The organism is Gordonia sp. HS-NH1 (assembly GCF_001418765.1).
Classification (GTDB): Bacteria; Actinomycetota; Actinomycetes; order Mycobacteriales; family Mycobacteriaceae; genus Gordonia.
The window spans coordinates 57,154-114,824 of the sequence record NZ_LIYC01000012.1; the positions used below are offsets into that span (position 1 = coordinate 57,154).

Below are 57,671 nucleotides of genomic sequence, written 5' to 3' on the forward strand. Positions count from 1 at the left end.
TCTCCGATCGCAGGTCAACCGGCCTCCGCGACACCGCCTTCCGGGGCAGGCGTGTCGGCGTTCTTCACCGATTCGACGACGATCGGGGACGGACTCCCGACGGTCAACCGGATCTCCGGAATCGACCGGACCGGCAACGGCAGCTACGTGCTGATCGCCGAAGACGTGCTGCCGGCACGCTTCTTCACCGCCTCGATCGGATACACCTCGGTGACCGCGGCATTCGCGGGTCAGCCGCGGATCAACGGGGGCGGCACGGTCCTCGGTCCGTGGTTTCTCCCGTTGCTGCCCGGCCAGGCGCAGTTCGAGGGCATCCGCCGGTCCGCGGGCGGTTACACCGTCGTCAGCGGTGGCAACAACCAGTTCGTCCGTCAGATCGGACCCATCGGACAGGTCATCCGCGACCTGCCGATCCCCTCGGCGTGGCGGCCGTCGCCGAAGTCGGGTCTGGCGGGCCAGCGCGGACTCACGGGTGCGGCGGTCGGACCGCAGGGTCAGGTCAGCGTTCTGACGGCCGGTGGACTCCGGCAGGACGCCGCGCGTTCGGCCCGCCTGCTGACCTTCGGCAAGAGCAATCGCGAGTTCGTCTACCGCACCGACGCGAACAAGGTGGCCGCCGACGTTCTCGCCGTCAACTCGACCGACTTCTTGGTCCTCGAGCGTGGACCGGGCCGGCTCGCGAACATCTTCTGGACGACCACCCGCGGTGCCACCTCGGTGACGAACAAGAAGAAGCTGAGCGGACGCGAGAAGGCGATGACCAAGCGGCGGATCTTCTCCACCACCGCGACGCCGCATCTGCTCACCGGCAACATGTCGGGTCTCGCTTGGGGCAACTGGCACCCGGACAACCCGTTCGCCAAGACCCGCACCCGCACCCTCCTCGTGGTCTCTGACAACGTCGGATCGCCCAACCGGTTGCACTCGTTCGAGGTCCAGATCCCGAAGTAGAGTGCCGAACGTCACCCCTGTCAGGGTGGGGTCAGGGTGATACCTGATGGCCAACCGGCCCAGGATTTGGCACGGTTGAGGGCATGACGACGACTGATGTGGCCGCTCGAGACGACGGTGGCGATGATTTCGGGGCGCCCAAGCATGCGGTGGCTGCCGGAGCCGACAACCTTTCCAAGCGGTACGGCGTCGGCGATACCGCCGTCGAAGCCCTGAAGAGCGTCTCGATCTCGTTCCGGGAGGGCGAGTTCACCGCCATCATGGGTCCGTCGGGGTCGGGCAAATCGACCCTGATGCACTGTCTGGCCGGCCTCGACGTCGCGAGCGACGGCAAGGTCTTCATCGGCGACACCGATCTGACGGCGTTGTCGGACAAAGCGATGACGATGCTGCGCCGCGACCGTATCGGCTTCGTCTTCCAGGCGTTCAACCTCGTGCCGACGCTGACGGCCAAGGAGAACATCACCTTGCCGGTCGACATCGCCGGCCGCACCGTGGACACCGAATGGTTCGACGCCGTGGTGGCCCGGCTGGGTATCACCGACCGGCTCGGACATCTCCCGAGTGAGTTGTCGGGTGGTCAGCAGCAGCGCGTCGCGTGTGCCCGCGCGCTGATCGGCAAGCCGTCGATCATCTTCGGCGACGAGCCGACGGGCAACCTGGATTCCCGTTCCTCCGGCGAGGTGCTGTCGATCCTGCGGGCCGCGACCGACGAGTTCAAACAGACCGTCGTCATCGTGACGCACGATCCGAGGGCCGCGTCGTATGCCGATCGCGTGGTGTTCCTCGCCGACGGCCAGATCGTGCAGGAGCTCTCCCGGCCCTCCGCCGACGATGTCTTCGAGGTCATGAAGAACCTGGACAACGTCCCTGCGCCCGACGCCGCCAAAGCGCACTGAGCCGTGGCCTCCTCCTCGGTGATGCGCAGGGTTTCGCTGCGAAACCTCCGCGCGCACAAGCTCCGTCTCTTCCTGACCCTGTTCTCGATCATCCTGGGCACCTCGTTCGTGGCCGGGTCGATGGTGTTCACCGGATCCATCTCGAAGGCGTTCAACGACATCTTCGACAGCGCCGCGCCGGGCGTCGCGGTCGAGGTGACCCCGGCCGACCGGCAGTCGCCGGGGGTGCCGAACTCGATCGTCGACCAGCTCCGGGATCAGCGCGCGCAGTTCGGCATCGACAAGCTCGTCGTCAACAACAACGGACTCGTCACGGTCGCCGACTCCGACGGCAAGGCCATCCAGACCGGTGGTGCCCCGAGCGTGGGCAGCACCTACATCCCGCCCGACGAGGCGCTCTCGCCGGAGGAGTCGACGATCCTGCCGGGCGGCCGCGGGCCCGAGAACGCCGGTGAGATCGCGCTGAACACCTCGGCCGCCGAGGCCGCCGGCCTGAAGGTGGGGTCGAAGACCAAGGTCGTCGTGGGCCAGGGCAATGCCACGCCGCTCGATGTGACCGTCGTGGGTCTCGTCGACGCGCCGAGCTCGACGGGTGGGTATGTGAACGTCCAGTTCGACGCCGCGACGTCGTCCCGGTTGTTCACCGACGGCGAGCATGTCGGCGTCGTCGACATGTCGGCCGCCGCCGGGGTCACCCCCGAGCAGCTGCAGGACCGGATCGTCGCCGGGCTCGGCGCCGACGCCGACCTCTACGACGTCCGCACCGGCGATCAGGTCCGCGAGGACCAGAAGGCACAGGTCAACGAGTTCCTGCAGATCTTCCAGTACATCCTGCTGGCGTTCGCCGCGATCGGTCTCGTCGTCGGCACGTTCATCATCTACAACACGTTCTCGATGATCGTCGCGCAACGGAACCGCGAATTCGCGCTCCTCCGGGCGGTCGGCGCTAGCCAACGCCAGGTGTCGCGGTCGGTGCTGTTCGAGGCCTTCGTGGTCGGTGTCCTCGGTGGCGCCCTCGGCCTGGCCATCGGCATCGCGCTGGCCGCCGGCCTGAAGGCGATCACCAGCGCGACGTCGGGCCTGCCGGACGGTGAGTTGGCCGTCGGCCCGGATGCGATCCTGGCCGGCGTCCTGGTCGGCGTCGTGGTGACGATGATCAGTGCGTGGGTACCCGCGGCGAGAGCAGCGCGTGTGCCGCCGGTCGAGGCGATGCGCGCATCGGCCGCCGAGGGGTCGGCCTCGTTGCGCAACCGCACCATCCTCGGCGCGATCATCGGCGTCGCCTCGATCGCCGCGATCGTCATCGGTGCGATGGGTGAAGGGACCGGCCCCGCGATCACGGTGGGTGCCGGCGCCGCGGGTGCGGTCCTGTCGGCCGTCCTCGTCGGCCCGGCGCTCGCCCGCCCGTTCGTCAGTGTGCTCGGCCGGGTCATCGGGGCACCGTTCGGCATGATCGGACGCCTGGCGCGGACCAACGCGGTCCGCAACCCGCGGCGTTCTGCCGCGACGGCGTTCGCGCTCACCCTCGGACTGATGCTGGTCGCGATCATCGGCACCCTCGGACAGTCGTTCAAGGGCACGGTCGACGACGCGGTCGACGCGGGTATCACCGCCGACTACATCGTGGCGGGCACCAATCAGTCGCCGCTTCCTCCGGCGGTGACCGACGCGATCGACGGTGTGCCCGGCGTCGGCGACGTGGTGTCGTTCGGCATCGTCCAGGCGAAGGTCGACGACAAGTCGGAGACCGGGTTCTCCGCGCTCGGCGGACCGCTCAACAGCGTGACCGTGATGGACATGCAGGACGGCGCGTCGTCGGATCTGCCCGCCGACGGGATGCTGATCAGCGAGCGCACCGGCAAGTCCAACGGCTGGAAGCGCGGCGACGTGGTCACGTTCACCTCCGCGACGGGCGCGCAGGTCCAGGTCCCGATCGCCGGCGTGTATGCCGACAACGAGGCGCTGCAACCGTGGGTGGTCGGTCCGGACGTCTACGAGAAACTCGTCCCGCCTTTCGCACGGGTCAACGTCACGCTCTTCGTGAACGCTGCCCCGGGTACCGACCTCGAGACCCTGCGCACCGATCTCGAGGACGCGACGGCCGCGTATCTCACGGTCCAGATCCAGGATCGGGATCAGTTCAAGGGGCAGATCTCGTCGCAGATCGACCAGATGCTCGGCACGCTGTACGCGATGCTCGGGCTGGCGCTGCTGATCGCGGTACTCGGCATCATCAACACGCTCGCGCTGTCGGTGGTCGAACGTAAACGTGAGATCGGGATGCTGCGCGCGATCGGCATGGTCCGGGCCCAGGTCCGGCGTTCGATCTACCTCGAGTCGGTGCTGATCTCGATCTTCGGTGCCGTGCTGGGTGTGCTCCTCGGAACCGTCATCGGCGTCGCGCTGGTACGGACGCTCGCCGAATGGGGCCTGGGCGCCCCGGTGGTCCCGTGGTCGCTGATCGTGATCACTCTCGTCGCGTCGGCGGTCGTCGGAGTGCTGGCCGCGCTGTGGCCCGCGGTCCGCGCGGCGCGAACCGGGCCGCTGGAAGCGATCGCCGACATCTAACGGCGATCGCGGCGTCCGCGGCGGAAGGCCGCGGACACCGCGACGTCTCACGAGGCAGTCCCGCCCCCAGCCGGAGATGCGCCCCGGCAAAGCGCCCTCCACAGAAGCGTCGACGACTCAGCGCCGACGCCGAGTCCCTGAAAGACGTTTTCACAGGGCGGTTTTCAGCGCGGGGCGGTTCCCTGGGGTGGCGGCGGACGCGGCGGCCAGAGCACTACCCGAATGCTGACGCGACGCCGTTACCGCCGGGGTCACCTGGCCGACGCGGAGGTTGTCGACCTGATCCCCAGTCCGCTCTTCGACGGATGACCCTCGCCGTCCCCGGGTCGGGTTCCGATCCGGGATGACAGAATCGAGCGCATGACCCGACCACCAGAGGGCGATCCCAACGATCCGCGGAACGATCCGCCGGAGACCCGGCAGTTCGATCCCGACTTCGACCCGTCGGCGCCGCCGTCGCAGGCCTACACCGAACAGCAGCCCGGACAGCCGTACCCGGGTCCGTACACCGAGCCGCACCAGGGCGGGCAGCCGTATCCGGGTCCGTACACCGAGCCCCAGTACGCCGATCCCCAGTACGCCGATCCCCACTTCACAGGCGGCTCGCCGTACGCGTCCTCGCCCTACGACGCACCGGCCGGTGGTGAGCCGCCTCGCGGTTCCGGCTCGAAGGGGCGGACGATCGGGCTGGCGCTGGCCGCTCTGATCGCGCTCGTGGTGCTCGGCCTGGTCGTCGTCCTGGTCACCCGGTCGGGCGACGGCGACTCCACCAGTGCGGCCTCCTCGTCGACCACCGAGTCGACCGGCCCGGCGACGACCAGCGAGACGACATCGTCGAGTACCACGACCACCGAGGAGACGACGTCGACCACCACTACGACGCAGCGCTCCGGAACCGTCACCTACCAGCTGACGGGCAACGGCGACGTCGTCGCGCTCACGTTCCGTCGTGGCCCGGGGTCGCCGACCGTGATCCCGGCGACGGGGTCGCCGTGGTCCCAGCGGGTGCAACTCGAGGGGACCCGGGCGAGCCTGTCGGCCATCGTGGTCCGCGGCCCGGTGTCGTGCGCGATCCTCGCCGACGGCGAGCAGCTGGCTGCCGCGACCAGCCAGGGCGGCACGCTCAACTGCACCGCGGACCTCGCCGCCGAATAGTCAGGCGCCGAGTCTCCTCAGCGTCTGCGCAGGACGAGCACGAGGTTGGTGCCGAGAACGTCGCGGAGCACCGGTAGGCGCATCACCCACCACATCCAACGCGGGATGTAGCGGGGAAACGCCGCGACGAGTTCGGCATGCCCGCTGCCGGTCGCCGACCGGGCCCAGCGCAGCCCGTCGGCGGCGGAGACCGCGAACAGCGACGTCCCGTAGAGGTTCTTGGGCGGGTGACCGTTGCGTCTGGTGTACATTCGGGCCGCGCGGTGGCCGCCGAGGTAATGGGTCAGGCCCATCTCGTGGCCGCCGAACGGTCCCCACCAGAGTGTGTAGCTGATGATGACGATGCCGCCGGGACGCGTCACCCGCAGCATCTCGTCGGCCATCTGCCACGGCGTCGGGGTGTGCTCGACGACGTTCGACGACAGACAGACGTCGACGCAGCCGTCGGCGAAGGGGAGGGCCTGGCCGGAGCCGCGGACCGAGCCGCGATGCTCGAGCCCGCCGGCGTGCATCTCGTCGGGATCGGGTTCGACGGACACGTAGTGCGCGCCCCGGGCCCGGAAGGCGTCGGCGAAGTACCCGGGGCCGCCGCCCACGTCGAGGATCACCGCCCCGTCGGGACCGGTTCCGGCGAGGTCCGGCACGAACGCCTCGACCATGTTCGCGGTGTCGGTGGCGAGCGCGCCGTAGAAGCGTGCGGGGTCGGACTGCTCGTAGCGGAAGTCGTTCAGCAGTCCGGCGGCACGGCGCAGGGTGGCGAGCCGGGCCATCCGCGCACCGCCGGTGAGTGGAGTCGTCATCGTCGGGTCACTCTAGTGGCGCGCCCGTGCGGTGGGTACCGGCGCTCCGGCCGCGGTGGGTAGGCTGACGGACGATGCGCGCACCGTCTGACGTCCTGCTCCTGTGCTGGCGGGACACCCGCCACCCCCAGGGCGGCGGCAGTGAGACCTACCTGGAACGCGTGGGGGCCGAACTGGCCCGCCGCGGCGCGCGGGTCACCTTCCTCACCTCCGCCTACCCCGGGTCCGTCCGGGAGGAGACACGGGACGGCATGCGGTTCATCCGCGCCGGCGGACGCATCAGTGTGTATCCGCGCATGCTCGCGACGATCCTCGGCGGCCGGCTCGGTCTCGGGCCGCTGGCCGGGTGCCGGCCCGATGTCGTCGTCGACACCCAGAACGGTGTCCCGTTCTTCTCGGCGCTGGTCTCGCCGGCCCCGACGGTGGTCCTCGTCCACCACTGTCACCGCGAACAGTGGCCGGTCGCCGGTCGTCTCCTCGGCCACGTGGGATGGTTTCTCGAGTCGCGGGTCTCGCCTCGGGTCCATCGTCGCAACCGATACGTCACGGTCTCGGCGCCGTCGAAATCCGAACTCGTCGCACTCGGGGTGGACGCCGAGCGGATCGCGGTCGTGCGCAACGGGATCGATCCGCTGCCCGAGGGCATCGGGGCGACCGGTCCCGATCGGGGCGCGGTCCCCGGTGGGCCGGACGGCCCGGTGCGGCTCTGCGTGTTGTCGCGGCTGGTGCCGCACAAGCAGGTCGAGGATGCGCTGACGGTGCTCGCGCGGCTGCGCCACGACGGCGTCGACGCCCACCTCGACGTCATCGGCGGCGGCTGGTGGGCGGACGAACTGCACCGCGCCGCAAACGATCTCGCGGTGACCGACGCGGTCACCTTCCACGGCCACGTCGACGAACACCGCAAACACGAACTCCTCGCCCGGGCCCGGGTCCACCTCATGCCGTCGCGGAAGGAAGGGTGGGGACTCGCCGTCGTCGAAGCCGCCCAGCACGGTGTCCCGACGATCGGCTACCGCGGTGCCGCCGGACTCGCCGACTCCATCGACGACGGGAACACCGGATTGCTCGTCGACGGGGTCGACGAACTGGCCAGCGCGACAGGAAAACTCATCGACAATCCGGATGAGGCACGCCGTCTCGGACGGAACGCACAGGTCAAGGCGAGCCGCTATTCTTGGTCAGCGACCTGCGACGGATTCATGGCGACGTTCGACGCCGTACTGTCCGCGCCCGGCCGCTGACCACACCGATGCCGACGCCGATCAGCCCGGCGACCAGGAGCGCGGCCCACACCAGGTGTGCGGCGGTGGCGATCGCCCGGTCGGTGACGCCCGCGGAGCGATCCGCCGGGTCGCCCACCTGATAGAGCTGCAGCGACGGACCGTCGAAGGCGAGGTGCCCGGAATCGGCGAGTTGTGGTGGCGGGGAACCGTTCTCGACCAGAACCCACCCGACGCCGAGTTCGGCGAGAGCGGTCGGTGACCCACCGGACTCCAGTACCCGCATCACCGCTGCGGCGTGCGCGCCGGGCGGGTCGATCACCTCTCCGTCGACGCGGAGCTCGCCGGACTCGACGACCGGCGCCCGCATCATCCGTGCGGCGGGGTCGAGCGACGGATCATGCGCAAAGGGGTACTCGCGGACCGTGCCGGGAGGCCACAGGGCGACCGAACCCCGATCTGGCGGCACGATCTCCGCGACCTGTCGCCACTCGTCGGGATAGTCGATCGCGCGCACCGCGCCACCGACGCCCCACGCGAGGTCGGGGAGCGGCGCCACCACCAGCAGTACGACCGCGGTGAGCGCGAAACCCGCCGGTACACGACGCCGCGCCGCCGCCACGGCCGCCGCCACGCAGACCGCGACCGCCGGGAGGAGGAGCGCCGAGAACTTCTGGGTGTCGCGCAGGAGTCCGCCGCCGCCGAGGTGCTCGACGACGAAGCCCAGGACGGTACGGGCCGGTCCGAACGTGCTCAGCAGCAACACGATCGCGGTGACCGACGCCAGGACCGCGATGGCGGGGACCGACGGATCCAGCTCCCCGCGACGACGCCACAGATACCGCGCGCCGACGGCGACGACGAGGAGCAGACAGAGGGTGGCCACCGCGGCCCACCCGATGGTCCGGCTGGCGGGCACCGCGTCGGCGTTCCAGATCCCGCCCAGGGAACCGACCGTGCCCACGGGCCCGAGCCAGGGCTCGGAGCGCAGACCGAACGCCTCCACCCCGGCGGCCGCGGAGGTGGTCGGGGCGTCGGTGATCAGTGACGTCAGCAACCACGGCAGCGTGCTGAGAACCCAGAGGGCGAGGGCGGCCACCGTGGGTCGCGAGCCGATCGGGCGCGCCAGAAGCGCCACCGCCAGCACGATTCCGGCCAGGACGGACCCGGTGGGCGTCAACCCTGCGACGGCGAGCAGCCCGCCCAGTTGCAGCAGCCGGACGGCGTCCGCTCCGGGGCCCGGACGCCGGGTGGCTTCGACTCGGCTCCTCGATCTCGATGCGCTCCTTCGTCGCTTACTCGACCCGGCGGCTGCGCTCGGTGCCGGCTCAACCAGCGGGGGGCATTCCCGCAGGTCCATGACCGCAACGAGAATCCACCCCAGTGCCGCATACCCGGCCAGCAGGCTCCAGTGGCCCTGCAGGAGCCGTTCGGCGACATAGGGATTCCACACCGCGACGAGCGCGGCCGCCGAGGCGCCGGCCCGCCCGGCGCCCGGGACCAGTCGGGCCGCCAGGCGTCCGTAGCCGACTCCCGCGCACACCAGCGCCGCGGCGAGGACTGCCAGCACGACGATCCCGCCGTCGAGGACGGTGCTCACCATCGCGAGGAACCAGTCCTGCGGCACGGCGCGCGGCGGCAGGTCGCCGATCCCGATCGTGGTGTCCGTGACGTGGGTACGCGGTGTGGACACCGCATCTCGGTACAGCAGGTGATGGTCGCCGACCCCGATCAGGCCCGGCAGCAGCGGCGCCAGGATCACCGCGGTCGCGCCGATACCGGTGCCGTACAGGGCCGGCAGTAGTCGTCGGGGGGTCACCGCGGTGATGCCGATCAGAAGTGGTGGGTGTCCGAGGGCGCGGGAGCGTGCACCGGATCGTCGTCGTAGTCCGATTCGGTGATGCCGTATGACCGGGCCAGGTCGAGGATCTTGGTCGCCCGCGCGATCCGTGGCAGGTCGGAGCCGTTGCGGATCTCACCGCCGTCGCGCTCGAATTCGGCGAAGAACTCACGCGCCCAGGTGATCTCGTCCTGGGAGGGGGAGAGGCCCTCGTTGACCGGCGCGCACTGGCCGGGGGTGAGGCAGATCTTGCCGGTCATGCCGAACTCGGCGCTGACCGCGGTCGCCTCACTGAGTTTGAGTGCGCTCGAACCGACCGTCGGGCCGTCGATGGCGCTGGGCAGATGGGCGGCCTTGGCGGCGATGGTGAAACGCGAACGGGCGTAGGCGAGGGTCTGCGGGTTGTCGCCGAAACCGGTGTCGCGGCGGAAGTCCCCGATGCCGAACGCGAGGCGGAAGGTGCCCTTGGCGGCCGCGATCTCACTGATGCGCTCGAGCCCCCGCGCGGTCTCGACGAGCGCCACGATGGGCAGACCGGGCAGGCGCTTGGCGGTCTCGGTGACGTGGTCGACCGACTCGACCATCGCCAGCATCACCCCGCCGACCGCGGTCTGCGAGAGGGCCTCGAGGTCGTCGGCCCACCACGGGGTGCCGAATCCGTTGACGCGGACCCAGTCTCCGGCGCCGGGGCCGGCGGTCCCGTCCTTCGGCCCGAGCCAGCGGACGACGTTGTCGCGCGCTTCGACCTTGTCCTTGGGAGCCACGGCGTCCTCGATGTCCAACACGACGATGTCGGCGCGCGAACGGGACGCCGGCTCGAACTTCGCGTAGTGGGAACCGTTGACCAGCAGCCAGCTCCGGGCCAGCACCGGGTCGATGCGCGAACCGATGTCTGTCGACTCGGCGTCGTAGGTGGGGTTGTCGTCGTACATCAGGGTCTCTCGGTCTGTGGAGCTCGGGCTGGGTGGACAGCAGCCTTCCCATCGTTGCCTACGGACGACAGCCGGTGCAAAGCGCCTCGCGCCCGATCGGCACACTTGGTCCATGCAGCAGACGCGCCGGACGACGGGCACCGTCGGCGCCGTCGGGTCGGTGGCGGTCGGTTCGATGGTGGCCAACGTCTGCATGTACGTGGTTCACCTCGCCGCGAGTGCCCGCTTCCTCGATGTCAGCGAATACGGCGAGTTCGCGGTGCTGCTGTCGGCCATGCTCGTGCTCGGCGTGCCGGCCATGGCCCTGCAGAACGTCATCGCCCGGGAGGTCGTGCTCGGCGGCGACGAGGGACGCCTCCGCGCGCTCGGGGTGGTGACGACGTCCTGGGTTGTCGTGCTCACCGTGGTCGCCACCCCGCTCGTCGCGCTGCTGTTGCGCACCGATGTCGCGACGACCGCGGCAGCACTCGCCTCCGCACCGCTACTCGCCCTCATCGCCGCAGGTCAGGGGATTCTGCAGGGGCGCGGCGAGTTCCGGGTGCTGTCCTGGGTGCTGGCCGTGGTCGGTGTCGCCCGGTCGATGCCGATCATCGGGGCGTTCGCCGCCGGCGCCGGGCCGGCGGGTGGTCTCCTGGCCGGGACGCTGGGGGCCGCGGCCTCGGCGGTCGTCGTCTGGCTCGTGGTGTGGTCGGTGGCGCGGGCCGACCGGCCTCGAGGTGGGGCGTCGGGTTCCGCGGGAGTGCTCAGCGTGGTGCGCGCGTCCCAGGTCCAGCTGGTGCTGATCGTCGCCTCGTCAATCGACCTGTTGCTCTCACCCCGGGTCCTCGACGCGGAGGAGGTCGGGGTGTACGCACTCGGCGCGATCGCGACCAAGGTGGCCTTCTGGCTCCCGCAGGCGATCGGCGTGGTCTTCTATCCCCGCCTCGCCGATCCCGCGCGGTCGCGGGCCTCGCTGCGTCAGGCGGTGACGGTCGTCGCCGGGATCGGGGTCGTACTCACCGTGCTGGCCGGTGCGGCCGGGCCGGTCGTTCCGCTCGTCTTCGGGGACGGCTACGACACGCTCGTGCCGATCCTGTGGTTGTTCGCCTACATCGGCGCCGCGCTCGCCGTCCTGCAGGTCGTCCTGCTGTCGGCGATCGCCCGCGACCGGACGCGCGTCGCGCTCGGCACCTGGCTGGTGGTGGCCGCCGAGGTGCTGATCATCCTCACGGTCGCCGGGTCGGTGATCGGAGTCGCCGGAACCGCCGCGGTGGCCGCCACGATCGCCGCGCTGGGGACGTGGGCGGTCGCGCGCTGATTCGCCCCGCCATCATGGTCAACGAATCCGCTCCCTGAGGAGCGCGCTCGCGCCCTCCACGCCCGCTCCCTGAGGAGCGAGCTTGCGCCCTCCACGCCCGCTCCCTGAGGAGCGAGCTTGCGAGCGTCACGAAGGGTCTCGCAACCTCGGTCACCGGACCCTTCGTGACGCGCCCTCCGCAGGCTCCGGGCGCTCCTCAGGGAGCACAGGGTGGTGACCGGACGTTGCCGAGTACCCGAACTTTCGGCAGTGTTGTGTCATGAGCGACAACGAGAGCACACAGGTCACTGTCCAACGCACGATCGAGGCGCCCGTCGACGCGGTGTTCGACGTTCTCTCCAATCCCGAACGGCATCAGGCGCTCGACGGTTCGGGGTTCATCCGCGGTGTGGACCACGCCGACCGCATCCAGCAGGTGGGTGACGTGTTCACCATGAACATGGCGGGCGACCACATGGGCGGCGAGTACAAGACGGACAACCATGTCACGGGCTACGCCAAGGACAAGCTCCTGGCATGGCAGACCGCGCCCGCCGGCACCCAGCCGCCCGGATGGGAGTGGCTGTGGGAGCTGGAATCCCAGGGTCCCAACGAGACGCTGGTTCGCCACACCTACGACTGGTCGAAGGTCACCGACAAGAAGCTGCTCGAGAAGGTCAAATTCCCGCTCGTGACCGAGGATCAGCTCAACGACACCCTCGGCCGGCTCGCCGCCGAGTCGGCATCCTGACGCCGATCCCGATCACTCCGGCTGCCCGCCAACGGTTTTCGCGTCACGCCGACGCCGAAGCCGGGCGGGCAACCAGGCGGGCAACCAGGCGGGATTGATCAGTATCAGCCCGGCCAGCAGGGCCGCGACGCCGAGGATTCCGGTGCCGATCGGCACCAGGCGGCCCCAGATCAGGATCGGGGACGCGAGGTCGGCGGCCAGGTCGGTCATCCGCGCCTGGGTGTTGTCGTCGTAGGTGAATGTCGCTCGTAGGTGCGGCAATTCGAAGTCGGCCGGGACGCCGGGGGTGCCGTCGGGGAAGCGGTACACCTCGTCGACGGTGATCGTGGCGTCGACGATCGTGCCGGTCCGGGGGTCGACGGCGAGATCCCATGAACTCCGGTGGTGCAGGTCCGCGGTCAACGGTCGGCTCGTGTCGCCGACGCCGAACCACGACGCCGGCCGCGTGATCGAGACGTTGGTGCCCACGGGCCGGCCCAGCGCCTCGCGAGCGAGGTCGGTGTCGGGGACCTCGGCGCGGAACCGGGCGACGTCGCGGCCGCGGACCTCGGTGTCGCCGTCGTACACCAGTGGCACGGCGGTACGGGTGACGGCGTCGAAGAACTCCCGGTCGACCGTTTCGGTGTCGAAGGGCAACAGATAGGTGACGCCGCGGCGGTCCGGGACGAGGACGGCCGCCTGTCCGCTGTCGTACTGGATCTCCGACGCCCCGCGCGCGGCGAGTCGTGGCAGCGCGTTCTTCCGGTCGAGTGTCACCCGATCCTTGACGGCGTTGACGGTCGCGTCGTTACACGGTTGCGACCCGTCGTCGGACTGGTCTCCGGGGTCGGCGCCGGGGCGCGGATCGCCGGGGTCGACCTCACGGTCGTCGATGCGCAGCGTCTCGGCCTGGATGGACGTGCCGGCCTGCAGGGTCACCCGGTGTTCGTCGGACGGTTGCACCGCCACGACGCGTTGCTGGCGGACGAGGTCGGCGCCGACGGTGCGGGCCGAACGGGTCCCGAGCGAGCACCGGTCGAAGATCGTCGCGTCGTCGGCGGTGGCGACGGTGGTGAAGTCGGTGCTGAGCGGGATCGTCCGGAAACCTCCGACGAGCAACGTCGGGAGGGCGATGGTCACCGCGAGCAGGAAGCCGCCGACGAAGATCAGGGTCGGGCCGGCGAGGTCGGCCGTCGACCAGCGATGAGGCTGCGGATGGGTCTCGGAGTCCGGCGACGACGTCTCGGGGTCTGGGGACGACTGGGACGGCGAGGACATGGAGGCGAGGGTACGCAACGCCTCCCGGCTACCCTGTCAGCAGCATGACCAGCACCGACCCCGATTCCGTCGCCCCCGCCGCCGTCGAGACCGTCGCAGGCTCCGCCAGACGGTTCTATCCGCAGCTCGAGGGCATGCGGGCGATCGCCGCGATCGGGGTCCTGGTCACCCATGTGGCGTTCCAGACGCGGGCGGTCGAGATCCCCGTGCTCGGACCGGTGCTCGGGCGTCTCGACCTCGCGGTCGCCCTGTTCTTCGCGCTCTCCGGTTTCCTGCTGTGGCGACCGTGGGTCGACGCCGCGCATCGCGGAACCCGTCATCCGTCGGTGCCGAGGTATTTCCGCCACCGGATCGTGCGGATCTGGCCCGCCTACCTGGTCGTGGTCACCCTGGTCATCCTGCTGCTTCCCGAGGCGCAGGGCGCCGACGCCCAGGTCTGGCTGGCGAATCTGACGCTCACCCAGGTGTTCGTGCCGCTCACACTCACCGCGGGTCTGACCCAGATGTGGAGCCTGTCGGTCGAGATCGCCTTCTACGCCCTGCTCCCGCTCATCGGCTTCGCGCTCCTGCGGCTGCGCGGGAGTCGCCTGCGTGCGCGCATCCCGGTGTTGTTGCTCCTGGCCGCGGTGAGCCTGGGCTGGGCCTGGGTCGGCACCTCCCTGCCCGTGGCCGCCGGAGTGGAGACCAAGAACTGGGTGTTCGGTCACCTGGCGTGGTTCGTCGCGGGTCTGGTCCTGGCCGAGGTCGCCGGGGTCCTCGACTCCGGTTCGGGTGCCGGGGCGTCGGCGTCCGGGCAGACCCGTCCGGGACGCTGGCTGGGTGGTGCGATCCGCCTCAGCGCGAACCGTCCGCTGATGCTGGGCGTGCTCGTCGTCGCCTATGCGCTGGCGTGCACCCGGCTCGCCGGTCCGACGGGTCTCGGCGCTGTCACCGAGATCGAGTTCGCCACCAAGATGGTTCTCGGCGGCCTCTGCGGTTACGCACTGCTCGCACCGCTCGTCTGCAACGACGGACCGTTCCGCATCCTCACCTCGCGGGTGATGCTGGCGCTCGGGAGGTGGTCGTACGGGATCTTCATCTGGCACGTCGCGATCCTGGCGGTGGTCTTCCCGCTGTTCGGCATCGTGCCGTTCAGCGGCGACACCCTCCTGGTGCTGGTGATCACCCTCGGTCTGTCGATCGGTGTCGCCGCGGCCAGTTACGCCTTCATCGAGGAGCCGACGCGGAACTGGTTGCGCAACCGCGAAAATCGTCGTCGCAACCGCGCGCGCCACGTCTCGTCCGACGCCTCGACTGTCCCGGCCTCGTCTGCGCCGGCCTCGATCGGCACCGCACCCGACGACCGGCCGTCGACGGCCGACCAGAACACCAGCCACGCGGTCATCGACACCGCCACCAGCGCCGGCAGCTGAACCCACCACTGCGACCCGTGGTAGCCCCCGGAGGCGTGCCACGGCCCGGCCGCCAGCCCGATCGTCGCGGTCATCATCGCGACGAATGCCGTGGTGACGCCGGCCTTCGGCGGTACCGCAGCGGCGACGGCGCCGACCACGACCGCGGCCGCGAGTCCCCACCAGCCCGACACCAGCCACGCCGCGGCGAGCACTGCGCCCCCGGCGACGAGCACCGTCCCCCGCCCGGCCGGGGCCACGATCGGCACTCCGGCCGGTGGGCGACGCGTCGACGGCCACCACGCGGCGACGAGGAGCAGCACCATGAGCGCGAGGCCGATCACCAGGGCCCAGCGGTACAGCGAGTCGAATCGGTAGGTGAGTTCGATGGTGCCGGCCGTCCCGGCCGGCACCACCCAGCCCTGTTGCCAGCCGTCGACGACGACTGGCCGCAGTGGCGTCCCGCCGAGCCGCGCCTGCCACCCGGGGTTGGTGCTCTCGGGCACGACCAGCAGTCGCTCCGGGCCGCTCTCGACGGTCACCGCACGCCGTACCGCCGACCATTCGGTGACCACGGGGGCAACCGACGCCGGTGCCGACACCGCGTCTCCGTTCACCAGAGAGAGGGCGTCGACGGTGAAGGCGTCGCCGGGATTGACCGACACCTCCTGCTGACCGGCGGGCAGGGCGAGCCGGCCGTCGCCGCACGGCCGCCCGATCACCGGTTGCCCGTTGCGGAGGTCGGCCGCGGTGGCGCGCACGGACATTCGGACGACCTGACCCGCGGCGGTGAGGCCGATCCCGGCGTCGCAACCGATTTCGACGACCCGCCCTTCGTCCGCGCCGGCCGGTGGCGACGGTGACACCCGGACCTCGGCGATCCCCGGTGGTGCGGGACTGGCGAATCCGAGGCTGTTGAAGTCGATGAGGTCGGATTGGGCGCGGATGGTGATCTCCACGCGGTCGGTCACCGCGGGGTCGAGCCGCACGATGCCGCTCTCGTCGACCTCGCGGATCTGCTCCCCGGTACCGAGGTCGACGGCGACCTCGGTGGGCGCGGCGGGATAGCCCCGCGGGGCGTCGATGGTCAGCGAATCCACCCGCTGCGCGCGCGGGAGATCCAGCACCAGGGTGGGACTGTTCTCGTCCGCTGCCGGGTCGGTCTCCGCGCCATCCGCTGCTGCCCCGCGTTCCTGGGACGCCCGCTCGTCGGGGATCTCCGGTGCGGTCCACGACGTTCCCGGATCGCCGTCGACGGCGGCCGCGGGCCCGCCGCGCGGATCGGTCACCGGACGGGCCCCGCGCGCCGTGACCCGATCATCCTCGGCGAGCCGATCGAGAGCATCGCCGGGCCGGGGCCGCAGGATCGCGGTGGGGGATACGGTGACATCCGACGGGACCGAGAGTGCGCGTCCGAACACCGCGGACGTCTCCGGGGAGAGGCCGAGTCCCGGTGCACATCTGGTCATCTGCCGCTCCGGGTCGGCGACGCAGGACGCCCGGCCGGACAACTCCTGGTACAGCAGCCACTGGGCCACCTCGGTGCCGGCCTCGAGTTCGGGCAGGACCACGCGATGGCGGATTCGCAACGGCGTCGCGGTCCGCAGATCGGACACCGTCACCTCGCCGAGCGCGAATTGGTTGCCGGTCGTGCCGTCGTCGGTGCGCAGTGCACGGATCTGCACCCAGCGGGTGGCCCCGCTGGGCGCGGTCACCGTCATCGGTTCGCCCGGTTCGAGCCCCGAGACCACCGTGCTACCCGCCTCGGTGGTGACCAACGCACTGGTGACATCGGGTCCGAGTGCCTTCGCGGTCGTCAGGGTGAGTGCGAGGTCGGTCCGCGGGGTTGTGAAACCGATGCGCATCCATCGTCCGACCGCACTCTCCAGACCGCCACTGACCCAGGCGCTCTGCGGATTGCCGTCGAAGGCCGCGGCCGCCGAGTTGGCCGGTGAGGTCTGCCCGGGCTGAACCGCGTCCGCCGCCGATCCCGACGTGGACACGTCGACCTCGCCGCTGTCGTTGTCCAGCAACCACTCTCCGTGCACCAGTGGCTGGCCGTCGACGGGGTAATCGGCGACGGCGTTCTGCGTTCGACGCGGATCCGAGGGGGATCTGATCGCCGAGCTGTGGTCGTCGACGCGGCCGAAGTCGGTCTCCCGGTCGCTGGGTGTGTCGGTCACGATCAACGGACCGTCGACGACGCCGGCGCGGCGTGCATCGGCATCGAGCACGACCGGTCCGAGCGGCGGAAGCCCCTGGCGTGCACGAACTTCCGTCAGTTCGGCGACGGCTTCGGGACCACCGGCCACCCGCGGCAGTCCCGCGGTGTCGACGAGGCGGGGTCCGGTGCCGGCGTCCGGCACGCCGGCAGCACCGACGGCGAAGATCTGCACCGCGGGCATCGTGGGCCGCAAGCCGTTGTCGCGCACCACCCCTCGAACGCTCGGCGGGCCGATCTGCGGACCGAACGTCGCGACGCGGCGTAGTCCGGGCGAGTCGTCGAGTGCCTGTTGCACGAGCAGCGGACGGGCCGACCGTGAGGTCTCGGGGTCGAGATCGGCTCGCAGGACGACGAATCCGATACCCTGCCCGGCGAGGGTGGCGGCCAGGCCCGGTGATCCGCGGCCGGCGGCGATCTCGCGTTGCACGGAGTCGAGCGCTCGGATCGCGCCCGGCGGCGTGAGGGGTATCGCGTCGCGGACCGCCCACGGGGTGTCGGACAGCGGCTGCAGCGGTTCGTCGCGGGTGAGTCCCCACAGCTGATCGGCGAACGGGGCGCCGGGGACGACCAGTGCACGGGCGGGTGGGGCGCCGTCGCTGCGTTCGCCGTGCTCGGCCAGCCAGTTCGCGGTGTCCTGCCAGTGGCGCGGGATCGCCTGGTAGGTCCCGTTCGGTGCGAGCTGGCCCGTCCACATCAGCGATCCGGCGCCGATCACGGCGACGAGCAGGACGATCGCTGCGGCGACCGGACGCGACCGCTGGGGCTGGGCGAAGGCGGAGAGCGTCTCGCGGCGACTCGCGCTCCCTGGCAGCGGGACCCGCGCGAGCAGGTGGGCGACACCGAGGGCCAGCGGGATACGGAGAAGCGGCTCGAACTTGTGGATGTTGCGCAGGGGCGCGCCGGAACCGTCGAGGAAGACGCGTACCTGCTCGGCGATCGGCGACCCCAGCCCGCCCGCGTAGCCGATGCACATCACGACGAGACCGACGCCCAGGATCGCGACGAGCCGGCCGCGGAACGGCATGTGCCGCATGCACAATCCGGCGAGCCCCGCGGCTGCGATGGTCCCGGTCGCCAGGACCGCGGCGGGTTGGGTCACGAGCACCGCCCCGGCGACGCGCTCCGGGGACACGAAGGGCGTCCACGAACCGGCCCCGCGCAACACCTCGGTCAGCGAGGTCCACTGCGTGGTGACCCGGGACGACTCGATGTAGTCCAGGAAGGGCGGACTCACGCGCGAGAGGATCAGCAACGGGACGACCCACCACGCGCAGGCCAGGGTCAGGCCGGCCGCGGTCCAGGCGCCGAATCGCCACCAGCGGCGGTCGCGCGGGCTGTGCAGCAGCCACCACAGGGCGGCGACGCCGAGAGCCGCCAGCGTGGCGACGGCGTTGACCGCACCCATCAGTGCGACCGCGGCCGCCGCACGTGCGGCCTCACGCCAGAGCGGCGGACCGTCGTCGGCACCGCGCGTGTCCAGCGCCCGCACCACCGGGACGAGCACCCACGGCGCGAGCATCATCGGCAGGGTCTCCGACGAGATCGAGCCGAGCGTGGTGAGGACCCGAGGGCTCAGCACGAAGACGGTGGCGGCGATGACCCGCGAGGCCGGCGACCCCAGTCGTAGGACCTCGGCGAGGCGGACGATGCCCACGAAGCCGACGGTGAGCAGCACGGCCCACCACAGGCGCTGCACGATCCACGGCGGGACGGCGAGGAGGTCGCCCACCGCGAAGAACGCGCCGTGCGGGAAGAAGTACCCGTAGGCCTGGTTCTGTACCTGCCCCATCGGGGCGTTCGGCGTCCACAGATGCGCGGCGCGCGCCAGGAAACCCAGCGGATTCGCGGTGAGGTCGAGTTTGGTGTCCGCGGCGATGCGACCCGGTGACTGCAGCAGGCAGATCAGCAGCGAGATGGCGGCGACGACGGCGACGCCGCGCCGACTCAGCCGAGACCGATCGAGGCCGGACCGATCGATGCCGGACCGATCGAGCCCAGACCGAGTCAGAACGGACCGATCCGGTGGTGGAGGCGGAGTACTCAGTTGCTGCTGCCGTCGATCAGGAGACGCCGGGACCGGCGGCGTCGTGGATGTGTCAGTTGGTGTCGCCGGCTCCGCCGCGCGAACCGTAGTCCACCGAGCCCTGGATGAATCCGTTGTTCGGGCTGATGTTGTTCAGGTCGGTGGACGGGCTGTTCTCGGAGGCCAGGAAACCGCCGAGGAACACCGCGCCGAGTCCCACCAGGATGCCGGCGACTCCGGCGACGGCTCCGGCGACAAGGCGGTTGTTGGTCATGGCGATGAAACTACCATCGCCGAAGTCCGATTCCGGGTGACACCCGCGGAGACCTGCGTATCCACTCCGCCGCGGTCAGCGCCGGGAGCGCACTGTGGTGAGGGCGCGATCCCACAGCAGACGCGCGCTCGCCTTGAGCAGCTCGGGTTTGTCGACATCGCGGGTGAGCAGCATCGTCGATGTGGCGATCGTGCCGGCCGACGCCTTGGAACGATGTCCGGAGTCCAGATGCGGTTGAGGGTCGTATTCGATGATCAGCTGGATCGCCTCGGCTCGTGCGCGCCCGGCGATCTGCTCGGCCAGCCACAGCGCGAGGTCGATCCCGGCGGACACGCCGGCGGCGGTGACGAGGTCGTCGTCGGGCAGCGCGCGGACGACGCGCTCGTCGGACACGGCCTTCGCCCCGTGCAGGGTCAGTCCCGCCATCGAGGACCAGTGCGTGGTGGCCGGCTTGCCGTCGAGCAGACCCGCGGCGGCCAGCACAATCGAGCCGGTGCACACCGACGTCGTCCACTGGGCGCCGGGTCGCACGGCCCGCAGCCAGTCGAGGACCTTCTCGTCCTGCGACGCCGACAGGAATCCCGGCCCGCCCGGCACGAGGACGACGTCCGGCGCCGGCGTCTCGTCGAACGAATGCGTGGCGCCGACGACGAGCACGCCCGAATCGGCGACGACCGGCCCCGGCTCGTGCCAGACGAACCTCACCTCGGCGTCGGGCAGGGTGCGCAGCACCTCGTAGGGGCCGATGAAGTCCAGCGCGGTGAACTGCGGGTAGAGGACGATCGCGATCTGGGTCATGGGGGGCCTTTCGGTAGGTGGGATGGGCGGAGAAGTGGCGAGGGGGAGCGGGATCAGCGGAAGGTGCGGCGGTAGGTCTCCGGCGGTACGCCGAGTCGCCGGACGAAAGTTCGGCGCATCGTCTCGGCGGACCCGAATCCGCACCGGGTGGCGATCACCGGCATCGTGTCGTCGCTCTCGGTGAGTGCGCGTCGGGCGGCGTCGGTCCGAATTCGTTCGACGTAGGCGCCGGGCGCTTCGCCGGTCTCGTCGGTGAAGATGCGGGAGAAATGACGAGGACTCATCGACGCGTCGCGGGCGAGGTCGTCGACGCGGTGTGGCCGGCTCGGTTCGCCCTCGATGCGCTCCTGGATCTCGCGGATCACCGTGCGCCGGGCCCGCGGCATCCACACCGGTGGCGCGAACTGGCTCTGACCGCCGGGTCGCCGCATGTAGAGGACGAGCCACCGTGCGACGAGCTGCGCGAGGTCGGTGCCGTGGTCCTCTTCGACGAGGGCGAGCGAGAGGTCGATGCCGGCGGTGACTCCCGCGGAACTCCACACCCGTTCGCAGCCGCGGACGAACAGGGCTTCGGCGTCGACCTCGATCGAGGGGTACCGCTCGGCGAGCAGCCCGGTCACCGCCCAGTGGGTCGCCGCGCGTTTGCCGTCGAGCAGGCCCGCCTCGGCTGCGAGGAACGCACCGTTGCACACGCTGACGACCCGTCTCGCCCGTCCGGCCGCCTGCCGGATCCAGTCGACGAGATCGGGATCCCGAGAAGCGTCGTGGACGCCGGTGCCACCGGGAAGGATCAGGATGTCGATCGGATCGGCCGGATCGGGCAGCGGGTGCGCGACGAACTCCAGGCCGACGCCGGTGCCGACGGGTTGTCCCGAGTGCGAGACCAGACGCAGGTCATAGGAGATGGGTGAGCCCCGGTCGGCGAGCGCGAGGGATGCGGTGGTGAACACATCGGCCGGACCGGTCACGTCCAGGGCCTGCACCCCGGGATAGCCGAGAATCAGCACCGATCGAGTCATGAGGACATCGTTTCCGACCCACACCGTGGCGTCCAGGCCACGCATCCCACAGATCAGGACATCTACGGCGTGACCTGTGGCTCCTTCTCGCACTTGGCGGGAACGATGAACACCGGCCGATGGCAATGTTTGAGAACCCGCTCGGCGACGCTGGAGCGCAACAATGCTTTGAGTCCCGACGCCCCGCGGGTGCCGGTGACCAGGAGGTCCACGTCGAGCGCCTCGGCCGCGGCGACGAGCGCGCCCCACACCGTCGACTCCACTTCGACGAGCGTTCCACGCGCGGACAGCCCGCACTCGGCGGCGAGAGTCACGCCACGCTCATTGATTGCGGCGGCCTCGTCTTCGAGGGCTTGGTCGACGCCGGCGTCGAGCTGGGTGTCGATGAACGGTTGCATCCCGCCCGCGAGGGTGGACATCCGCGCCGGGGTCATGCCGCCGGGCTGCCAGGCGGTGACGACCACCGCGGATTGCGCGCGTAGGAATTGTCCGGCGTAGCGAATGGCGCGATCGGCGTTCGGTGATCCGTCGTAGGCGATCATCAGTGTCTGCGCGCCGTTGTCACCGCCGCTGCCGCTTCCGGCGGCGGCGGACCCGGACGAAACGGACCCCGCGTCCATTGGCTCAGACTACATGCCAGACTCGAGCCATGGGCCCAACTCGCAGACCCCGGCGGATTCGTCCTGAGGGGGTTCGTCACGCGTGGATTCGCAATGCGGTGACGACGGGAACGGTCGCCGTGGTGTGTGCGGCGCTCGCGGCGTGCACGTCGTCGACGCCGGACTCGCCACCGCCGACGCCCTCGTACTCGGCGTCGGCCGATGCAGGGGCGACGTCTTCATCGGCGTCGACATCCGCCACCCCGGTCGTGAATGCTTGCGGTGCAACCGAACTCGCGAGGTTGTCGGTCCGCCAGAAGCTTGCGCAGCTGATCGTCGTCGGTGTGACCGGGGCGGCCGATGCGCAACAAATCGTCGAGAACGAGGAGATCGGCGGGATCTTCGTCGGGAGCTGGACCGACAAGGCGATCCTGACGAGCGGTGCGGCAGCACGGATCTCGCAGAATTCCTCGATTCCGTTGATGGTCACGGTCGATCAGGAAGGCGGCCGGGTGTCGCGGCTGTCGGCCCTCGGTATCGACCACGCCTCGCCGCGCGAGCTGGCGCAGACCAAGACGCCCGCGCAGGTGCGGGCGATCGCGGCCGGCGTGGGACGCGAGCTGAAGAGCCTCGGGGTCACCGTCGACTTCGCTCCCGTCGCCGACGTCAGCGACGAATCGGACGACGAGGTGATCGGCGACCGCTCCTTCAGCAACGACCCCGCGGTCGTCACCCGATATGCGGGGGCCTACGCCGCCGGGCTGGCCGATGCGGGAATCACGCCGGTGTACAAGCACTTTCCGGGGCACGGACACGGCTCGGGCGACTCGCACCTGGGTGTCGTGACCGTGCCGTCGCTCGCCGAATTGCAGGACAGCGACCTCGTGCCGTTCCGGACGCTGTTGCGTGACCCCGGGACCGCGGGAGCGATGGTCGGACACCTGATCGTCCCGGGCCTGACGAAGGGATTGCCCGCGAGCATCAGCCGGCCCGCGATCCAGATGCTGCGCACCGGTGTCGGCTACGACGGTCCGCGCTTCGACGGCGTGATCTACTCCGACGACCTGTCGGGCATGGCGGCGATCAGCGCGCAGTACCCCATCGAGCAGGCGGTGGAGAAGTTCATCCTCGCGGGCGGCGACGTCGCGCTGTGGCTGTCCACCGACCGCGTCGACTCGGTGCTCGACAATCTCGAGCGCGCGGTGTCGACCGGTCGTCTCGCACCCGCCCGCCTCGACGACAAGGTGGTGCGCATCCTGCGGTCCAAGGGTGTGGTGAAATGTTGAACTGCGCAGGCCCGGCCCATGCGAATGGGGTTTCACCTTACCGATTGGTAAGTTGTTGATATCGTCGGTCGAACGGATGTGGTGAACGGAGGTGGCGGTCATGTCGGGCGGAACCAAGCGACTGCCGCGCGCGGTGCGCGAGCAGCAGATGCTCGATGCGGCCGTCAAGGTGTTCGCGCAGAACGGCTTCCGTGAGACGTCGATGGATGCGATAGCCGCCGAGGCGCAGATCTCCAAGCCGATGCTGTATCTGTACTACGGCTCCAAGGACGAGCTCTTCAGTGCCTGCATCGCCCGCGAGTCGGGCCTGTTCATCGACGCGATGAGCGTCGGCTTCGATCCCTCGCTCTCGCAGCGCGAGCAGGCGGTCACGGTGATCCGCGAGTTTCTCCGCTTCGTGCACGAGCACCGTCAGTCCTGGCGAGTTCTGTACCGCGTGGCCATCGGCACGGCCGGTTTCGCCGGCATCGTCTCCGAGAGCCGCCAGCGCGTCACCGAGATGGTCACCGAGCTGATCAAGGCCGGCACCACGGTCGAGGGCGCCAGCGATCTCGACTTCGAACTCACCGCCGTCTCGATCGTCGGTGCCGCCGAGGCGGTCGCCGACCGCATCACCGAGGGCGACGTCGACCTCGAGAAGGCCACCAACCTCCTCGTCGGCATCACCTGGCGCGGCCTGAAGGGTGTCGGTACCGACTCCTGAGCGACTTGGCCCCGGACGAGCGCGGGAGCGCAGCCTCTGGGCCTTTTGAGAGCTGACAACCTCTGTGCCGCAGAAACTCCCGCGGCCCCGCCTCCCAGCCGCTGATCAGATCCGATCAGCGGGACGGAAACGGGACCGCGGGAGGAAAACGCGAAAGTCGCTCAGCTCTCCCGCGTCGTCGCGGTGAGGTGCGGGAATCCCTTGCGACGGTCGCGGATCGCGATGTCGAAGCTGCCCTTGCCGTCGATGCGGCGGGTGTACAGGTTCACCTTGGCCGGCAGCAGGATCGGCTTGCCGAACTTGACGTCGTAGGTCACCGCGTCGGGAAGCTGCGCCTCCACGTTCGCGATGGCCGCTGCCGCACTCCACATCCCGTGGGCGATCGCCTTGGGGAAGCCGAATGCCTTGGCCGGCAGGTTGCCCATGTGGATCGGGTTGCGGTCGCCCGAGGCGGCCGCGTACTCGCGGATCCGCTTGAGGTCGACGGCGAGGATCGCGTCCGGCGGCGGCGGGGTCTTCGACTTCGGTTCGGGACCACGCGGTTCGTCGGAAAGGCTGGTGCGCTGCTGCTTCAGGAAGGTCGCCGTCTGCGTGGTGACCAGTTCGGACCCGACGCTGATCTCGCTCACGACATCAATCAGAATGCCCTTGCGGTGCTCCCGGAGGTTCTGGGCGTGCGTGACGATGTCGAGCGGTTCGCCGGCCTCGATGGGTCGCTTGCGTTCGATCGTGTTCGTCATGTGCACCGAACCGACGGCGCCGAACGGGAACTCGTCAGATGTCATGAGCTTCATGACGACCGGGAACTGCAACACGAACGGGTACGTCAGCGGCAGGGTGTCGCCGAAACGTTGCCCCGTCGCGTGGCAATACGCCTGCAGCGCAGCCGAGTCCACCCGTATGCCCTCGAGCCGGTAGCGCGTCTCGGGTGCGGTCGCGTCGGCGGGGACACGCGGCGGCTTGCCGATGCCGGGCAGCAGCGCGGTGACCGCCTTGCCGTACAGCTCACCGGTGCCGGGTGCCGCCGGGAGTGTGATCGTCTTCGGCATCAGGCCCCCAGGAATCCCTGGCCGCAGACGCGGACCACGTTGCCGGTGATGGCATTGCTCGCCGGGTTGGCGAAGTAGGCCACGGTCTCGGCGACGTCGACGGTCTGGCCGCCCTGCTGCAGCGAGCTCATCAGGCGTCCGGCCTCGCGGGTCGCGAGCGGGATGGCCGCGGTCATCTTGGTCTCGATGAAGCCGGGGGCCACCGCGTTGATGGTGATGCCCTTCTCGGCCAGGATCGGCGCGTAGGCGTCGACGAGTCCGATGACACCCGCCTTGGAGGCGCCGTAGTTGGTCTGGCCGCGGTTGCCCGCGATGCCGGCGATCGACGACACGTCGACGACGGCGCCGCCCTCGCGGAGCGCACCCTTCTCGAGCAGCGTCTCCACCAGGGTCTGCGGTGCGATGAGGTTGACCGCGATGACCGCGTCCCAGCGGGCGTCGTCCATGTTGGCGAGCAGCTTGTCGCGGGTGATGCCGGCGTTGTTGACGATGATGTCGATGCCGCCGTGCCGCTCGAGGGCGTGCTCGGCGAGCTTGGCGCCGGCGTCGGCGGCGGTGACGTCGAGCGGGAAGGCCGTGCCGCCGACCTTGTTCGCGGTCTCCGACAGTGCGTCACCCGCCTGCGGGACGTCGGCGGCGATCACGTGCGCGCCGTCGCGCGAGAGCACCTCGGCGATCGTCGCGCCGATGCCGCGCGCGGCACCGGTCACGACGGCGACCTTGCCCTCGAGCGGCTTGTCCCAGTTCTTCGGGGCTGTCGCATCGGCGCCGCCGACCCGGATGACCTGGGCGTCGACGAAAGCCGACTTCGCCGACAGGACGAAGCGTACGGTCGACTCGAGGCCGGTCAGACCGGTCTTGGCGTCGGGGGAGACGTAGACGAGCTGGACGGTGGAGCCCTTCAGGAGTTCCTTGCCCAGCGAGCGCGTGAAGCCCTCGAGCGCGCGCTGTGCGACACGCTCGGACGGGTCGGTCACCAGTTCCGGGGTGGTGCCGATGACGAGGAACCGGGCGCACGGTGCGGTCGAACGCATCGCGGGCTGGAAGAACTCGAAGAGCTGACGCAGCTCGGCGGGGGAGGTGATGCCGGTCGCGTCGAAGACCAGGCCGCCGAACTTGTCGGCGCTGCGGCCGGTCGTGGCGTTCTGGATGAGGTCGTAGTCCTCGGTGGAGAGCATCTCGCGAAGTGGTTCGACGAGTCGGCCGGACCCGCCGAGCAGCACCGGACCGGGCAGCGGCGGCTCGGTGGGCTTGTAGCGCCGCAACGGCGGCGGGACGGGCAATCCGGCCTGCTTGGCGATGAATGCGCCGGGCGCGGAATGGACGAAGCTCGAGTACAGGCCAGTGTTTCCGTTGGCGGCCACGGTGATCTCCTCTGACGGTCGTTCGACAACGAACTTACTGATGAGTAAGAATACGCTATAGATACCGCACACGACCCTGGGAGATCGACGTGGCCGAACAGTCCAACCCCGCCAGCAAGCCCAAGACCCGGACCGACCGCCCGGTCGCGATCCTCGGCGGCAACCGCATCCCGTTCGCGCGCCAGGACAAGGCGTACGCGAAGGTCGGCAATCAGGAGATGTTCACCGCGGCCCTCGACGGCCTGGTGAGCCGGTTCAGCCTGCAGGGTGAGCAACTCGGCATGGTCGCCGGCGGTGCCGTGCTGAAGCACGCTCGTGACTTCAATCTCATCCGCGAGTCCGTGCTCGGTTCGGCCCTCTCGCCGTACACCCCCGCCTTCGACATCCAGCAGGCGTGCGGAACGGGTCTGCAGGCCATCACGACGGTCGCCGACGGCATCGCCCGTGGCCGTTACGACGCCGCGATCGGCGGCGGCGTCGACACCACCTCCGACGCCCCGATCGCCGTGGGTGAGGGGCTGCGTCGTCAGCTGCTCGAGGTCAACCGGGCACGCAGCACCAAGGACCAGATCCTCGGCGCCGCGAAGTTGCTGACCAAGCTCGGCATCGAGATCCCGCGCAACGGCGAGCCCCGCACCGGCATGTCGATGGGTGAGCACGCCGCCGTCACCGCCAAGGAGTTCGGCATCAAGCGCGCCGACCAGGACGAGCTCGCCGCGCGCAGCCACCAGAACATGGCAGCGGCGTACGACGCGGGCTTCTTCGACGACCTGATCACCCCGTTCCTCGGCCTGACCCGCGACCAGAACCTGCGCGGTGACTCCACCGCGGAGAAGCTCGCCAAGCTCAAGCCGGTCTTCGGTGTCTCCCTCGGCGACGCGACCATGACGGCGGGCAATTCGACCCCGCTCACCGACGGCGCGTCGACCGTGCTGCTTGCCAGCGACGAGTGGGCCGCCGACCGCGGACTGCCGGTGCTCGCCTACTTCGTCGACAGCGAGACGGCCGCAGTCGACTACGTCAACGGTCCCGACGGATTGCTGATGGCGCCGACCTATGCGGTTCCGCGACTGCTCGCCCGCAACGGACTCACCCTGCAGGACTTCGACTTCTACGAGATCCACGAGGCCTTCGCGTCGGTGGTCCTCGCCACCCTGCAGGCGTGGGAGTCCGAGGAGTACTGCAAGGAGCGTCTCGGCCTCGACTCCGCGCTGGGTTCGATCGACCGCAGCAAGCTCAACGTCCACGGTTCGTCTTTGGCCGCGGGTCACCCGTTCGCCGCCACCGGCGGCCGGATCGTCGCGCAGGCGGCCAAGCAGATCAAGGAGAACGGCGGCGGTCGCGCACTGATCTCGATCTGTGCCGCCGGCGGGCAGGGCGTCACCGCGATCATCGAGGGCTGACCCGGACGGGGTCGCATCCGACGCGGCGAGGGACCGGATCCCGACAGGTGGGACGGGTTGGCGACTGATCAACCGATCCGTCTCACCTTCGTGGGACGAAACGGGGTACTTCGTCACATATTCGGCAGAATCGTCCCTCCGGGGATGCCTCCGGCCGAAAAGTAGCGTAAATATGTCTATAGCTCCGGCTGCGCTGTCAGACCCCCGACCCGACAGCTCGGCCGGAGCGCCTACTTTCCGACCGTAGTTCTGCGGCCACCCCCTGATCTGCCCACTCGTCAGCCCCACCCGGCTGTCAGCCACGATGGATGGAGATGTGACCCCAGGCTCTCGCCGAGCACGATCCGCGCTTCGCGCCGTGCTCGCCGTCGTCGCCGTGGTCACCCTCGTCCTCGCCGCCGAATTCGTCGCCACCCGCTCCGATTCCGCGCGCAACGCCGTCGTCGGCGGAATCGACGCAGGTGGTCGGGACACCGCCGGACTCACTCCCGTCCTCGACGAGCTGGCGGCGCGCTCGACCCAGCCGGTCATCGTGCGGACGCCGGAGGGTTCGGCCGAAGTCGCGCCGGCCGATCTCGGACTCTCCTTCGACCTCGACGCGACACGCACACGTCTGCTCGAGCAACCGCGCAACCCTCTCGTGCGACTGGGCGCCCTGTTCGGCCGGGACGCCCACGTCGAACCGGTCGTCAGGCTGGATCGGACCGCGATGAACGCCGCTCTCGACGCCCAGCGCACATCACTCGAGAAGGCGGCGGTCGAAGGTGGCGTGCACTACGACGGCACCCGGCCCATCGGAGATCAACCCGCCGCGGGTGAACGCATCGCCCGGGACGCGGCGGCCGCCGCCCTCGTCGACCACTGGCTGGACGGCAGACCCGTCGACCTGCCCATGGAGCCCTTCTCGCCGACCGTCAGCGCCGAGGTCGTGGCGGCCACCGTCGCCGGACCTGCCGAACGCGTGACGTCGGCTCCCGTGCGTCTCGTCGACCGGCGGAAACGGACGGTCGAGGTACCCGCGGGAGACCTGGCGTCGATGGTGACCTTCGGTCCCGACGGGCGCGGCGGACTCACGCCCCGAGCCGATGAGAAGGTCGCCCGCCAGATCCTCGCCCCCGACCTCGACGCGTCCCAGCGTGCCCCGGTCAGTGCGAGGTTCAGCCTCGCGTCCGGCCGTCCGACGGTGGTGCCCGGGGTCGCCGGCGCATCGGTCAACTGGCCGAAGACGCTCGAGGCCGTTGCGACGAGCGCGGCCGCCGACGGTGACAACCGCACGGTCGAGGTCGTCTACGACGAGGTGGAACCGAAGCTCACGACCGATGCCGCCCGCAAGCTCGGTGTCACGGAACTGATCAGCGAGTACACGACGGGTGGCTTCTCGAGTGCCTCCGGGGAGAACATCCGGCTCGTCGCCGCCGAGGTCGACGGGGCGCTGGTCATGCCCGGAAAAGTGTTCTCGCTCAACGGACACACCGGACCGCGCGGGTCCGAGCAGGGATATGTCGAGTCGACGATCATCGACCAGGGCCGGGCGTCGACCGCCGTCGGCGGCGGCATCTCCCAGTTCGCGACGACCCTGTACAACGCGGCGTACTTCGCCGGACTCGAGGACGTCGATCACACCGAGCACGCGTACTACATCTCGCGGTACCCCGAGGCGCGGGAGGCGACGGTCTTCGAAGGGGCCATCGACCTGAAGTTCCGCAACAACACGCGGCACGGCGTCCTGATCGAGACCAGCTGGTCGTCGTCGTCGGTGACCGTGAGGTTGTGGGGCACCAAAGCGTTCGACGTGGAGTCGGTGACCGGGGAACGGTACGCGACGACCGACCCGCAGCGCGTCCGCGTTCCGCGCGGAGACGACTGCATCCCCAGCAGCGGGAGCAAGGGTTTCACCACGTCGGACACCCGCATCATCAAGGATGCGCGCACGGGACGGGAGATCGACCGGTCCACCCGTACCGTCCGTTATGCGCCCGAACCGATCGTGAAGTGCGTCTGACCCGACGGGGCGTTTCGCGGAGGGACTTTACCGAGCGATAGAACGATCGATAGGCTCCGAGTCGTGGATATCAATGGAGCTAGTGCAATCGTCACGGGTGGCGCCTCCGGCATCGGCGCAGCAGCGGCTCGCCAGCTGGCGGCCAAGGGTGCGAAGGTCGTCGTCGCCGACCTCAACGCGGACAAGGGCGAGGAACTCGCCAAGGAGATCGGCGGGCAGTTCGTCAGCGTCGACGTCACCTCGACCGAGCAGATCGAGGCCGCGGTCAATGCGGCAACCGAACTCGGCCCGCTGCGTGCGCTGGTGAACTCGGCCGGAATCGGCTGGGCGCAACGCACCATCGGCCGCGACGGCGAGTTCGGTTCGGCACACAACCTGGACGCCTACAAGAAGGTCATCGCGATCAACCTGATCGGCACCTTCGACGCCATCCGCCTCGCCGCCACCGCGATGAGCCGCAACGAGCCGCTCGACGCCCACGGTGAGCGTGGCGCGATCGTCAACATGGCCAGCGTCGCGGCATTCGACGGCCAGATCGGCCAGGCGTCGTACTCGTCGTCCAAGGGCGGCGTCGTCGGCATGACCCTCCCGGTCGCGCGCGACCTGTCGGCGGTCGGCATCCGCGTCAACACCATCGCCCCCGGACTGATCGACACCCCGATCTACGGCGAAGGCGAATCGGCCGAGGCGTTCAAGGCCAAGCTCGGTGAGTCGGTGCTGTTCCCGCACCGCCTGGGCGTGCCGGACGAGCTCGCCTCGATGGTCGTCGAGCTGGTCACCAACAGCTACATGAACGCCGAGGTCATCCGCGTCGACGGCGGCATCCGGATGCCACCGAAGTAGTCAACAGCCATGATCGACTCCCGCCGGAACGCCGGCCTGGGTCTGATCGGAGCGATGGCGGCCGTGCTGATCTCGGCCGCGTGTGCAACCGAGACCTCGGGGACCGCTGTCCCCGAGGTCTCGCCGATCGCCCTGACGACAACTGAATCCGCGGTGACCTCGACCGCGACGACCACGACGTCACCCGCCACGACCGGCCGGGCCACCCGGCCACCGGCGGCGGTCCCGCCGCAGGCGGGTGCGGCGACCGACCCGGACGAGATGACCTGCGGCACCTATCTGTCGCTCACCGATTCCGAGCAGATCGCCACGATCACCGCGTTCGCGGACCGGCACGGCAAGGAACTGGTCAAGAGCAACCCCAACAGTTACCTGTTGGTTCGCGCGTTCTGTGTGGGCGACCCCGACATGCTTCTGAAGGACAACCTTCTGCTGCAGGGCAGCTGACCGACGTCGGCGATGAGGACCGTCGACGAGTAGACGCACCGCCGATCCGGCGGTGCGTTTCTCGTTGTCCGGGACCTGGTCACGTGAAAGAACTTTCATCCGCGTCTCATTGAGGTGTCACGCCGGCGACCCATAGTTGTCGCCATGAACGTTCCGCCCGCGACCGAACGACTCCCGGACCACCCGGGGCCGGTGACGATGTACGCGACGCGCCCACCCGTCCGGCCGATGGTGCCGCCGCCGTCTCGACGCAGCTTCGCCGACATCCGCGGCGGAGCGCTGTCGCCCTGGGCGGCAGCAGGTCTCGTCGTGATCGTGCTCGCCGGCGCGTTCGTCGGACACGCCGGCTGGTCGGGTGGGTTGTCATTCGACGCCGTCGTCACGCTGCTCGTGTTCCTGGTCGCGGTGTGGGCGTGGATCTTCTCGCCACTCGATGACACCTACGTCGCCCTGGGCGGCGGCATAGCGCTGGTGATCTTCGGGATCATCGACGCCGACACCTTCGCGGGAACGCTGGGCTCGGGTGTGATCTGGCTTCTGATCGGCGCTTTCGTGATCGCGGCTGCGGTCACGGCGTCGGGATTGTCCGCTCGTGTGTCGGCGCGGGTGGTCCGCCGGGCCCGCACGCCTCGTCAGCTGGTCCATCTGATCACCGCCGCGCTGTTGCTGACCACATTCGCGATCCCGGCGACCTCCGGGCGCGCGGCACTCGCGCTCCCGATCTTCCTGGCGCTCGCCGCGGTCCTGCGCGACCGGCCGCGCCTGGTGCTGTGCCTCGCGCTGGTCTTCCCGCTGGTGATCCTCTTCTCGGCGGTCGGGTCGCTCCTGGGAGCCGGAGCTCACCTGATCACCGCCGAGATCGTCTCGGCGGCAACGGGTGAGGGTATCGGCTTCGTGCACTGGGCGGTCCTCGGTGTGCCCCTGGCCATCGTGTGGTCGCACCTGGCGGCCGAGGCGTCGCTGTGGCTGATGACCGATCACGACGAACGGGCACGTGGGCTGTGCGTGCCACCGGCCGCGTTCGAGGAGATCGGGACGGCGACCTCCGGACCGCTCACCTCCGCGCAGTGTCGTGTGTCCGTCATTCTCGGAATCGTGGTGGTGCTCTGGTGTTCCGAACCGCTGCACGCCGTCGACCCGGCGATCGTCGCGGTATTCGGCGCTCTGGCCGCGTCCGCGCCGGCGGTCGGAGCTACGACGCTGAGCGCGGCACTCAAGACCATCCCGTGGACGCTGCTGCTGTTCATGGCCGCCACCCTCGCCCTCGGCATGGCCCTCGACTCCAGCGGCGCCGCACAGTGGCTGGCGGATCGTACTCTCGGTTCCATCGCCGAGACCGGCCCGGCCGCTGCGATGGTGTTCGTCGTCGTGTCGGCGATCGTGTCGCTGCTCGCGCACCTGGTGATCCAATCCCGTTCTGCCCGATCAGCGGTGCTGGTCCCCATCATCGTGGTGACCGCCCCGGCCGTCGGGGTGGATCCGGTCGCCGCGGCCTTCTTGTCCACCGCCGCCGCCGGTTTCTGCATCACCCTCACGAGTTCGGCCAAACCGGTCGCCATGTTCGCCGCGAGCGACGACGTGCCGGGTTATCAACCGCGACATCTCCTCACGATGTCGGCGTTGCTCGCACCGGTCTCGCTGGTGTTGCTCATCGTCTTCGCCTGCTGGGTCTGGCCCCATCTCGGGCTTCCCCTTCTCCCGTCCTGACCGTCTCGTGCCGACCGACTCGTTCCTTACAGCTGTGCCGCGCAGGTCATGCCGGTCCGATTTCCATCCCGTCACCAACCCTCGTCCGATCGATCAACAGGAGTGCCGATGTCCGTCCGAGTTCCGCAACGAATCCTGGTCGCCCCGAGCGGTTTCAAGGAGAGTCTCGACGCCGTGTCGGTGGCGGCCGCCATCGCCGCGGGGGTGCGCCGCACGCTTCCCGGGGTGCGCGTCGACATCGCGCCCATCGCCGACGGAGGTGAAGGAACGGCGCGCATCCTGGCCGCCGCGGGCAACGGCCGACTCCACGAGCTGACCGTGTGCGGCCCCACCGGCGAGCCCGTGCAGTCGCACTGGGCCGAAGTGGGCGTCGGCCGCAACCGTATCGGCGTCGTCGAGATGGCCGCTGCCGCAGGGCTGGCGCTCGTTCCGGCGGGGCAGCGCGACCCCGGTGCCACCACTACTTTCGGTGTCGGACAACTGATCGCCGCGGCCCTCGATGCCGGTGTGTCGGCGATTCTCGTCGGCTGCGGCGACTCGGGCACCTGCGATGGCGGGGCCGGCGCGCTGCAAGCACTCGGCGCCCGCGTCCTGGACCGCGACGGACGCGAGATCGGGCGCGGTGGTGACGAACTGGCACGTGCCGCGTCGCTGGACCTCACCGGTCTGCATCCGCGGCTGCGTGAGACGGAGGTGGTGGTCGCTGGCAATCCGCACAACGTCCTCACCGGACCGAGCGGCGTCGCGCGCGTCTTCGGCCCCCAGAAGGGAGCGACACCCGCGCAGGTCGACTCGCTGGCTGCCGCGCTCGACATCTGGGCAGGCGTCTTGCAGCGAGATGGGCTGGCCGACATCGACTATCGCCACGGAGCGGGCTCCGGCGCGTCGGGCGGTCTGGGGGCGGGTCTCGCCGCGGTCGGCGGAATCCTGCGTTCCCGGTTCGACGCGCTGCTCGATTCCGGACTGTCGGGAATCGACCTCGACCATCGGATCGGCAAGGCGGACCTCGTGATCACGGCCGAGGGTTCCATCGACTTCCAGACCCCGCACGGGAAGGTGCCCGCCGAGGTTGCTCGCCGCGCCCAGCTGCGGGGTGTGCCCGTGGTCGCGCTCGCGGGTTCGCTCGGGCACGGTGCACCGTCGGTCCACGACGTCGGGATCGGCGCGATCGCCTCGATCATCGCGGTACCCATGCCATTGTCGGAGGCGGTCGCCAACGGCGAGCAGCTCCTCGCCGACGCCGCCGAGCGCACGATGCGGATGATCCTGCTCGGCGCAGCTGTCTCCGCCCGGGCGGGACAACGGAAGCGCAAGAAGGCCGTCTGAGTCGCGGGGTGCAGGTCCGGGCCGTGGTCGTTGTACTGGCGGCCCCCGCAGGACACAGATCCTCCAATCGGTCGAATGAGCCCCGTATCCGGCCCCACTTCTCGATTCACCACACGCCGACAGCGGTCTTGCCAATACGTTGTCGAGGTGGAGCTTCGAGAGCTGTCCAAGGGTGGGAACGTGTCCGTCGACGAGGTCGCCGGTGAAATCTCACCGCGGCTGGTGGTCGTCATCCAGACAGAGGCCGCGGCGGGCCGGGAGATCGGCCTCGATGCCGGGATACTCATCCTCGGTAACGACGGGCAGGTGCGATCGAACGATGATCTGATCTTCTACAACCAGCCCACGGGAGTGGGTGGTGCGGTGAGGCTTGTCTCGGCTGACGTCGACGCGAAGGGCGCGGATGACGAGTCCTTTCGGCAGCGGGATGCGGTGGAGGTCGATCTCGCACGCATTCCCGATTCGGTCGCGCGCATTCTTGTCACGGCCAGCACCGATCCCCGGACCGACGCGAGCTTCGGCGACGCGGCGCTTGTGAACATGTATGTCGCACACGCAGACCAGCCCGATGCTCCGTTTGTCGTTCACGCGATGGAGGGACTGTCCTCGGAACGCGCACTGATCTTCGGCGAGATCTACCGGCGGGATGACGCCTGGAAGATTCGAGCGGTCGGACAGGGGTACGCCGGAGGACTCGAGGCACTCGTGTCCGACCACGGAATCGAAGTCGACAACACGGCGTCAGTTGATGACCTCCCGGATGCGGCCGGCCAGACCGAGGAGGCAGACGCCGACCCCTCTGTCGCCGATTCACTCGCCGACGCAAGTTCGGCCGAGGCTGCTCTGGCAGCCGACACAGTGGTGGCGAGTGCCGATGACATCGAGAGAGACACCGGACCCGCGCCCAGTGAACCCGGTGCCAAGGTGACGATCGCACGCAAACGTCGGCCTGCGCCGCTACCAAAGGACTGGCAGTCGAGGAGCTTGGCATATCTGCCTCGATCCGGTGAATCGGAATGGAAGCGAGCGCGGTTGTTCCCGTCTGTGGGCATCAAGTCGACCGCCGAACAGGAGGTGCGTACGACCTCGATCTTGTTGGCGACGATGGAGACGGTCCCAGAGTTCGGACGTGCGGTTCTCAGCCAGACCGGAGCACCGCGAGGACGTATCGAAACCTTCACCGAGGTTCGGTTCACCTTGGCGGGTGAGGAAGTCCGGCCGGACGGCTTGATCAGGGTCAGCCGCGGCAGCAAGGTATGGCGGGCGTTGGTCGAAGTGAAGACCGGTCGTTCGGAGTTGACCGGTGACCAGGTCGGAACCTACGTGAAACTGGCCAAGACCAAGTCGATGGACGCGGTGATCACGATCAGCGGCGACTTGATGGCGTCTCCCGACCTACACCCCTTCGTCGTCGACGCAAGGCACTCGAAGAACATTGTCTTGAAACATCTTTCGTGGGAGGAAATCCTCGCCGAGGCGATGATCGTGCACGAGCATGTCGGCATCGACGAGAGGGTGCGAGCTCGTCTGCTCGAGGAACTCTTGTGGTACGCCGCCGACAGCCAGTCCGGCATGCGGACCTTCGACGACATGGGTAAACAGTGGGTCAAGATCCGGGAAGCAGTGAAGAACAAGACCGTCGGCGCGTCGGATGACTCGACGTCGGATGTGTGCGACCGGTTTGATCGCCTGGCTCGCCATGTTGCGCTTCGGTTGAGTGCACTCACCGGGCAGCGGGTTACTGCGCAACCACCAGCGAGTCGCGTGGACACTGTGAGTCGCGCCCGGCAACTGGCTGATTCGGGTGAGCTCTTCGCGTTGTTGCGGGTATCCGGGGCGGCCGGGCCGGTAGCGATACACGCGGATCTCGGTCGCGGACGCATTGGTTGTTCGTTGAAGACGGCAGCACCCCGTGTAGGACGAACGCAGACCAAGGTCAACTGGTTGATTCGGCAACTTGTCGACGCGCCGGACGATCTGCGGATAACCGCACACCATTCGGGAAGTCGGGTCGAGTCGACTGCCGCTTTGCTCAAGGACATTCGTTCCGACGCCACTACTGTCATGCCTTCCGACGGCCGCGACATACGCGAGTTCACGGTGACCATGGAGTCGTCCATGGGGTCGAAGCGGTCCGGAAGCGAAGGCGGATTCGTGACGGCTATGGTCCTTCTGACCACCACCTTCTACGCTGACGTGGTCGAGCGTGTGAGGTCAGGACGAGATACCTGAGTAGTACCGTCGATACCCCCCTGCGGCCGACTGGCGAACGTCGAGTCGAGGTTCGTCAGGGAAGTTGATTCTCCCGCGTGCTGCCGGACACAGCTCCGCAGGTGGATACGGCCGGTCGTGCTCGCGCGGTTCGGGATAGTTCTCGCGGCGTGACCAATTCGCCTTATCAGTCGGGGGACCCGCGATTTGGACCACAACCCCCACCCGGGCAGTACCCTCCGCACCAGGGCTTCGTGGCGTACTCACAGCCGTACCCGCTTCCACCTTCGTACGGCCCACCGGTGCCGGGAGGCGTACGCACCGGGACCGCCGTTCCCGCCGCCCCGGAAGAAGAAGCGCACGTGGTTGTGGGTTTCGCTGGGCGTCGCGGGTCTAGTGTTCGCAGTGGCAGGGCTTGGTGTCCATCGGCGGGGGGATTCGATCCCACCCAGCACAGTGCTGACAACCAGTAGTGACGTCTCTATCGGTGAATGCGTCCAGATGGAGATCAGGCAGGGATCGCTGATTGCAAAGCGTGCGTCGTGCTCGGGTTCTGAGTTCCGCTACGTCGTGGTCTCGATGTCCACTGGCAAAGAGAGCTGCGGTCCGGAGTATGCGAAGTTCTGGTTTTCGACCAAGTATCCGTCTGCGGCCGGCGCATTGTGTCTCGCGGAGGTTCTGAACCCTGGTAGCTGCTATTACGTTTCTGCTGCCACCGAGGGTGCGGCGATCGCCGAGACTCGGGAAATTGACTGTGCTGAACCGATTGTGATTCCCGGCGTGACCAATATTCGTGTCGACTCGAAAACGGCCGGCAAGCCGACGTGCCCCCGAAGCCCAGTCGGAGTACTTCATCCCGAAGCCCACCCCCACCGGTTACTGCCTCACTTTCTGGAGTGATCGATCCGCGGTAGAGAATTCTGCCGTGCCGGTGGGGGCCGGTAGTCTTCGCGGCGTGACCAACTCGCCATATCAGCCGGGGGACCCGCGATACGGGCCACAACAACAACCCGTCCAGTACCCACCGCACGGCGGGTTCCCGCCACCGAATCAGCCCTACGGGGCTCCGCCACCGAATCAGATGCCCTACGGCGCGCCGCAGCCGTATCCAGGCGGTCCGATGCCGGGAGGGATGTACCCACCCGGGCCGCCGTTCCCGCCGCCGAAGAAGAAGCGCACCGGCTTGTGGGTCGCACTGGGCGTCGTGGGGGTGTTGTTGCTGATCGTGATCGCCGGCGGCGTGGCGCGGGTGCTGGTGTCGTCGGCGCAGGGTGGCGGGATCTCGGACGTCAGTGACGTCGACGCCGGCGACTGCATCACCGTGACCGCGGAGCCGGACACGCTCAAGGCCACAGAAGTATCGTGTGGTGACACCGATTTCCACTTCGTCGTCGCGGAGAAGTCCATCTCGCAGGGACTCTGCGGACCTCAGTACTCGCGGTACTGGGTCGCGGGAGAGGACGGCGCGCTGTGCCTGGCGCAGGTGTACCAGGAGGGTCGTTGCTACCATCTGCCGTCTGCGACCGGTGGGACCGCGCTTGCCGACATCCGTGAGATCGATTGTGGTTCACCGGTATCGGGTGGAACCAATATTCGTGTCGACACGAAGGCAGCGGGCGAGCCCGACTGTTCCGGTTCGGACGGGACCTACTTCGCGGAGAAGCCGAAGCCGGTCGGGTACTGCTTCAGCGTCATCGAATGACGTCGCCGCCGCGACGCAAACGAGAACTCCCACCGGCGATTGCACCGGTGGGAGTTCTTGTTGAGCGGAGAGTGTCTCAGAAGGCCGCTTCGTCGAGTTCCATGATGTCGTTGTCGATGTTCTCGACGGTGACGCGGACGGAGGTGAGCAGCGGCAGCATGTTCTTGGCGAAGAAGCTGGCCACGGCGACCTTGCCTTCGTAGAAGGACTTGTCGGCGTCGGAGGCCCCGTTGTCGAGGGCGGCGAGGGCGACCTCGGACTGGCGGAGGAGCAGCCAGCCGATGAGCAGGTCGCCGACGGCCATCAGGAAGCGAACCGAACCGAGTCCGACCTTGTAGAGCTCGGCCGAGTTCTCCTGTGCCGCCATCAGATCGTTGGTCAGCGACGCGGCCATCGCCTGCACGTCGTCGAGCGCGGTCTTCAGCAGTGTCCGCTCGGTCTTGAGCCGGCCGTTGCCCGCCTCGGAGTCGATGAAGGTCTGGATCTGCCCGGCGACGTGTGCGAGGGCCTGGCCCTTGTCGCGGATGATCTTGCGGAAGAAGAAGTCCTGGGCCTGGATGGCCGTGGTGCCCTCGTAGAGCGAGTCGATCTTGGAATCACGGATGTACTGCTCGATCGGGTAGTCCTGGAGGAATCCGGAACCGCCGAGCGTCTGCAGCGACTCGTGGCCGAGCGTGCCGTAGGCGCGCTCGGAGCCGACGCCCTTGACGATCGGGAGCAGCAGATCGTTGACGCGGTGGGCCATCTCGGGGTCGGCGCCCGACACGATCTGTGCGGCGGCGGTGTCCTGGTGCGACGCGGTGTAGAGGTAGATCGCGCGCAGACCTTCGGCGTAGGCCTTCTGGGTCATCAGCGACCGACGCACGTCGGGGTGGTGGGTGATCGACACGCGCGGTGCGGCCTTGTCGGTCATCTGGGTCATGTCCGCACCCTGGATACGCTCCTTGGCGTACTCGAGTGCGTTCAGGTAGCCGGTCGACAGGGTCGAGATGGCCTTGGTGCCCACCATCATCCGCGCGTGCTCGATGACCTCGAACATCTGCGCGATGCCCTTGTGAACGTCGCCGACGAGCCAGCCCTTGGCGGGGGTGCCGTGCTGACCGAAGGTGACCTCGCAGGTGGCCGAGGCCTTGATGCCCATCTTGTGTTCGACGTTGGTGACGTAGACGCCGTTGCGTTCGCCGAGTTCACCGGTCTCGAAGTCGAAGTGGAACTTGGGCACGAAGAACAGCGACAGGCCCTTGGTGCCCGGTCCGGCGCCCTCGGGGCGGGCGAGAACGAGGTGGAAGATGTTCTCGGTCATGTCCTGGTCGGCCGAGGTGATGAACCGCTTCACGCCGTCGATGTGCCACGAGCCGTCTTCCTGCTGAACGGCCTTGGTGCGTCCGGCGCCCACGTCGGAGCCGGCGTCGGGCTCGGTCAGCACCATGGTGGCGCCCCAGCCGCGCTCGGAACAGATGGCGGCCCACTTCTTCTGCTCGTCGGTGCCGTTGTTGTAGAAGATGTTGGAGAAGCCGGCGCCGGCGGCGTACATGAACACGGGCGGGTTCGCGCCGAGGATCATCTCGCCGATCGCCCAGTACAGCGACCGCGGGGCGGGGAGGCCGCCGAGTTCCTCGGCGATGCCGATCTTGTCCCAGCCGCCCTCGACCAGGGCGTTGTAGGACTTCTTGAACGACTCGGGGATCGTGACGCTGTGCTCGTCGGGGTCGAAGACCGGGGGATTGCGGTCGGCGTCGACGAAGGACTCCGCAATCGGGCCCTCGGCCAGCGCACGGACCTCGCGCAGCATGTCGACGGCGGTCTCGTGGTCGAGGTCTCCGAAGTCGCCGGACTCCAGTACCTTGTCGAGCTCGAACAGTTCGAAGAGATTGAACTGCAGGTCGCGCATGTTGCTCTTGTAATGGCCCATGGTGGTTCCTTGTCTGGTGTGGCCGTCTGCGTTGGCGTCTTCGGCCCGGTCCGATCGCTCACGAGATGTTCGCGTACCGGCCGGGACGAGGTGACTGTTCGGCTCAAGCTAAGTTACTCGCCGGTAACCACCAGAATAGACCGAACTCCCGGTCTGATCAATCGGAAGATGTGTGATCTGCGCCGGCGGCGACTTCGACACGAGAATCTCCCAACGCCGACGCGCGGGCCGGATCTGCGCTCCAATGACTGAATGGACAGAGCCCGCACCGCCGGACGCCGAAACGGCGTGGTCATCTCCGCTAGCGTCGTCGCCGCGGTACTCGCCCTGGCCGCGGGGCTGCTGGTCAGCGTCGCCCCCGCGGACGCGGCGCCCACGCCGAGGTGGGACGGCGTGTACTCGCTCAAGAGGTTCGCGGCGTCCAAGACCGGCACCAGCCTCGCGGCCCGACAGCGCGAACCCGATTTCTCCGACGACTACACCTTCGCGACCGACTGCGTGCGGAGCCGATGCGTCGCGACCGTCGTCGGAGGTCCCAAGCCGGCCAATCCGACGTTGCCGCAGCCGCCGCGATACACCTGGCAGAACGGTTCGTGGGTGCATCGCTACAGCTGGCAGTGGGACTGCTGGCAGGGGGTGGGCGTGCCCAAGGTGTGGCGGCCGGCGCGGTCGGTCGCGACCTACAAGCCCCAGAGCGACGGCTCGCTGAAGGGTGTGTGGCGGACCACCATCTACGGCGGGCCCTGCCGGGGGACGGTCGTCATGAACGTGGCCGCCTATCCGGTGCGGGTTCCGACCTCGTGAGGTGAACGCCTACAGCGCCTCTCGCAGATAGGCGAGATCGTCCGGGATGCCGTCCCCGGGCGTCTCCAGGATGACCGGAGCGCCCGCCGCCTCGGCGACCGCGACGAGGACCTCGGGGTCGATGTGCCCCGACGCGAGGTTGGCGTGACGGTCGCGACCAGAGTCGAACTCGTCGCGAGAGTTGTTGAGGTGCACCAGATCGATCCGGCCCGTGATCTGGCGGACCCGCTCCACGAGCCCGACCAGATCTTCGCCGCCGGCCCAGGCATGGCAGGTGTCGAGGCAGAATCTTGCCTGGTCGAAGTCGCCGACGGCCTCCCACAGCCGGTCGATCGACTCCAGGGTGCGTGCCATCGCGTGGTCTCCGCCCGCGGTGTTCTCGATCAGGATCGGGACACCGAAGCCGCCCTTGTCGACCTGACGGTCGAACAGCTTGCGCCAGTTGGCGAATCCCTCGGCACTGTCCTCGCCGTCGCGCAGGTGCCCGCCGTGGACGACGAGTCCGAAGGCGCCCAGCTCGGCGGCGGCCGCGGCCTGCTGTTCGACGGCCTTGCGTGACGGCATCCGCAGCCGGTTGTTCAGGCTCGCGACGTTGATCTGGTAGCTGGAGTGCACAACGACGTCGATGTCGGATTCGCGGAACTCCGCCGCGCGGGGGTTCGGCTGCGGCTTCTTCCAGCTCTGGGGGTCCGTGACGAACATCTGGAAGACGTCGATCCCGAGCTCGGCGGCCGTGGCCAGGGGATCGGCGTCCTCGCGAAGATGTGCTCCGATGCGCATGCGACAACGATAGTTGCCCTCACCGAGGGTCGGACGCCCCCGTCGACGTCGATCGGCGGACACGCCGTGGGCGCCGGAATTCGTCCCGTCGTCTCTGAACCCCTGTCCGGGGCGTCACTCACCCATGCACGGCTCGGTCTCGATGGTGATCGGCACACCGGGTGCGATGAGGAGCCGGCACGGTGCCGCGCTGTCGTGATAGAGGTTCAGCCACTCGTGACCGCGGGTCCCGTCGGCGTACACGGCGTCGAGAGTGCGGTTGAGGCGGGCCTCCGCCTCTTTGTTGATGATGTAGCGCTGATCGCCGTAGCGCAGGTAGCGATTGGGCACCGAGGCCTCCTTCAGGGGATCGACGAGTCCAGTGTGATCCACAACACCCCGTCGGGCGAGGCGTCCGCGAAAACCGCTCTCGGCGCGCGTGGGCTGGGCGGCGCCGCGCCGAAACCACTCGAATCCGACATGCCTGACCGTCGGGGTCGCTCGCCAACAAGAGATGGCCATTACACTGACGGCAGGTTAAGTGGGTGGTTGCCCTGCGGGGTGTGACAGGCGGGGTTGTGTCGGGTGAGTGTCGACGAGACGATGGGCGTCCCGCAGCCGGGCAGACCTTCAAAGCGCGACGAGCGCCAGAATCCCGAGACGACCGCCGAGACCGACCCCTCGCTGGACACCGAACGTGAGGACGCTGATCGCGAGGACACCGGTCCCGCGGGTGTGAATCCGGTCCTCGACGACTTGGCCGCGGCCGCCGAGATGGAGGCCGACCCGGAGAGCCGCCGCGACCTGACGATGGTCCGGCGCATCGCGATCGGCGCCTGGGTCGTGCTCATGGCGGTGCACGTCGCGCTCTATGGCCTCGCATTCGACCGCACGCGACTGATCGTCCTGATGTGCCTGGGACTCGCCGCCGCCTGTATAGGCCGGCGCAAGTTCATCACGATCCTCATCGACTGGGCGCCGTTCGCGCTGATCCTGATCCTCTACGACTGGACGCGCGACGTCGCGCGCATCGTCGACATGCCCACCCATTGGCATCTGGCGATCGATTTCGACGCTTGGCTGACCGGTGGTGTCAATCCCACGGCGTGGCTGCAGGAGAACCTCAAGCAGGCGACCCCGCCCTGGTGGGAGGTCATCGTCAGCGTTGTCTACATGTCCTACTTCATCATTCCGTACGCGGTCGCGGCGGTGCTGTGGCTGAAGGACCGGGCCGCATGGCGACGTTACGCGGCGTGCTTCGTGGCGACGACTTTTCTCGCCCTCGTCGGATACACCCTCGTCCCGGGTGCTCCGCCGTGGGCCGCCGCGCGATGCACCGCGGCCGAGGTCCAGGACTTCCCGCGCGACCCGATCTGCATGTACTCGCCCGAGGCGAAAGAACCCGGCGGGCTGCTCGGGCCGCTGGACAACGCGTACCCGGACGCCAATCCCTACGTCGAACGCATCTCCGCGCGGGGCTGGGGCTTCCTCAACATCCACGCGGCCTCGAACCTCGTCGAGGTCGGTCAGGGCAAGTCCAATCTGGTGGCCGCGATCCCGTCGCTGCACGCCGGTCTGACTATGCTCCTGGCCCTCTTCATGTGGCCACGCGTGAAGGCGCTGGGTAAAACACTGTTCATGGGCTACGCCTTCGCGATGGCGTTCGCCCTGGTGTACACCGCCGAGCACTACATCTTTGACATCGTGCTCGGGTGGGCGCTGGCCGCCGCGGTGGTGGCAACCTACCTGGTCATCGACCGCAAGATACTGATCCCACGACAACGACGGCGGGCTGCCGAAGAGGCTGCGGGGGAATCGGGAGACGATTCGGTCCCCGACGGCGCCAGGGCGTCGACGCCGGCGTCGTGAGCTCGTAACCTGGCACCGTGAGCCGCCGCCGTGGAACCGGTCGCGGTGCCGTACGCCGGCGCCGCGGGCTGGTTCTCGTGCTCGCGCTCGCCGTGATGCTGATGCACACGGTGGTGTCGGGTCACGCGGGTTCGCCGGCATCGTCCGCTTCGGCAGCGGGTCATTCCCAGGCCGGGCCTTCCGGCGGCGACAGCGGGATGTCGCACCACGCCGGTCATTCGGCGCACACCGGGTCGTCGACGATGAGCGCCGCGCCGGAGATGACCGGCCCGGAGATGACCGACACCGACGACTGCGGCGAGCACTCGCACGACTGCGTCTTCATCCGCGCGGCGGGCGTCGATCTCCCGGCCGTGGTGCTCGTCCTCCTCGTCTGGTCGCTCGCGGCGCTGCCGCGCATCGCCGACATCGCTCGCCGCCGAACGACAGTCCTGGGTCGGCCACCGCCGTGGGCCATCTACTCCCATCTGCAACTACAGGTGATCCGCTGCTGAGACGAGCGTCTGCGGACCGCCGGGTCCGCTCTGTCCTCATCTCTCTCCCATCCGGCCGGCCGTCGCGCCCGCCGGATACTCCGACAGCAGCAAGGAACTCACTCATGCACACGTACAACACATCTCGACGCCGTACCCGGGCAGCGGCGGGAATCGGGCTGGCCGCGGCGGCACTCATCGCGGTCGCCGGGTGCTCGCCGGACGACTCGCCGGGTGGCACCACAGCCGGTGCCACCTCGACCCCCGGGTCGGCGACGACCTCCGCGCCTGCGTCGGCCGCTCACAACGAGGCCGATGTCGAATTCACCTCGACGATGATCGGACATCATCGCCAGGCCGTCATGATGGCCGAACTCGTCGAAGGCCGAACGGACAACGCGGAACTGATCGCCCTCGCGTCGACGATCGAGAAGGCCCAGGACGCCGAGATCGAGCAAATGGAGGACCGGCTCGAGAGCTGGGGCGAGCCGGGCGACGACCACGGGGACATGGGCCATGGGGACATGGGCCATGGCGGTCACTCCGCGATGCCCGGCATGCTCACCCCGGACCAGATGGCCGCCCTACGCGACGCACGCGGTGGGGAGTTCGACCGGCTGTGGCTCGAGGGCATGATCCGGCACCACGAAGGCGCCATCGCGATGGCCGATGCGGTACTCGCCGACGGCGTCGACCCCGCGACGAAAGCCCTTGCCCAAGAGGTCAAGAGGGCCCAGCAGGCCGAGATCGACCAGATGAAGGGGATGCTCGGCCAGAGCTGATCGCCCCAACCGACGACGCCGGGGCGGTTGTGTCCGGAAACGGACGTCAACCGCCCCGACGTGTCGGTGGGTCACCTACCGACAGGCGGCAGGACGAGTTTTCGTATCGACTGAGTTAGGACCGTAACTGTCCTAACTCGACGACACACTCGGATCATGAGTGAAGCGAACCGACTGCAGGACAGCCCGATCAGACCAATATCACCGACTACGACGATCCGAACGCGCCGTGGAACCAGGCGTGGGAACAAGAGGGCGGCATCGCCAACTGGAACGATGATGTGATCAAGGAGTTTCGTGAGAACGCGGGCAAGGTGGCCGGCGCTTATGCAGGCGTCGACCTCATCCTGCTCACCACCATCGGGGCCAAGAGCGGGAAGCCACACACGACTCCACTGGGACCCTGTTACCGCGGCGACACCATGTACGTGAGCTCGTTCATCGAGGACAAGTACCCGGCTTGGTGGTACAACATCAAAGCGAATCCACAGGTCAGGATCGAGTTCCGGAACAAAACCCACCAGGGGGCCGGCAAGGTGCTCGAAGGCGTGGACTATGACGAGTTCGCAGCCTGGGTGCTGGCCAACAACCCACTGCTGGCGGACTTCCAGTCCAAGGTCGAGCGCCCCATCCCGCTGGTCGTGCTCACCATCGCCGGCGAGGGCTGAGCCCCCCCCACGTGACCTGAGCGCGGGGAGTTCGGCGTTGTCTCACGCGGCAATCGGATCTGGCGCGCCTGGGTCGACCACAGCCACGACGGTTCGGACGCTGAGGAGGTGTCTCAGGAGGTGAGTCGGACGGCGCCGAGGCCGGAGCATTCCATGTAGGGCACGGTGGTGCCGCCTTGGTAGCAGCCCCAATTTTGTCCGGCGACGGTGACTGTGATGGGGAACTGGGCGCCGGCGGTGCGTTGGGCGCCCAGGGCCGATGACACCGATTGGGCGGTGGCGCAGTCGGGTCCGAAGGCCCATACGGCCAGGCCGTTGTAGCCGGCGCCGCAGTAGGTGCCTGCGGCTGAGGGTTCGTTGGGGTCGGTCGGGCGTTCGGCGGCTGGGGGTGCTCCCTGGTCGGGTGCGGGACCGCTCACCTCGGTGGGCTGCGGTTGATCCGGGGCGTCGATGCCGGTTTCGGCGCCTGGGGTACCGCCGGGAGCTGCGGTGGATTCACCGGCCGCCGATGTGCTGGTGCTGCCCGTGGCTGCGCTGCTCGACGCTGACGGTGACTGGGGTGGGGTGTCGGTGGGGTCACTGGTACAGCCGGCCAGTGCGAGTGCCGTGGCGGCGGCCGCGACGGCGGTGAGTGTGCGGATATGCCTCATCGGTTGTGCCCCTTGCTGTCTGTGTGGTGGGTCGTAGGGGTTAGGGCACGAGGAGTGCGTTGAGGCCGGGAATGATGTTGTTGGCCACGGTGCCGCTGTACTGCTCGCGCAGTACGGTCACGGTCGCTACGACGGGTCCTGCCCCGGTCGGTGCTGATGCTGTGGTGGGCAGGGTGGAGGGGTATCCCGTGAGGGGGATGGTGCCGAGGGCGAAGTTCGGTCGCTGCCAGTGCCTCAGGTTCACCGTGCCGGTTGCACCGGTGGTGAGGTTGCGCCACGCCACTTGCACGTACTGGTAGGCGTAGAAGGTGTTGTAGTGCGCCAGGTTGGCGACCGCGAATGACACCGATGATCCGGCGGCGGGTCGGGCGGTCACGAGGGTCTGGCGAAACAATCCACCTCCCACATAGCCCGGGCCGACATTCGGGCCGCTGATCGCCGGGAGGGCGAACGTCAATTCCGGTGCGGCGACCGGGGTTGCGGGGTCTGGGGTCGCTGATGCTGTCGGAGCGATGGCGATCGATACTGCTGCGGCGCCGGCCATGGCGATCCCGGCAACGGTTGCTCGGATGCGGTGGAGCATGGGTGGGTCCTCACTGTTGAAGAAGCAAAGATGGAAGGAAGTGCAGCAATACTTTGCTACATCGAACCCCCTGTGATGATGGTCGCCCCCGCCTCGCTGGGTGTTACTGAGTCGGGTGATCGAACGACGCGCGCGGGTGGGCACTTGCGTGCGAGCGGTACTGCCGACGACCGCGGTGATCATGTATTCGTGTGCTGGCAGGCGACGCAGACCTGGCGTGACGGAGGCGGCTAGCGGTCACCGGTAGACAACTTCGAGTCAGACTGGCACCACCAGAACTAGATTCGGAACACCGAGAGATACGTCGCATCCTCCAGAACCGTAAAGTCGTCGTGGTGTGAGCCGATGGCTGCGACATAGCCTCCGCCGCTGGTCATCTCAAGGCCCTGATTGCGCAGGCGCCCGCTCACCACATACGAGAACTCAGTCGAGGTGTGTTCGTGCGGCGAACCGCTGTAACCCGCCCGCGCCTCGACAAACACGAGCATGTAGCCGTCACCGGAAGCGAGAACCTTGGCCCTGGCGAGGTTGCCCTCGCCCCACGGCACCCAGTCTGCAGTGCCATTGGGATTGATATCCCAACCGGCCGCCAATAGTGAGGAGGTGTCCATAACGCGTTCCTTTCGGGTCGGATTATTGAAAAAGGCACACTTTCACCAGCGTCAAACCGCCCGGCGAGGCGGATCTTCTCCTTCTGCGTTCTGCACACGCATCATGTTGCGGCCGGGAAATCATTCATGTCTATTTCGCAACCGTCCCTATGATCGTTTACCTTGTCTGAATGATTGATGTCCTCGGTCTACGGGTGCTTGTAGCGGTCGCTGACGTAGGCAGCGTGACGGGGGCAGCGCGAGAACTCGGGTATAGCCCGTCGAACGTCACCCAGCACCTTCGACGCCTGGAGAGGGCTCTGGGTGCAGCCATGGTTGAGCGGACCGGGCGTCGGATCATGCTCACAGATCGCGCGCAGGCCCTGGTCGAGCGTGGCCGTCACCTGCTGTTGGAACTCGACGATCTCGCCGATGGCACAACGTCTGTCCCATCTGGCTCGATCGACGTCGGCGCTTTTCCCACGGGCTTGCGCGGCCTGCTCATTCCCGCTATCGCCGAGCTCGCCGAGGACTACCGGGCCCTGAAGATTCGACCCCGCGAGCTGGAGCCGGACGAGGCTCTGAACCTGCTCCGCGCGGGCCGTCTTCACGCCGCGATCATCAAGGAGTGGGGAGCGATCCGACCGCATGATGACGAGATCGTGCACGAGCAGATTCTCGGTGTCGACCCCGTCGACGTCCTCCTGCCCGCGCAGCATGCGCTGGCACGAGCAACTTCGCTCACGCTGCAGGATCTGGCCGAGCAGTCGTGGGCGCTCACGCCCCGCGAAGATCCTACCTACCGTGACTGGTTTACCAGCCATCAGAATGTTCTCGCCCTTCGGCCAACAGCGATCTACGAGGCCAGCGAGTTCGCCTCTCTGGTCAGCTTCGTCGAGCACGGCCTCGCCATCACCGCGCTGCCCCGGCTCGGGCGCGCCCCACTCCCGAGCACCGTGGTTCCGGTGCCACTGAGTAACCCAGACGCGAGCCGGACGATATCCATTGCGATCCGCCGGACCTCGCAATCCTCCCAGAATCTGGCGTCGCTCACCGCGGCGCTTCGCGAGCAAGCAAGCAAGGCCCTCACCCAGACACGGTGAACTCCGGCCTACTAGGGGGATCGCGAAACTACCCGGCATTGCCGAGTTTCCGGTGATGGTCTCGCGAAAGGGACCATCGCAGACATCGACACGTCCACGCCCCTCGAAATCGCATCGTGGCCGCCGCCCCCTGCTTACCGGCCATACCGTGCTCGCGGACGCCCCCACCCTCGTAGCGTCTCGATCAAAGGTTCTGTGCGCGAGGAGGTGGTGGGGCAATGAGCGTCAAGGGGAGCTGAACAGTCTCCATGGCGTCCGCCGGAACGTGTGTTACACGGTGGGCGGGTTGAGCAGGGCGAAGCCTTCCTGTCGTCGGTAGGGGAAATAGGGGTAGGGCGCCTCGACTGCTGAGGCGTCGTCGAGGTAGCGGACCTGTTCGGTGGTCAGTGACCATCCGGCCGCGCCGAGGTTGTCCAGGAGCTGGGAGTCGTTGCGGGCGCCGATGATCACGCTGGACACGGTGGGTCTGCGGCTGAGCCAGTTGAGGGCGACTTGGGCGACGGTGTGACCGGTCTCTTCGGCGACGTGGTCGAGGGCGTCGACCACGGTGTAGAGGTGTTCGTCATCGACCGGTGGGCCGGCGTCTGCGGTGGAATGCAATCGACTCGTCGGTGGCAGGGGCGCGTCGCGCCGTATGCGTCCGGTCAGTCGACCCCAACCGAGGGGACTCCACACGATCGCGCCGACGCCCTCGGCGGCGGCGAGTGGCATCAGCTCCCATTCGTAGTCGCGCCCGATCAGCGAGTAATACACCTGATGAGCGACATGCCGTGGGGCGTTGCGTCGGTCGGCGGTCGACAGTGAACTCATCAACTGCCAGCCCGAGAAGTTGGACACACCGGTGTAGCGCACCTTGCCGCTGCGCACGAGCACGTCCAGGGTGTCGGTGACCTCGTCGAGGGGGGTGGCGGCATCGAAGGCGTGCAGCTGAAACAGGTCGATCCAGTCGGTGTCGAGGCGCCGCAGCGCTGCGTCGACGGCGTTGATCAACCGCGTGCGGGAGGTCCCGCGATCGGATGGGCCCGCGCCGATGGGCAACGCGGCTTTCGTCGACAGCACGACACGATCGCGCCGACCGCGTAGTGCTGCACCCAACACTTCCTCGGATGCGCCGTCGGAGTACACATCAGCTGTGTCGAACAGGGTGACACCGGCATCCAGACACAGATCGACGAGCCGGCGCGCGGCCACGACGTCGGTGTCTCCCCACGCGCCGAAGAACTCACCCCGTCCGCCGAATGTGGCGGCACCAAAACCGAATTCCGAGACCACCAGACCAGAACGGCCCACCTGCCGATACTCCATACCCACTCCTTAACGGGACAACAGAACCATTAGCAACAATACCTGCCGAACACCATAAAGGGAACTTGGTTCCCGATAAGGCGAGCGCGGTCGTAGTATCGAGTCATGGCTCAGTCCCGCCCGAGTGCCGCTCAGGTCGCTGTTCATCCGGTCGTTGCTCGCCCCGGCGGGCGCACCGCTGCAGTACGCAAGGCGGTGCTGACCGCGACTGAAGACGCGCTCATCGAGCACGGCTTCGCCGGAATCGACCTGCCCTCGATCGCTCGGTCGGCGGGGGTGGGAAAGACCACGATCTACCGCCGGTGGGGGACGCCTCAAGCGCTGGTGGCCGACCTGCTCGATGACATGGCCACAGCATCGGTGTCCGCGACACGAACCGGTGATCTGGACGCCGACCTGAGCGCCAACGCCGAACTGCTCGTACGGACGCTCACACACCCACGTCAAGGGCCTCTGTTCGCTGCGCTGATCGCCGCAGCCACCCACGATCGGGACACCAAGACCGCACTGGCCAAGTTCTACCGGCGACGCGTCGAGGAATGGTCGCTACCGATCCTCGACGCCATCGACCGCGGCGACGTTCCCGCAAACACCGACGTGACAGCCGTCGTACGCCACCTGTCATCGCCGCTGTACTACCAATTTCTCACCACCACAACACTACTCGATGACAGTGCCGCCGAGCTGGCGGTACGCACCACACTTGCGGCATTGCATGCACACTGCTTCACTCGGTCCGGTGCCGCACCGACCTCGCCCGCAGCTGCGACGACACCCCCGCGTCCGAGGCGATAGAGCACTGACGCCCTCTTGGCGCACCTGAGTGCAGCAACCACCGCTGAGTTCGCGCGTGGCGGTCTATCCATCCCGATACCCCAGAGAGGTCGAGTTCTGACTCATGGACACCGAACTACCGCGGCCGCACTACCTCACTGTCGACGGAATACGTGTTGCGACGTACGTTTTCGAGCCCACGCACCGGGCCGTTGGAGAGGTTGTGATGTGTCACGGCACCCCGTGGTCTGCGCATGTGTGGGCTGAGGTAGCCCGCCATGTCGGCCGCGATCACCGCGTGTTCCTATGGGACATGCCGGGATACGGCCAATCGATCACCCCCGATGCGCCACTCGACCTGACAGCCCAGATGTCGAGATTCGCCCAGGTGCAGTCGTTGTGGGGCGTTTCCCGGCCGCATGTCGTTGCTCATGACATCGGCGGTGCGGTCGCGTTGGGCGCACATCTACTCCGCGATTGCGGGTATTCATCGTTGTTTCTCTGGGACATCGTGACCCTCGATCCATGGGGATCACCGTTCTTCCGCCTGGTCGCTGACCATCCAGAGGTGTTTGCTCAACTTCCCGACGCGCTGCACGCCGCGCTGGTACGCGAGTACATCGCCGGAGCCATACCCCACGGACTGCCCGCAGAGCAGCTCGATGCGCTCGTCCAGCCATGGCTCGGCGGGAACGGCCAAGCCGGCTTCTATCGGCAGATCGCGGCCCTGCGACCAGAGCACACCAGGCCCGTCGTGGAACGACTGTCACAGGTACGGTGTCCCACCCGCATCGGTTGGGGCGCCGACGATCCATGGATTCCCGTCGAGCAAGCCACCCGGTTACAACAGCTACTACCCGGCCGTCCCGACCTGGTCACGCTCGACGGCGTCGGTCATCTCGCCCCCGTGGAATCCGCGGCGCAAGTCGCCCAAGCCATCGACGACTGGCTGGGAGGATTCGCGTGAACCGACCGACACGGGACGGTGATGTCCATCTCCCGACGTGTCGGGGGTGGGCAGTGGTAGGTCAGCCGCGGCGCAGCGGTAGCCGCATCAGGTAGACCTGGTACCCGATGGAGATCGAGTAGGTGAAGTAGAGGGTGCTGCCCTTCGACCACGGGTGGATGTAGGGTGCGTAACCCGTGTACGGGTCCACCGAGGGTGCGACGATCTCGCCGGAAGTCCATGGGCCCCAGGGCTTGTCGGCGGTGCGCAGGGTGACGCCGACATCCTGGCTGGCCAGTGAGATGTACTTGCCGAGGTAGTCGTTCCACTGCACCGACAGCTCGCCTGTCGGCGCACCCATCACCGGGGTGGCGGCATCGGGGTTGTTCGGTACCCAATTGCCGTAGGAGAAGTACTGCCACTTCCCGAGCTTCTCGATGTCCTTCTCGTCGACGCGTGCGAGATAGACCCCGCCCCAACGTCCGTCGGGCGTCCCGTAGTAATAGATGGTCTTGCCGACCTTGAGGAAGGCGCCCATCTGGAACTTCTTGTTGCCGCCCCCGTTGGGACGGAACGAATTCACCGCACGCCAGTTCTCCCCGTTGTCGGCGGAGGACACCAGACCGGCCCAGTTGGTGGTCCAGATGCCGGGCGAGTCCCAACGTTTCACCGACATCACGGTCATGTACTGCTTGCCGTTGGCGGCCACACCCGCGGTCGGGATGATCGTGACCTCGCGGCGGACGTTCGGCTTCAGCAGACGCTTCGCATGGCCGGGGCGGCCGGCATGCGAGGTGAACGTCATCCCGTCGTTCAGATGCCTGTCGGTGCTGCGGAGCAGGACGTTGGACCGCCAGTAGAAGAGTTCGCCGTACAACAGGGACCACCCGTTGAACGACTGGGTGTCGCCGAACGCGGTGAGTATCTCGCCGCGACCGTTGTCCCACATGACACCGAGATCGGTACCGACGATGTTGAACCGCCCGATGGTGTCGTTCATCGCGAACGGGCCGGTCAACCGGTTGACGATGGTCGCCGGACCATTGGCATACCGGGCGGCGTGCGCGGGTGAGGCGGCCAGGGTGGTCGTCAAGGCCAGGGCCAATACGGAGACGACAAGACCCAGGAAGAGCCGTGAGAGGCGCCGTGTCATGGCCGTGACCTTATCAAGACCTGAGATATATGTGTGAGGTGCACTACGGTGCTTCGCGAGGCTCAAGAAGTGCGGGCTCAGGCTTCCCGGTACCGCTCCGAGGTGTCCACAGTGGTGAAGTCGATCTGCGCCGCCGCGTTGTTCACCGCGGTCACGAGCGCGGTCCCGAACATCCCGTCCGCGTCGTAGAGGCCCGCGTTGCTGACCGAGACACCGTCGTCCTCGATGTGGGCGTCGGCCTCGACGCCGACCCGCTCACCCGACGGCAGCCGGCTCAGGGCGACGGTCAGATCACAGTTGATGAAGCCGATGCCGCTGGTGCCCCAATTCGACACGAGGCTCGCGGACTCGGCGCTGATGACGGCGCGCTGGAACGGGGTGAGTTTCTCTCCCGCCACGATGGGCGCGGCACGGGACCACATCCGCTTACGGCGTCCGTTCTGGTGGTTCGCCATGTCCCGCTCCCACTCGCCGATGGTGTCGTCCGCGGCGTCGGAGGCGAACCGGGGTGACAGGTCGTCGTCGGAGGCGATCTCGGGTGGGCGGAAGGTGGTCGTGTCCGCGGATCGATGCCACCGCTGTACAGGCGGGTTGGTCGAGGTGCGCAGGAATACGGTCGTACCACGGGCGACGACCACCTCGTCGGAGCCCTCAGGATGCTGCACCACGTCGACGTCGACGACCCGGATGCGTCCGCCGGACCGGACGAGGCGGACCCGCGTCGAGGTGACGATGTCGCGCGCCGCCTTGAAGAGGTCGATGGTGCACCGTGCTGGTACGAATTCGTCGTCGCCGAACTCGGTCTCGACCGCACGCGCGGCGAGTCCGCACACCGCCGGACCGTTCAGGGTGCCGGGTGCCCACAGGCTGGCCGCGAAGGTGGTCGGTCGGTACCGGATTCCCTCGTCAGGCCGGCCGGTGCCGCTGATCGGCTCGAAGAAAGCGATAGTGGTCATCGTTACTTGTTACCCCCTGTTCACCCGCATCGACGACGACGGTCGGGTTTGTGCCACTCCTGCGCGAATAGCGCGCCGAATCCTCCAGTGCCGGATAACCTCCGACCATGACTTTCGCCACGGTGTACACCAAACACTTCCCCGACGAACTGGTCGGTGCCGTGCGCACGGCACTGATCATCACGTCGATCGTCGGCATCGTGATCGGCGTCATCGCGATTCTGTGGCCCGGGCCGACCATCGTCGTCGTCGCGCTGCTGTTCGCGATCTCGCTGATCATCGCCGGCATCTTCCGCATCTACCAGGCCTTCGCGGCATCGTTCCTGAGCACCGGGGTCCGAGTGATGCTGGGCGTCGTCGGCGCAATCGTGCTGCTGGCCGGCGTGATCGCATTGTTCAGCCCGGGCGATGCCGTGTGGCTGCTCGCGGTGTTCATCGGGATCGGCTGGATCTTCCAGGGGGTCGCCGACCTGTACGCGGCGATCACCAAGTCCGGTCACTCCCCGACCTGGTTCCTGATCCTGTCGGGCGTCGTCGCGATCATCGCCGGCATCGTGATGATGGTGCTGCCCGCGTTCTCGCTCGAGGTGCTCGCATGGGTCGGCGGCATCATGCTCGTCGCCCTGTCGATCGCCACGCTCCTCACGCTGCCCAAGAAGGTCGAGCAGCCGGCCGCCGGAGAGGCCGCGGTCTGATCGCACCCCTCTGCCGGTTGAGCTTCCCTCTGCCGGTTGAGCTTCCCTCTGCCGGTTGAGCTTCCCTCTACCGGTTGAGCTTGTCGAACCCCCGTCAGCGCGGCCAGGGAGCGATGGGGTTTCCCTGCCAGCGGGTGTGCGCCGGGACGACATCACCACGCATGACCAGCGACGCGGGTCCGACGGTCGCCGAGTCGCCGAGTCCGGATGCGGGGAGGGCGACGCAGTGCGGGCCGAGGGTCGCACCCGCGCCCAGGGTGACGCGATCGATGGCCATCACCCGGTCGTGGAACAGGTGGGTCTGCACCACGCAGCCGCGTTGCACGGTCGCGCCGTCGCCGAGGGTGACGAGGTCGGCCTCCGGCAACCAGTAGGTCTCGCACCAGACGCCGCGACCGATCTTCGCGCCGAGCATCCGCAACCACAGGTTGAGGATCGGTGTACCGGTCGCGGCGTTGGCGAACCAGGGGGCCGCAACGGTTTCGACGAAGGCGTCGGACAATTCGTTCCGCCAGACGAACGAACTCCACAACGGATGCTCGCTGACCCTGATGCGTCCGACGACGAGCCATTTCGCCGCGGCGGCGGTGACACAGGCGATCGCGCCGACGACCAGCAGCAGCAGGCCGCTCACCAGGGCTGCGACCCCGTAATGCACGTGTACCGCCACATATTGCAGCGCGAGCAGCAGGCCGATACCCAGCCCGAACGACACCATGACGGGCACCAGGCGCAGCGTCTCGATGAGTGAGCGGGCGACCTTCAGCGTGGCCGATGGCTCGAAGGTGCGCGAGGTGTCGGTCTCGGCGGCGGTCCGGCGCAGACGTACCGGCGGGCTGCCGAGCCAGCTCGACCCCGACTTCGCCCGGTCAGGCGTCGCCGAGAGCACCGCCACCAGACCGTTCTTGGGGACCTTGCGGCCGGGACCGGTCATGCCGGAGTTGCCCAGGAAGGACCTCTTGCCGATCTTCGCCTCGTCGATGTGCAGCCAGCCGCCACCGAGTTCGTAGGACGCGACCATCGTGTCGTCGGCGAGGAAGGCGCCGTCGCCGATGGTGGTGAACCGGGGGAGTACGAGTGCGGTCGAGATCTCGGTCCCCGCACCGACCTTCGCGCCGAGGATACGGAACCAGATCGGTGTCAGCAGGCTCGCGTACAGCGGGAACAGGTAGGTGCGCGCGGCGTCGAGGAGGCGTTCGGTGATCCACACCTGCCAGCCGACGCGGGAACGCACCGGGTGGTAGCCGGTGTTCAGGCCCAGCGAGGCGAGCCGGACCAGGGCCGCGGTGATCGCGGCGAACACGAACAGACTCGTGACGGTGGCCGCGGGCAGCAGGATCAGCGCGCGAATCCCGGCGTCCCGCAGGCGGTCCGCGGTCAGTGCCCAGGACCCGATCACCGCCAGGCCCGACGCCAGCGAGATCAACGGGATCGCGGCCAGCCCCAGTGAGGACAGGCCGAAGACCGGCACCCACCACGTCGCCCGTGGGGGCCGGTGGTCGGGCCAGGGATGTTCGGCCTTCCCGATCTTGACCGCGGGCGAACCGGCCCAGTGTTGGCGGGCCTTGACCCGGCCGAACACCGCCGACCCGGGGGCGACGACGGCGTCGCGTCCGACGACCGCGCCCGGGGTGAGCGTCGACCGGGCGCCGATCGACGCCCCGCGTTTGATCGCGATCTCACCGATGTGGACGTCGTCGCCGTCGATCCACCAGCCGGAGATGTCGACCTCGGGTTCGACGGACACGCCGTCGCCGACCGTGAGCAGCCCTGTCACCGGTGGGATGGTGTGCAGGTCGACGCCGCGCCCGATCGTCGCACCGAGCGCCCGCGCGAGATAGATCATCCACGGCGCCCCGGACAGATTGGCGGCACCGCTGGCGTCGAGGAGCCGCTCGGCCACCCACAGCCGCACGTGCACGTTGCCGCCGCGTGGGTACACGCCCGGAGAGACGCGGGCGAGGAGTACTCGCGCGCCGATGGCCGCGATGCACATGCGTCCGGGTGGGGTGATGAAGACCAGGAACGCCGCCAGCAGGACCCACCAGTTGATCTCGACCAGCCACTCGACCGTGCGGTCCATCCGCTCGGCGGTGAGGACCGCGAGGTTGTTGACCACGCCGAGCCACGTCGCCCACTGCAGTCCGGTGAGCGTCGTCAGCGGGAGGGTCAGTGCGAGCTGTGCCAGCCCGGCCGAGCGCGGGGTCGGTTCGATGTGGCGTTCGTCGATGCTCGTCGTCGGGCGCCGGGCGTCGAGCATCTCGGCCATGGAGCCCAGGCGCGGGTGGTCATAGAGATCGGCCACCGAGATGTCGGGATACCGTTCGCGGACAGCGGTGACGAGCTGTGCCGCGGCCAGTGATCCGCCGCCCTCGGCGAAGAAGTCGACATCGGGGCTGGAGACGGTCAGACCGAGGACATCGGTCCACAGTTGCGCCAGCCACAGCTCGGTCTCGCTGAGTTCTACGTCGTCATCCACTGGTCTGCCGCTGCCTGGCAGGGGCCAGGGCAGCGCATCACGATCAACCTTTCCCGAAGTGCGCGTGGGCAATTCGTCGACAAGGGCAAGAGTGGGCACCATGGCGGCGGGCAGTTGGCGCCGCAATTCGGCGTGCGCGCCGGCCACGTCGAAGCCGGGGTCGGCGGACACGAGATAACCGACGAGCAGGCTGTTGCCGGCCGCGGATTTGCGGACCGCGGCCGCTGCCCCACTCACCCCGGGCAGGTTCTGCAGCGCGTTGTCGATCTCGCCGAGTTCGATGCGCCGGCCGCCGACCTTCACCTGGTCGTCGGCGCGGCCCATGAACAGCAGGCCCGCGGTGTCCAGCCGCACCAGATCGCCACTGCGGTAAGCACGTTCCCAGCCGAGCGTCGGCATCGGAGCGTACTTCTCCGCATCCTTCGCGGGATCGAGATACCGGGCCAGGCCGACGCCGCCGATCACCAGTTCACCGACCTCGCCTTCGGCCACCGGTTGGCCCTGGGCGTCGACGACGGCGAGATCCCAACCGCGCAAGGGTAATCCGATGCGTACCGGACCACCGCCGCCCAGTGGTGCGGCGCAGGCGACGACCGTCGCCTCGGTCGGGCCGTAGGTGTTCCAGACCTCACGGCCCGGGACGGCGAGCCGGTCGGCGAGCTCGGGCGGGCAGGCCTCGCCGCCGAAGATCAACAGCCGCACCGCTTCCAGGGCTTCGGGCGGCCACAGCGAGGCCAGCGTGGGCACCGTCGACACGACGGTGATGTCCCGCGCCACCAGCCACGGTCCGAGGTCCATGCCGCTGCGTACCAGCGAGCGCGGTGCGGGTACCAGGCACGCGCCGTTGCGCCACGCGAGCCACATCTCCTCGCAGGACGCGTCGAAGGCGACCGACAGCCCGGCCAGGACCCGGTCGTGGGGGCCGATCGGGGCGTCCGGGAGGAACATGGCCGCCTCGGCGTCGACGAAGGCCGCGGCGTTGCGGTGGGTGACCGCGACGCCCTTGGGCTTGCCGGTGGACCCGGAGGTGAAGATGATCCACGCATCGTCGTCGGGTGTGGGGCGGGCCGGGGGTTCCGCAGGCGTCGAAGCGGTCGACCCCGTTCTCGTCGAACGGGGTCCGTCCGCGTCGACGATGGCGTCGACG

At 68.3% G+C, this 57,671-nt stretch carries 47 protein-coding genes and 2 pseudogenes (2 of these 49 only partly in view); 28 read left to right on the plus strand and 21 right to left on the minus strand.

The window, feature by feature from the left end:
• From AMD30_RS10950 to AMD30_RS10965, 4 genes are all read left to right on the plus strand, one after another.
• Nucleotides 1–951: the 3' portion of an esterase-like activity of phytase family protein gene (locus AMD30_RS10950; protein ID WP_010843328.1), read on the plus strand. The gene continues 57 nt to the left of window position 1, outside the view; the window shows 951 of its 1,008 coding nt (coding positions 58–1,008); its start codon lies beyond the left edge, outside the window; it ends in the stop codon at nt 949–951.
• 83 nt (nt 952–1,034) lie between these two features.
• Nucleotides 1,035–1,850 (plus strand): ABC transporter ATP-binding protein, encoded by an 816-nt coding sequence (locus tag AMD30_RS10955; protein WP_035717671.1) that lies wholly within the window; start codon nt 1,035–1,037, stop codon nt 1,848–1,850.
• A gap of 21 nt (nt 1,851–1,871) precedes the next feature.
• A complete protein-coding gene (locus AMD30_RS10960; RefSeq protein WP_055475689.1) occupies nt 1,872–4,418 on the plus strand; it encodes an ABC transporter permease in 2,547 nt (848 codons plus the stop codon).
• A 360-nt stretch (nt 4,419–4,778) separates the two neighbouring features.
• Nucleotides 4,779–5,573 (plus strand): hypothetical protein, encoded by a 795-nt coding sequence (locus AMD30_RS10965; RefSeq protein WP_055475648.1) that lies wholly within the window; start codon nt 4,779–4,781, stop codon nt 5,571–5,573.
• 17 nt (nt 5,574–5,590) lie between these two features.
• Here the strand turns inward: AMD30_RS10965 and AMD30_RS10970 are convergent, their stop codons facing one another.
• A complete protein-coding gene (locus AMD30_RS10970) occupies nt 5,591–6,373 on the minus strand; it encodes a class I SAM-dependent methyltransferase (RefSeq protein WP_055475649.1) in 783 nt (260 codons plus the stop codon).
• Nucleotides 6,374–6,447: 74 nt separating this feature from the next.
• Between AMD30_RS10970 and AMD30_RS10975 the strand changes: the two genes are divergently transcribed.
• Entirely contained in the window at nt 6,448–7,617 is a 1,170-nt protein-coding gene (locus tag AMD30_RS10975; protein WP_055475650.1) for a glycosyltransferase family 4 protein, read from the plus strand.
• On the opposite strand, the gene AMD30_RS10980 is transcribed toward AMD30_RS10975, so the two are convergent.
• Together AMD30_RS10980 and AMD30_RS10985 are read right to left on the minus strand one after the other, a co-directional pair.
• Nucleotides 7,574–9,415, minus strand: a complete 1,842-nt coding sequence (locus AMD30_RS10980) for a hypothetical protein (protein ID WP_055475651.1) — start codon at nt 9,413–9,415, stop codon at nt 7,574–7,576. The two genes, AMD30_RS10975 and AMD30_RS10980, sit on opposite strands and share 44 nt — an antisense overlap.
• Before the next feature lie 14 nt (nt 9,416–9,429).
• Nucleotides 9,430–10,368 carry an HpcH/HpaI aldolase/citrate lyase family protein gene (locus AMD30_RS10985; protein ID WP_055475652.1) on the minus strand — a complete coding sequence of 313 codons (939 nt, stop codon included), beginning with the start codon at nt 10,366–10,368 and terminating at the stop codon, nt 9,430–9,432.
• A 112-nt stretch (nt 10,369–10,480) separates the two neighbouring features.
• Between AMD30_RS10985 and AMD30_RS10990 the strand changes: the two genes are divergently transcribed.
• Nucleotides 10,481–11,665 (plus strand): polysaccharide biosynthesis protein, encoded by a 1,185-nt coding sequence (locus AMD30_RS10990; RefSeq protein WP_010843337.1) that lies wholly within the window; start codon nt 10,481–10,483, stop codon nt 11,663–11,665.
• 259 nt (nt 11,666–11,924) lie between these two features.
• On the plus strand, nt 11,925–12,395 hold the full coding sequence (locus AMD30_RS10995; RefSeq protein ID WP_010843338.1) for an SRPBCC family protein: 471 nt from the start codon (nt 11,925–11,927) through the stop codon (nt 12,393–12,395).
• A gap of 12 nt (nt 12,396–12,407) precedes the next feature.
• Here the strand turns inward: AMD30_RS10995 and AMD30_RS11000 are convergent, their stop codons facing one another.
• Nucleotides 12,408–13,652: a DUF3068 domain-containing protein gene (locus AMD30_RS11000; protein ID WP_010843339.1), complete on the minus strand. Its 1,245-nt coding sequence runs from the start codon at nt 13,650–13,652 to the stop codon at nt 12,408–12,410.
• A 44-nt stretch (nt 13,653–13,696) separates the two neighbouring features.
• Here AMD30_RS11000 and AMD30_RS24530 point away from each other — a divergent pair, with 44 nt between their 5' ends.
• Nucleotides 13,697–15,064, plus strand: a complete 1,368-nt coding sequence (locus AMD30_RS24530; protein WP_084817242.1) for an acyltransferase family protein — start codon at nt 13,697–13,699, stop codon at nt 15,062–15,064.
• An 896-nt stretch (nt 15,065–15,960) separates the two neighbouring features.
• Here AMD30_RS24530 and AMD30_RS25795 read toward each other — a convergent pair.
• The 5 genes and pseudogenes from AMD30_RS25795 to AMD30_RS11025 all read right to left on the minus strand — a co-directional run.
• Nucleotides 15,961–19,311: pseudogene (locus tag AMD30_RS25795) on the minus strand (alpha-(1->3)-arabinofuranosyltransferase domain-containing protein); the annotation flags it as partial.
• Between the two features lie 52 nt (nt 19,312–19,363).
• Entirely contained in the window at nt 19,364–19,564 is a 201-nt protein-coding gene (locus tag AMD30_RS11010) for a DUF2613 domain-containing protein (protein ID WP_010843342.1), read from the minus strand.
• Between the two features lie 75 nt (nt 19,565–19,639).
• On the minus strand, nt 19,640–20,362 hold the full coding sequence (locus AMD30_RS11015) for a DJ-1/PfpI family protein (protein WP_055475654.1): 723 nt from the start codon (nt 20,360–20,362) through the stop codon (nt 19,640–19,642).
• 53 nt (nt 20,363–20,415) lie between these two features.
• The gene (locus AMD30_RS11020; protein WP_055475690.1) at nt 20,416–21,381 is read right to left on the minus strand and encodes a GlxA family transcriptional regulator; all 966 of its coding nucleotides are present in this window, start codon (nt 21,379–21,381) and stop codon (nt 20,416–20,418) included.
• Between the two features lie 62 nt (nt 21,382–21,443).
• Nucleotides 21,444–22,001 carry a universal stress protein gene (locus AMD30_RS11025; RefSeq protein ID WP_010843344.1) on the minus strand — a complete coding sequence of 186 codons (558 nt, stop codon included), beginning with the start codon at nt 21,999–22,001 and terminating at the stop codon, nt 21,444–21,446.
• A 29-nt stretch (nt 22,002–22,030) separates the two neighbouring features.
• Between AMD30_RS11025 and AMD30_RS11030 the strand changes: the two genes are divergently transcribed.
• A complete protein-coding gene (locus AMD30_RS11030) occupies nt 22,031–23,266 on the plus strand; it encodes a glycoside hydrolase family 3 N-terminal domain-containing protein (RefSeq protein ID WP_442902694.1) in 1,236 nt (411 codons plus the stop codon).
• 100 nt (nt 23,267–23,366) lie between these two features.
• Entirely contained in the window at nt 23,367–23,969 is a 603-nt protein-coding gene (locus AMD30_RS11035; protein WP_014928333.1) for a TetR/AcrR family transcriptional regulator, read from the plus strand.
• A 161-nt stretch (nt 23,970–24,130) separates the two neighbouring features.
• Here the strand turns inward: AMD30_RS11035 and AMD30_RS11040 are convergent, their stop codons facing one another.
• Nucleotides 24,131–25,018 (minus strand): MaoC/PaaZ C-terminal domain-containing protein, encoded by an 888-nt coding sequence (locus AMD30_RS11040; protein WP_055475656.1) that lies wholly within the window; start codon nt 25,016–25,018, stop codon nt 24,131–24,133.
• On the minus strand, nt 25,018–26,382 hold the full coding sequence (locus tag AMD30_RS11045; RefSeq protein ID WP_014928331.1) for a 3-oxoacyl-ACP reductase: 1,365 nt from the start codon (nt 26,380–26,382) through the stop codon (nt 25,018–25,020). Before AMD30_RS11045 ends, AMD30_RS11040 begins: the two co-directional genes overlap by 1 nt.
• An 89-nt stretch (nt 26,383–26,471) precedes the next feature.
• On the opposite strand from AMD30_RS11045, the gene AMD30_RS11050 reads away from it, so the two are divergent.
• The 9 genes and pseudogenes from AMD30_RS11050 (at nt 26,472) to AMD30_RS11085 (ending at nt 38,023) form a co-directional block, all read left to right on the plus strand.
• Nucleotides 26,472–27,785 (plus strand): acetyl-CoA C-acetyltransferase, encoded by a 1,314-nt coding sequence (locus tag AMD30_RS11050; RefSeq protein WP_014928330.1) that lies wholly within the window; start codon nt 26,472–26,474, stop codon nt 27,783–27,785.
• A gap of 304 nt (nt 27,786–28,089) precedes the next feature.
• Entirely contained in the window at nt 28,090–29,787 is a 1,698-nt protein-coding gene (locus tag AMD30_RS11055) for a VanW family protein (protein WP_231632684.1), read from the plus strand.
• Nucleotides 29,788–29,850: 63 nt separating this feature from the next.
• Nucleotides 29,851–30,630, plus strand: a complete 780-nt coding sequence (locus tag AMD30_RS11060; protein ID WP_010843351.1) for an SDR family NAD(P)-dependent oxidoreductase — start codon at nt 29,851–29,853, stop codon at nt 30,628–30,630.
• 9 nt (nt 30,631–30,639) lie between these two features.
• Nucleotides 30,640–31,077, plus strand: coding sequence for a hypothetical protein (locus AMD30_RS11065; protein ID WP_014928327.1), 438 nt, complete (start codon nt 30,640–30,642; stop codon nt 31,075–31,077).
• A gap of 144 nt (nt 31,078–31,221) precedes the next feature.
• Nucleotides 31,222–32,784 (plus strand): SLC13 family permease, encoded by a 1,563-nt coding sequence (locus AMD30_RS11070; RefSeq protein WP_084817243.1) that lies wholly within the window; start codon nt 31,222–31,224, stop codon nt 32,782–32,784.
• A 108-nt stretch (nt 32,785–32,892) separates the two neighbouring features.
• Nucleotides 32,893–34,110, plus strand: coding sequence for a glycerate kinase family protein (locus AMD30_RS11075; RefSeq protein ID WP_055475658.1), 1,218 nt, complete (start codon nt 32,893–32,895; stop codon nt 34,108–34,110).
• Between the two features lie 75 nt (nt 34,111–34,185).
• A pseudogene (locus AMD30_RS25410) lies at nt 34,186–34,764 on the plus strand (TerD family protein); the annotation flags it as partial.
• A 390-nt stretch (nt 34,765–35,154) separates the two neighbouring features.
• The gene (locus AMD30_RS25415) at nt 35,155–36,342 is read left to right on the plus strand and encodes a hypothetical protein (protein WP_231632689.1); all 1,188 of its coding nucleotides are present in this window, start codon (nt 35,155–35,157) and stop codon (nt 36,340–36,342) included.
• Between the two features lie 934 nt (nt 36,343–37,276).
• On the plus strand, nt 37,277–38,023 hold the full coding sequence (locus AMD30_RS11085) for an LppU/SCO3897 family protein (RefSeq protein ID WP_231632685.1): 747 nt from the start codon (nt 37,277–37,279) through the stop codon (nt 38,021–38,023).
• A 76-nt stretch (nt 38,024–38,099) separates the two neighbouring features.
• On the opposite strand, the gene AMD30_RS11090 is transcribed toward AMD30_RS11085, so the two are convergent.
• The gene (locus AMD30_RS11090; protein ID WP_055475661.1) at nt 38,100–39,935 is read right to left on the minus strand and encodes an acyl-CoA dehydrogenase; all 1,836 of its coding nucleotides are present in this window, start codon (nt 39,933–39,935) and stop codon (nt 38,100–38,102) included.
• Between the two features lie 252 nt (nt 39,936–40,187).
• Here AMD30_RS11090 and AMD30_RS11095 point away from each other — a divergent pair, with 252 nt between their 5' ends.
• On the plus strand, nt 40,188–40,739 hold the full coding sequence (locus AMD30_RS11095) for a hypothetical protein (RefSeq protein ID WP_010843357.1): 552 nt from the start codon (nt 40,188–40,190) through the stop codon (nt 40,737–40,739).
• Between the two features lie 9 nt (nt 40,740–40,748).
• On the opposite strand, the gene AMD30_RS11100 is transcribed toward AMD30_RS11095, so the two are convergent.
• Complete coding sequence (locus AMD30_RS11100) at nt 40,749–41,519, minus strand: deoxyribonuclease IV (protein ID WP_055475662.1); 771 nt, start codon at nt 41,517–41,519, stop codon at nt 40,749–40,751.
• A 114-nt stretch (nt 41,520–41,633) separates the two neighbouring features.
• Nucleotides 41,634–41,849, minus strand: coding sequence for a hypothetical protein (locus tag AMD30_RS11105; protein WP_014928319.1), 216 nt, complete (start codon nt 41,847–41,849; stop codon nt 41,634–41,636).
• Between the two features lie 234 nt (nt 41,850–42,083).
• On the opposite strand from AMD30_RS11105, the gene AMD30_RS11110 reads away from it, so the two are divergent.
• From AMD30_RS11110 to AMD30_RS11125, 4 genes are all read left to right on the plus strand, one after another.
• The gene (locus tag AMD30_RS11110; protein ID WP_010843360.1) at nt 42,084–43,367 is read left to right on the plus strand and encodes a phosphatase PAP2 family protein; all 1,284 of its coding nucleotides are present in this window, start codon (nt 42,084–42,086) and stop codon (nt 43,365–43,367) included.
• Between the two features lie 17 nt (nt 43,368–43,384).
• The gene (locus AMD30_RS11115) at nt 43,385–43,861 is read left to right on the plus strand and encodes a hypothetical protein (protein WP_035717679.1); all 477 of its coding nucleotides are present in this window, start codon (nt 43,385–43,387) and stop codon (nt 43,859–43,861) included.
• 104 nt (nt 43,862–43,965) lie between these two features.
• Nucleotides 43,966–44,622, plus strand: a complete 657-nt coding sequence (locus AMD30_RS11120) for a DUF305 domain-containing protein (RefSeq protein ID WP_055475663.1) — start codon at nt 43,966–43,968, stop codon at nt 44,620–44,622.
• A 281-nt stretch (nt 44,623–44,903) separates the two neighbouring features.
• A complete protein-coding gene (locus tag AMD30_RS11125) occupies nt 44,904–45,290 on the plus strand; it encodes a nitroreductase/quinone reductase family protein (protein ID WP_010843363.1) in 387 nt (128 codons plus the stop codon).
• A gap of 113 nt (nt 45,291–45,403) precedes the next feature.
• Here AMD30_RS11125 and AMD30_RS25005 read toward each other — a convergent pair whose 3' ends face one another.
• The 3 genes from AMD30_RS25005 to AMD30_RS11140 all read right to left on the minus strand — a co-directional run bounded on the left by AMD30_RS25005 (nt 45,404) and on the right by AMD30_RS11140 (nt 47,134).
• Entirely contained in the window at nt 45,404–45,940 is a 537-nt protein-coding gene (locus AMD30_RS25005) for a hypothetical protein (RefSeq protein WP_055475665.1), read from the minus strand.
• A 40-nt stretch (nt 45,941–45,980) separates the two neighbouring features.
• Nucleotides 45,981–46,523, minus strand: a complete 543-nt coding sequence (locus AMD30_RS11135; RefSeq protein WP_055475666.1) for a hypothetical protein — start codon at nt 46,521–46,523, stop codon at nt 45,981–45,983.
• Nucleotides 46,524–46,801: 278 nt separating this feature from the next.
• A complete protein-coding gene (locus AMD30_RS11140) occupies nt 46,802–47,134 on the minus strand; it encodes a cupin domain-containing protein (RefSeq protein ID WP_055475667.1) in 333 nt (110 codons plus the stop codon).
• A gap of 170 nt (nt 47,135–47,304) precedes the next feature.
• On the opposite strand from AMD30_RS11140, the gene AMD30_RS11145 reads away from it, so the two are divergent.
• Nucleotides 47,305–48,216, plus strand: a complete 912-nt coding sequence (locus tag AMD30_RS11145) for a LysR family transcriptional regulator (protein ID WP_084817245.1) — start codon at nt 47,305–47,307, stop codon at nt 48,214–48,216.
• Between the two features lie 270 nt (nt 48,217–48,486).
• Here AMD30_RS11145 and AMD30_RS11150 read toward each other — a convergent pair whose 3' ends face one another.
• Complete coding sequence (locus AMD30_RS11150; RefSeq protein WP_055475669.1) at nt 48,487–49,521, minus strand: aldo/keto reductase; 1,035 nt, start codon at nt 49,519–49,521, stop codon at nt 48,487–48,489.
• 105 nt (nt 49,522–49,626) lie between these two features.
• On the opposite strand from AMD30_RS11150, the gene AMD30_RS11155 reads away from it, so the two are divergent.
• Together AMD30_RS11155 and AMD30_RS11160 are read left to right on the plus strand one after the other, a co-directional pair.
• On the plus strand, nt 49,627–50,316 hold the full coding sequence (locus AMD30_RS11155; protein ID WP_055475670.1) for a TetR/AcrR family transcriptional regulator: 690 nt from the start codon (nt 49,627–49,629) through the stop codon (nt 50,314–50,316).
• Nucleotides 50,317–50,521: 205 nt separating this feature from the next.
• A complete protein-coding gene (locus AMD30_RS11160; RefSeq protein ID WP_231632686.1) occupies nt 50,522–51,262 on the plus strand; it encodes an alpha/beta fold hydrolase in 741 nt (246 codons plus the stop codon).
• A 61-nt stretch (nt 51,263–51,323) separates the two neighbouring features.
• Here AMD30_RS11160 and AMD30_RS11165 read toward each other — a convergent pair whose 3' ends face one another.
• A complete protein-coding gene (locus AMD30_RS11165) occupies nt 51,324–52,394 on the minus strand; it encodes a DUF4185 domain-containing protein (protein WP_055475672.1) in 1,071 nt (356 codons plus the stop codon).
• A gap of 77 nt (nt 52,395–52,471) precedes the next feature.
• A complete protein-coding gene (locus tag AMD30_RS11170) occupies nt 52,472–53,350 on the minus strand; it encodes an acyl-CoA thioesterase domain-containing protein (RefSeq protein ID WP_055475673.1) in 879 nt (292 codons plus the stop codon).
• 107 nt (nt 53,351–53,457) lie between these two features.
• Between AMD30_RS11170 and AMD30_RS11175 the strand changes: the two genes are divergently transcribed.
• Nucleotides 53,458–54,045 (plus strand): HdeD family acid-resistance protein, encoded by a 588-nt coding sequence (locus tag AMD30_RS11175; protein WP_055475674.1) that lies wholly within the window; start codon nt 53,458–53,460, stop codon nt 54,043–54,045.
• Nucleotides 54,046–54,139: 94 nt separating this feature from the next.
• Here the strand turns inward: AMD30_RS11175 and AMD30_RS11180 are convergent, their stop codons facing one another.
• A protein-coding gene (locus AMD30_RS11180) for a Pls/PosA family non-ribosomal peptide synthetase (protein WP_055475675.1) crosses the window boundary here: on the minus strand, nt 54,140–57,671 show its 3' portion. Its footprint extends 344 nt past the window's final position; the window shows 3,532 of its 3,876 coding nt (coding positions 345–3,876); its start codon lies off the right edge, out of view; its stop codon occupies nt 54,140–54,142.

Bases quoted from the DNA above. Each gene is read 5' to 3' on its own strand.
- AMD30_RS11120 (WP_055475663.1), top strand. From the start codon at position 43,966: ATGCACACGTACAACACATCTCGACGCCGTACCCGGGCAGCGGCGGGA.
- AMD30_RS10990 (WP_010843337.1), top strand. From the start codon at position 10,481: ATGCAGCAGACGCGCCGGACGACGGGCACCGTCGGCGCCGTCGGGTCG.
- AMD30_RS10965 (WP_055475648.1), top strand. From the start codon at position 4,779: ATGACCCGACCACCAGAGGGCGATCCCAACGATCCGCGGAACGATCCG.
- AMD30_RS11100 (WP_055475662.1), bottom strand. From the start codon at position 41,519: ATGCGCATCGGAGCACATCTTCGCGAGGACGCCGATCCCCTGGCCACG.
- AMD30_RS11150 (WP_055475669.1), bottom strand. From the start codon at position 49,521: ATGGAGTATCGGCAGGTGGGCCGTTCTGGTCTGGTGGTCTCGGAATTC.
- AMD30_RS10975 (WP_055475650.1), top strand. From the start codon at position 6,448: ATGCGCGCACCGTCTGACGTCCTGCTCCTGTGCTGGCGGGACACCCGC.
- AMD30_RS11015 (WP_055475654.1), bottom strand. From the start codon at position 20,362: ATGACCCAGATCGCGATCGTCCTCTACCCGCAGTTCACCGCGCTGGAC.
- AMD30_RS11070 (WP_084817243.1), top strand. From the start codon at position 31,222: ATGAACGTTCCGCCCGCGACCGAACGACTCCCGGACCACCCGGGGCCG.
- AMD30_RS11090 (WP_055475661.1), bottom strand. From the start codon at position 39,935: ATGGGCCATTACAAGAGCAACATGCGCGACCTGCAGTTCAATCTCTTC.
- AMD30_RS10960 (WP_055475689.1), top strand. From the start codon at position 1,872: ATGCGCAGGGTTTCGCTGCGAAACCTCCGCGCGCACAAGCTCCGTCTC.
- AMD30_RS11040 (WP_055475656.1), bottom strand. From the start codon at position 25,018: ATGCCGAAGACGATCACACTCCCGGCGGCACCCGGCACCGGTGAGCTG.
- AMD30_RS11025 (WP_010843344.1), bottom strand. From the start codon at position 22,001: ATGGACGCGGGGTCCGTTTCGTCCGGGTCCGCCGCCGCCGGAAGCGGC.
- AMD30_RS11055 (WP_231632684.1), top strand. From the start codon at position 28,090: ATGGATGGAGATGTGACCCCAGGCTCTCGCCGAGCACGATCCGCGCTT.
- AMD30_RS11155 (WP_055475670.1), top strand. From the start codon at position 49,627: ATGGCTCAGTCCCGCCCGAGTGCCGCTCAGGTCGCTGTTCATCCGGTC.
- AMD30_RS11020 (WP_055475690.1), bottom strand. From the start codon at position 21,381: ATGACTCGATCGGTGCTGATTCTCGGCTATCCCGGGGTGCAGGCCCTG.
- AMD30_RS10985 (WP_055475652.1), bottom strand. From the start codon at position 10,368: ATGTACGACGACAACCCCACCTACGACGCCGAGTCGACAGACATCGGT.
- AMD30_RS11075 (WP_055475658.1), top strand. From the start codon at position 32,893: ATGTCCGTCCGAGTTCCGCAACGAATCCTGGTCGCCCCGAGCGGTTTC.
- AMD30_RS24530 (WP_084817242.1), top strand. From the start codon at position 13,697: ATGACCAGCACCGACCCCGATTCCGTCGCCCCCGCCGCCGTCGAGACC.
- AMD30_RS11095 (WP_010843357.1), top strand. From the start codon at position 40,188: ATGGACAGAGCCCGCACCGCCGGACGCCGAAACGGCGTGGTCATCTCC.
- AMD30_RS11140 (WP_055475667.1), bottom strand. From the start codon at position 47,134: ATGGACACCTCCTCACTATTGGCGGCCGGTTGGGATATCAATCCCAAT.
- AMD30_RS11160 (WP_231632686.1), top strand. From the start codon at position 50,522: ATGTGTCACGGCACCCCGTGGTCTGCGCATGTGTGGGCTGAGGTAGCC.
- AMD30_RS10995 (WP_010843338.1), top strand. From the start codon at position 11,925: ATGAGCGACAACGAGAGCACACAGGTCACTGTCCAACGCACGATCGAG.
- AMD30_RS11135 (WP_055475666.1), bottom strand. From the start codon at position 46,523: ATGCTCCACCGCATCCGAGCAACCGTTGCCGGGATCGCCATGGCCGGC.
- AMD30_RS11000 (WP_010843339.1), bottom strand. From the start codon at position 13,652: ATGTCCTCGCCGTCCCAGTCGTCCCCAGACCCCGAGACGTCGTCGCCG.
- AMD30_RS11175 (WP_055475674.1), top strand. From the start codon at position 53,458: ATGACTTTCGCCACGGTGTACACCAAACACTTCCCCGACGAACTGGTC.
- AMD30_RS11030 (WP_442902694.1), top strand. From the start codon at position 22,031: ATGGGCCCAACTCGCAGACCCCGGCGGATTCGTCCTGAGGGGGTTCGT.
- AMD30_RS11010 (WP_010843342.1), bottom strand. From the start codon at position 19,564: ATGACCAACAACCGCCTTGTCGCCGGAGCCGTCGCCGGAGTCGCCGGC.
- AMD30_RS10970 (WP_055475649.1), bottom strand. From the start codon at position 6,373: ATGACGACTCCACTCACCGGCGGTGCGCGGATGGCCCGGCTCGCCACC.
- AMD30_RS10955 (WP_035717671.1), top strand. From the start codon at position 1,035: ATGACGACGACTGATGTGGCCGCTCGAGACGACGGTGGCGATGATTTC.
- AMD30_RS11145 (WP_084817245.1), top strand. From the start codon at position 47,305: ATGATTGATGTCCTCGGTCTACGGGTGCTTGTAGCGGTCGCTGACGTA.
- AMD30_RS11170 (WP_055475673.1), bottom strand. From the start codon at position 53,350: ATGACCACTATCGCTTTCTTCGAGCCGATCAGCGGCACCGGCCGGCCT.
- AMD30_RS11165 (WP_055475672.1), bottom strand. From the start codon at position 52,394: ATGACACGGCGCCTCTCACGGCTCTTCCTGGGTCTTGTCGTCTCCGTA.
- AMD30_RS25005 (WP_055475665.1), bottom strand. From the start codon at position 45,940: ATGAGGCATATCCGCACACTCACCGCCGTCGCGGCCGCCGCCACGGCA.
- AMD30_RS11035 (WP_014928333.1), top strand. From the start codon at position 23,367: ATGTCGGGCGGAACCAAGCGACTGCCGCGCGCGGTGCGCGAGCAGCAG.
- AMD30_RS11065 (WP_014928327.1), top strand. From the start codon at position 30,640: ATGATCGACTCCCGCCGGAACGCCGGCCTGGGTCTGATCGGAGCGATG.